Raw genomic sequence first — 56614 nt, forward strand, 5'->3', positions numbered from 1 at the left:
GCGCAGCGCGTTGGGCGTGTGCCGGTGGCTGCGGGCCCGCTCCCCCGGCAGGATCATCTGGTAGGCGCTGACCAGCGTCCGCACGGTCGGGTAGTGGTTGCCCTCGACCGGGTTGACCAGGAACAGGTTGCGCCGCTCGGCCTGCTCCGCGGAGATCATCCGCCCCGCCGAGTCCAGGCCCGCGCGCGCGTCGGCGTAGCGCCACACCGCCGGGTCGTGCTGCGGGCGCGGCTCGGGCCACAGCGACGGCTCGAGCTTGCTCCAGCCGGCCATCATCGAGCGCGGCGCCAGCGCGGTGTCGAGCGCGGCCAGGTCCGGCGCCCCGGCCAGGTCCTCGACGTCGGCGGACGGGGTGTGCTCCTGCATCACGTGCCTCCTCGGCGGTACGACGGCGGGCCGCGCCGGCCCGCCGACACCGTGGCAGGCGCCCGCCGGGTCTCGCCCGTCTTCACGCACCAGGTGGAATTTCGCGCGGCGTTCGCCGTCGGCGCTCTTCCCGCGGTGCTTTTCCGCGCAATTGCTGAGATACGCCCTGTGGAACCAGCCGGTAGCAGTGTTTTTCCGCGCAATTGCGCGGAAAAACACCGACCAGCGGACAACCCCGATGAAGAACAGGTAACGCAGAGACCACGCCAGCCCGCCACCCGGACACAAGATCTTCCCGCTTTCGCGACCAGCGGCCGGACGTCCTGCCGGCGGCGAGCAGGCGGCCTCGCCCGTTCGGACCAGCGCGCGGCGCCCGGTCCGCCGCACCGTGTCGCCTGACGAAACACCGGGGCCGAACACTCCGGACCCCGCACCGTCCGCCACTCTCGAAGGACACGAATTGCCTCCCTCCTCCACCCGCCGGGCGACCCGCATCGTCGCCGGGACCCTCACGGGCGCCGCCCTGGCCCTCTCCACCCTGGCCGTCTCCTCGCCCGCCTCGACCGCGGCCCCGGCGCCGAAGCCGGCGTCCGCCACCACCCTGCCCGGCGGCCTCCAGCTCAGCACCGCCTCGATCGAGGACCTCCAGGCCGGTCTCAGCGCCGGCGACTTCACCTCCGTCGACCTGGTCGAGGCCTACCTCGCCCGGATCGCCGCCATCGACGCCAGCGGCCCCCGGCTGAACTCGGTGCGCCAGATCGCCGCCGACGCCCGCGCCCAGGCGGTCGCCGCTGACCGCGCCCGAGCTGCCGGGCAGACCGGTCCCCTGCTCGGCATCCCGATCCTGATCAAGGACAACATCGACGCCGCCGGCATGCCGACCACGGCCGGCAGCGTCGCGCTGGCGAACTCGTTCCCCGCGGCGGATGCGCCCGCGACCGCGGCGCTGCGCGAGGCCGGCGCGATCATCCTGGGCAAGACCAATCTCACGGAGTTCGCCAACTACACGACCAGCGGGATGCCCGCCGGCTACAGCTCGCTGGGCGGCCAGGTCCTCAACGCCTACGACCTGTCCCAGACCCCGAGCGGCTCGAGCGCCGGTTCCGGCGTCGCTGCCTCGACGGCTCTGGCCGCCGCCACGGTCGGGTCGGAGACCTCCGGGTCCATCCTCAGCCCGGCCAACGCCAACTCCCTCGTCGGAGTCAAGCCGACCGTCGGACTGATCAGCCGCACCGGCGTCATCCCGATCTCCGCCTCCCAGGACACCGTGGGCCCGATGGCGCGCTCGGTGTACGACGCCGCCGCCGTTCTCACCGGCCTGACCACGGGCGCCGATCCCGAGGACAGCGCCACCGCTGGCGCGGATGTCTACGACGACGTCGACTACACCGCCGGGCTCTCCGAGACCGCCCTCGAAGGCGTGCGCCTCGGCGTGGTCGCCTCGACCAACGAGGCGTACAACACCGCACTCACCGTGCTCGAGGCCCAGGGAGCCACCCTCGTCCCGGTGACCGCTCCGGCCAGCTCCCAGCAGCCGGGCATCCTCTCCTACGAGTTCGAGCGCGACCTCAACGCCTATCTGGCCCGCCTCCCCGAGAGTGCGCCCATGGACACGCTGAGCGACATCATCGCGTTCAACAACGCCCACGCCGGCGTGGCACTGAAGTTCGGCCAGACCCTGCTCACCGCCTCCGAGGCCGTCGACCTCACCGACCCCGCGCAGCTCGAGGCCTACGAGACCGCCCGCGACCTGGGCATCGCCGAGAGCCGCGCCAACATCGATGCCGTGCTCGAGGCGAACGACCTCGACGCCATCGTCAGCAACGCCGGCACCACCGGCATCGGTGCCCGCGCCGGGTACCCGTCGGTCACGCTCCCGGCCGGCTACGCGCCCACCAACAGGCGTCCGGTCGCGGTCACCTTCCTGGGCACCGCCTACACCGAAGCGGCCTTGCTCGGGTACGCCGCGGACTTCGAGGCGGCCGCCGACGTGTGGCTGCCGCCGGAGCTGATCAACCCCACCGCGTTCACCTGCACCCCGCTGGCCAGCGCCGACTCCGTCCGGGACTGTGACGAGCCGGAGCCGCAGATCGCGACCTCGGCGACCCTGGCGTCGTTCGTCCGCAACCCGGTGCTCAAGGGCCAGCGGGCCAAGGTGCGGGTCGCCGTCGCAGCCGGTGGCGAGCAGGCCACCGGACGGGTAATCGCCACTGTCAAGGGCAAGGTCGTCGGCCGGGCCACGCTCACGCGGGCCGGGCGCGCCACGATCACGCTGAAGAAGCTGGGGGCCGGACGCCACCGCGTCGTCCTCGGCTACGCCGGCAGCGACACCGTGGCGCCGTCGAAGGACGCGCTGACGCTGGTGGTCAAGCGCAAGAAGTAGCCGCGCCGCGGGCCACGCGGGTGCCGCCCCTCAACGCGGCACCCGCAACCCCCGCTCCCCCGCGACCCGCTCGGCGATCTCGTAGCCCGCGTCCACGTGGCGGAACACCCCCATCGCCGGGTCGTTGGTGAGCACCCGCTCGAGCTTCTGGGCGGCGAGGTCGGTGCCGTCGGCGACGCAGACCTGGCCGGCGTGCAGCGAGCGGCCCATGCCGACGCCGCCGCCGTGGTGGAAGGAGACCCAGGTGGCACCCGAGGCGGTGTTGACCAGGGCGTTGAGCACCGCCCAGTCGGCGATCGCGTCGGAGCCGTCGGCCATCGCCTCCGTCTCGCGGTACGGCGAGGCGACCGAGCCGCAGTCGAGGTGGTCGCGGCCGATCACCACCGGCGCGCGCAGCTCGCCGCTGCGCACCATCTCGTTGAACCGCAGCCCGGCGAGGTGGCGCTGGCCGTAGCCGAGCCAGCAGATCCGCGCCGGCAGCCCCTGGAACGCCACCCGCTCCTGGGCGATCGTGATCCAGCGCCGCAGCCGCTCGTCGTCGGGGAACAGCTCGAGCACCGCCGCGTCGGTGGCCGCGATGTCGGCCGGGTCGCCGGAGAGCGCGGCCCAGCGGAACGGGCCCTTGCCCTGGCAGAACAGCGGGCGGATGTAGGCGGGCACGAAGCCGGGGATGTCGAAGGCCCGGGCGCAGCCGCCCTTGCGCGCCTCGTCGCGGATCGAGTTGCCGTAGTCGAAGACCTCCGCGCCCGCGTCGGCGAACGCGACCATCGCCGCCACCTGCGTGGCCATCGAGGCCCGGGCCCGCTCGGTGAATCCCGCGGGGTCCTCGGCCGCCGCCTGCTGCCAGTCCTCGAAGGCCACCCCGACCGGGAGGTAGGCCAGCGGGTCGTGCGCGGAGGTCTGGTCGGTGATCACGTCGAGGGGCGCCCCCGCCGCCTGCAGCGCCGGGAACACCTCCGCGGCGTTGCCGAGCACCCCGATCGACAGCGCCCGCCGTTCGTCGCGTGCGGCCACGGCCAGCGAGAGCGCGTGCTCCAGCGACTCCGCACGCACGTCGAGGTAGCGGTGCTCCAGGCGGCGCTCGATCCGCGCCGCGTCGACCTCGACGCAGATCGCCACCCCGTCGTTCATCGTCACCGCCAGCGGCTGCGCGCCGCCCATCCCGCCGAGACCCCCGGTGAGCGTGATGGTCCCGGCAAGCGTGCCGCCGAAGCGCTTGTCGGCCACCGCCGCGAACGTCTCGAAGGTGCCCTGCAGGATCCCCTGGGTGCCGATATAGATCCACGACCCGGCGGTCATCTGCCCGTACATCGTCAGCCCGAGGTCCTCCAGGCGGCGGAACTCCTCCCAGTTCGCCCAGTCGCCGACCAGGTTGGAGTTCGCGATCAGCACCCGCGGCGCCCACTCGTGGGTGCGCACCACCCCCACCGGCTTGCCCGACTGCACCAGCAGCGTCTCGTCGTCGCCGAGCGTGCTCAGCGCGCGCACCAGCGCGTCGTACGCCGCCCAGCTGCGCGCCGCCTTGCCGGTGCCGCCATAGACGACGAGGTCCTCGGGACGCTCCGCGACCTCCGGGTCCAGGTTGTTCATCAGCATCCGCAGCGCCGCCTCGGTCTGCCACGAGCGCGCGGTGAGGGCGCTGCCCCGTGCCGCCCGGACCGGCCCCTGGCCCGTCGTCATCTCGCTCATCGCAGCTCCCCGATCTCCTCCTCGGCGGCGGCCACCACGGCGCCGCAGCGCACGAGGTCGACGGCCACCTCGATCTCCGGGGCCAGGAACCGGTCCGGCCCCGGGCCCTCCACTCCGGCCCCGCGCAGCAGCGCGACCACCGCGTCGGTCCCCGCAGCAGGGATCAGCGGCGCGCGCAGGTCGAGCGCCCGCGCCGCGGTCAGCACCTCGATCGCCAGCACCCGGGTGAGCCCCTCGACGCTGCGGCGCAGCTTGCGCGCGGCCGACCAGCCCATCGAGACGTGGTCCTCCTGCATCGCGCTGGAGGGGATCGAGTCGACCGAGGCGGGCACCGCGAGCCGCTTGAGCTCGGTGACGATCGCGGCCTGGGTGTACTGCGCGATCATGTGCCCGCTGTCCACGCCCGGGTCCGCGGCGAGGAACGCCGGCAGCCCGTGGCTGCGCGCGACGTCGAGGAACCGGTCGGTACGCCGCTCGCTCATCGAGGCCACGTCGGCGGCCGCGATCGCCAGGAAGTCCAGGACGTAGCCCAGCGGCGCCCCGTGGAAGTTGCCGTTGGACTCCACCCGGTCCCCGAGCACCACCGGGTTGTCGACGGCGGCGGCCAGCTCGCGCGCGGCGACGCTCGCGGCGTGCTCGACGGTGTCGCGGGCCGCGCCGTGGACCTGCGGCGCACAGCGCAGCGAGTAGGCGTCCTGCACCCGGTTGCAGTCCCGGCCGCGGTGCGAGGCCACCACCCCGGAGCCGGCGAGCAGCGCGCTCAGGTTGGCGGCCGAGTCGGCCTGACCCGGATGCGGGCGCAGCGCCTGGAGCTCGGCGGCGAAGACCCGGTCAGTGCCGAGCAGCCCCTCGACCGACATCGCCGCGGCGACGTCGGCGCTGCGCAGCAGCAGGCGCAGGTCCTCCAGCGCCAGCACCAGCATGCCGAGCATGCCGTCGGTGCCGTTGATCAGCGCGAGCCCCTCCTTCGGACCCAGCTCGACCGGGGCGAGGCCGACCTCGGCCAGCGCCTCCGCAGCCGGGCGCAGCACGCCGGCGCGATCACGCACCGGGCCCTCGCCGAGCAGCGCCAGCGCGCAGTGCGCCAGCGGGGCGAGGTCCCCGGAGCAGCCCAGCGAACCGTGCTCGTGCACCACCGGGGTGATCCCCTGGCTCAGCAGCCCGGCGAGCAGCTCGGCGGTCGCCGGGCGCACCCCGGTGTGCCCGGTCGCGAGCGTGGAGAGCCGCAGCAGCATCAGCGCCCGCACCACCTCCCGCTCCACCTCCGGGCCCGACCCCGCGGCGTGCGAGCGGACCAGGGAGCGCTGCAGCTGGGCGCGCTTCGCCAGCGGCACGTGCCGCGTCGCCAGGGCGCCGAACCCCGTCGAGACGCCGTACGACGGCTCCGGCGCGGCCGCGAGCGCATCGACGGTTTCCCGGCCCCGCGCGATCGCGGCGCGGGCCGCCGCGGAGAGCTCCACCGGCGCGCCACCCCGCGTCACCGCGACGAGGTCGGCGGGGTGGAGCGGGGCGACATCGACGACCACTGTCCTCACCATCGACCCATCCAACGCCCGCCGGCCACGCGCGTCGACCCCTCCACCTTCCCCAGCCCGCTGCGCCACCGCCGTTCACACCGCACTGGTCCGGACCACCGCGAGCCACTTGCGCCTCGCGTGTCACACATCGCCCACCGGTGGGTAGGGGATGTCGCGCGAATGCGTAGCCCGACGCGAAGTAACTCGTTGTTCGGGAATCCCCACCCCCTCTCGTTCAGGAGCCCCCCATGCGACGTCTGCTGTCTCTCGGCACCGCGCTCGCGATCGCGCTCGTGCTGCCGGCGATGCCGTCAGCACACGCCGCGCCCGCCGCCTCCCCCGTCAAGGCCTCGCCCGAGTGGACGAGCATCACCACCTCCGCGACCCCGGCCGCCAAGGCCGGGAAGGGCCGCTTCACCGAGTTCGCCCTGGCCGGCGGCGGCTACGGCACCCGGATCGAGGGCGGCAGCCTGCCGGCCTCCTCCGGGCGTACGGCGCACAAGGTCATCGGCTGCACCAACGAGGTCGGCCTCAAGCGCCAGAACAGCCTCGCCGGCGTCACCATCCCCGGTCTCGGCGAGGTCGGCGCGATCAAGACCACCAACCGCACCCGCCGCTACAAGTCCGGCCGCGTCGCGTCGATCACCACCCAGAAGATCGCCGGCATCACGCTGGCCAACAACGCCTTCGGCAAGCTCGAGCTGGGCGCGATCAGCACCCGCGCCGAGGCCTACCACGACCCGAAGACCGGCTTCGGCACCGATGTCTCGACCAACCTGCTCAGCCTCTGGTTCACCCCCCAGGGCGGCAAGCGGACCGGGTTCGACGTCCCGCTGCCCGGCCAGCCGATCAACATCCCCGGCCTCGGCCGCGTCTCGCTGGGCAACAAGGAGAGCGTCGTCAACAAGTCGCGCGCCGTCGCCCGCGCCGACGCGCTCGAGGTGTACATCGCCCCGACCAAGACCCGCATCCGGGTCGCGCACAGCTCCGCGAAGATCTTCAGCGACATCCGGACCGGCCTGTTCCGCGGCCGCGCCGGCACCCTCGAGGCCAAGGCCCTGGCCGGCCTGCTCGACGTCGGTCGCACCCAGAACATCGTGATGCCGTGCTCGGGCACCGGCGGCAAGGTCAAGAAGGACTCGGTGCTCGACGTCGACCTGCCCGGCGTCCTGGAGGTCTCGGTGGGCGGCAGCCGCCAGATGGGCAAGCAGAACGCCCGTCGCGCCTGGGGCTATGAGGAGTCCAGCCTGGCCCGCGTCGCCCTCGGCGGCGACCTGCTCGTCATCGACGGCATCAAGGCCTCGGTGAAGGCCAACCGGCTGCGCTCGCAGAAGCCGAACAGCCGCACCAAGGTCGACACCTCGGGCACCACGGTCGGCAGCATCACGCTCAACGGCCAGAAGCTGACCCTGCCGAAGGACATCCCCTCGATCGAGATCCCGGGCCTGCCGCTGCTCTCGGTGAAGTTCAACGTCGTCGAGCGGGGCAAGTGGGGCGCCAAGGCGATCGCCGTGCAGCTCAGCGTGCTCGACGTCAGCAGCGAGTTCTACGGCGCCAAGATCAACCTCGGCACCGCGATGTTGAAGATCTACGACGCCAAGCGCTGAGCGCCGGCGTCCCCGGCCGGCACCCGCCGGCCAGCACCACCGCACCATCCGCGCAGCGGCACCGCACCGGGCGGGGACCCACAGGTCCCCGCCCGTTGTCCTGCTCGGCGAGAATGGAGATGCGCATCACAACGACCTGCGCACGAGGGTCCGGAATCGGGCTCGCACTACATGTTACCGACGGGTAGAGTCGCTCTCATGTCGAGCGGGCGACCACCGCTCTCGGCGAGCCCCCTAGGCTCGCGATCGTGCCCGGTGCCGGGCACGCACCACGACGAGGAGCCGTAGTCCATGCAGATCTTCGCCATCGTTGTCTCGTTGGCCTTCACCGTGGTCGCCGTCACCATGACCGCGATCGCCGTCCGCAGCATCCTTGCGACCCTGCGCGTCGGTGGCCCGACCACGGGCCGCACCGACCAGCCGGGGCGCCGCTCCTGGACGATGGTCAAGGAAACGTTGGGTCACACCCGGATGCTCCAGTGGCACTGGGTCGGCATCATGCACTGGTTCGTCTACGCCGGGTTCATCGTGCTCGCCGGCGCGGTCGCGACGGGCTACTTCCAGCTGTTCAAGCCGGACTTCGCGCTGCCGATCATCGGCCACTTCTTCGCCTACGAGTGGCTCAGCGAGGGCCTCGGCCTGCTGAGCACCATCGGCATCGTCTTCCTGATCATCTACCGACAGGTGAACCACCCCCGGCGCAAGGGGAAGAAGAGCCGCTTCTACGGCTCCAACTTCTGGCAGGCCTACTTCGTCGAGGCCATGGCGCTGCTCGAGGGCTCCGCGATCCTGTTCATCCGCGGCGCGGAGTACAACCTGGGCCGGATCGCCAGCGACCACCCCGAGGACTTCGACCGCTTCCACTTCCCGATCAGCTCGGTGGTCGGCGACGCGCTCTTCCCGACCTCCGCCGGCTCCGAGGGCACCCTCGAGACCATCATCATCGTGATCGCGATGCTCAAGATCGTCACCGCGATGGTCTGGCTGATGGTGATCGCCAACAACCTCACGATGGGCGTGGCCTGGCACCGCTTCACCGCCTGGCCCAACATCTGGTTCAAGCGCGAGGGCTCCGGCCGCACCGCGCTGGGCGGCATGAAGCCGCTGACCAACGACGGCAAGGCCGTCACGCTCGACGACATCGACGACCTCGACGAGGACGCCACGCTGGGTGTCGGCAAGCTGGAGGACTTCTCCTGGAAGGGCATCCTCGACTTCACGACCTGCACCGAGTGCGGTCGCTGCCAGAGCCAGTGCCCGGCCTGGAACACCGACAAGCCGCTGTCCCCGAAGCTGCTCATCACCGCGCTGCGCGACCACGCCTACGCCAAGGCGCCGTACTCCATCGCCGGCGGCGAGGGCAGCGAGGCTGCCACCGCGCTGCTGGAGAACGACGAGGTGCTGGCCCGCGAGGCTGCGCGCCCGCTGGTCGGCAAGACCGACCCCGACGAGTGGTTCTACATGCCGGAGTCCGGCTCCGCGGTGATCGACGAGGACGTGCTCTGGTCGTGCACCTCGTGCGGTGCCTGCGTCCAGCAGTGCCCCGTCGACATCGAGCACGTCGACCACATCATGGACATGCGCCGCTACCAGGTGCTGGTGGAGTCGAACTTCCCCGCCGAGCTCAACGGGCTGTTCAAGGGCCTGGAGAACAAGGGCAACCCGTGGAACATGTCCGCGAACGCCCGCCTCGACTGGGCCAAGGACCTGCCCTTCGACGTCAAGGTCGTCGGTGACGACATCGAGTCGCTCGAGGAGGTCGACTGGCTGTTCTGGGTCGGCTGCGCCGGCGCCTACGAGGACCGCGCCAAGAAGACCACCCGCGCGGTCGCCGAGCTGCTCGACATGGCCGGCGTCTCCTTCGGCGTCCTCGGCAACGGCGAGACCTGCAGCGGCGACCCCGCCCGCCGCGCCGGCAACGAGTTCGTCTTCCAGGGCCTGGCCACCCAGAACGTCGAGACGTTCAAGGAGTACAAGGTCAAGAAGGCCGTCACGACCTGTGCGCACTGCTTCAACACGCTGAAGAACGAGTACAAGGAGTTCGGCATCGAGCTGGAGGTGGTCCACCACACCCAGCTGCTGAACCGCCTGGTCCGCGAGGGCAAGCTGACGCCGGTCAACGACGGCGCCGGCGCCCACAAGCGCACGATCACCTACCACGACCCCTGCTACATCGGTCGCCACAACGGGGTCTACGAGCCGCCGCGCGAGCTGCTCCAGGTGCTCCCGGGCGCCGAGGTCCGCGAGATGGAGCGCAACTCCGAGCGGTCCTTCTGCTGCGGCGCCGGTGGCGCTCGCATGTGGATGGAGGAGAACCTCGGCGAGCGGATCAACGTCAACCGCACCGTGGAGGCCGTCGGCACCGGTGCCGACCAGATCGCGACCGGCTGCCCGTTCTGCCGCGTGATGCTCTCCGACGGCCTCACCGCCCAGCAGGCCAAGGGCGAGGCCCGCGAGGAGGTCGAGGTCCTCGACGTCGCGCAGATGCTGCTCGCCTCGGTCAAGGGCGAGATGGCCACCAAGCTGGCCCCGGGCAGCGGTACGGCGCCGGTCGCGGCTCCCGCTGCGAAGGCGGCTCCTGCGGCGAAGGCCGCGGGGTCGGACGCCGACGTGGCGACGAAGGCCGAGCCGGAGTCGGGCGACGTCACCCAGACCGAGAACACCGTGACCGCGACCGAGGACGCCGGCCCGGCGGCCAAGGCCTCCGGTGGCACCTCGCTCTTCGACGACGCCTCGTCGATGTTCGACGAGCCGGCCACCGCTGCCGCCGAGAAGTCGGTGGCGCAGGAGGCCCAGGCGGCCAAGCCCGCCTCCAGCGGTGGCTCGCTCTTCGACCTCGGCGGCGACGAGCCGGAGGCTGCGGCTGCCCCGACGAAGGCTGCTCCGGCGAAGGCTGCCAAGACCGAGACCGACCTCGGCTCCGGCGGGTCGCTGTTTGACCTGGGCGGCGATGGGCCGGCTGCTCCCGCGGCCGCGCCTGCGCCGGCTGAGGCCAAGGCCGAGACCAAGACTGAGCCTGCCAAGGCGGAGCCCGCCGCGGCGGCGCCTGCCAAGCCGGAGGTCGACCTGGGCGCTGGCGGTTCGCTGTTCGACCTGGTCGCCGAGGAGCCGGCCGCACCGGCGGCCGAGTCCAAGACCGAGCCCAAGGCTGAGCCCGCCCCGGCGGCGCCGGTCGAGGCCAAGGCTGAGCCCGCCCCGGCGGCGGCTGTCGAGCCGCAGGCCGACGTCGACTTCGACAACCTGGGCTCGCTGTTCGACCTGTCCGCACCCGAGGCGGCTCCGGCCGCTCCGGCTCCGGCGGCTCCTGCTCCTGCTGCGGCAGAGGAGGCGCCGGCGCCGACCGCTCCGGCCGAGACCCCGGCGGAGCCCGAGCCGGTCGCGGAGGCTGCGCCCGCAGCGCCCGCGCCCGTCGTAGCCGACTCCCCCGCCCCGGCGACGGACGTCGACTTCGACAACCTGGGTTCGCTCTTCGACATCGCGACCCCCGAGGCGGCTCCGGCTCCGACTCAGACTGCGGCAGCTCCGGCTCCGGAGGCCGCCGCCCCCGCGCCGACCGCCGCGGTCACCGAGACCGCAGCTCCCGAGCAGGCGAGCGGCGCCGCGGTCAGCGAGGCGGCCACCGAGGAGGAGCCCGAGTCCGAGACGCCGGTCGAGGACGAGCCGGTCGAGGACGAGCCCACCGAGGAGGAGCCGGCCGAGAAGAAGCCGACCCCCGCCGTCAACGGCGAGGCACACCAGCCCCGCACCGACGCGGACATCCACAGCACCGGGTCGCTGTTCGACCTCTGACCACCTGGTCACGACCGACGGGTCGTGCGGACGAGACACCTCGCCCGCACGGCCCGTTCGTCATTTCGAGGCGAGCGGCCCGACGTACCGGCCAGCACACGGCGCGGCCCTGGGCCCGGGCCACGATTGGTCACGAACGACACCGAAACGCCCCCCAACGCTGTCGTTGGGGACCAAACGTGAGGGGTCCGCGGCGCGGGACCGTCCAACCAGCCCGACGCGGGGCCTCCGCCCCGGGGCCTCACCACCCGCCACCACGAATGGTCACGAACGACACCGCAACACCCCCCAACACTGTCGTTGGGGACCAAACGAGAGGGGTCCGCGGCGCGGGGCCCTCCGACCAGCTCCGCGCGGGGCCCCCACCCCGGGCCTCACCACCCGCCACCACGAATGGTCACGAACGACACCGAAACGGCCCCCAACGCTGTCGTTGGGGACCAAACGTGAGGGGTCGGAGCCTCAGGCCCGCTCGTCGGGGGCGGTGGCGCCGGCGTCCGCGGCCGGCGCGGCCGGGTCGCCAGCGTCAGGGGCGCCGGCGCCCGACACCAGCAGCGGGCGCAGCCACGCCCAGAGGAGGAATCCCAGGCCGGCGGCGAGCATCGCGAGGCCCGACCACAGGTTGGCGTTGACGCCACCGGTCTTCTCGGTGGCCGGGTCACCGAAGAGGCCCATCAGCACCAGGATCACGCCGTACGTCGCGATCAGCAGGCCGATGACGTTGCGGATGTCGAGCGCGCCGGCCTTGTGGCGTCGCTCAGCACGGCGGGACTTCGAACGCTGCGACATCGAGACTCCCTGCTCAGAAGGCGAAGTTGAGGATGATGACCATGACGAGCGCGACGCCGGCGAGCGGCAGCGTGCGGCGGTACCAGGGGTACGTCGCCTCGTCCGCGTCGACGAGGTTCTCGCGCGGGGTCTCGGAGTAGACCAGGCCGACCAGCTCTGCGCGGGGCTTGGGCTTGGTGACCAGCGATACCGCGATGCTGAGCAGCACGTCGACCACGAACGCCGCGCCGGCGGCCACGAACGACGCGCCCTGGCCGCTGAGCGGGAGTACGCCGAGGCTCAGCGAGCCGAAGGAGTCCTCGCTGAGGAACGCCACCGAGACCGCCGCCAGGGTGCCGGCCACCAGGCCGACCCAGCCCGCGGTCGCGGTCATCCGGCGCCAGAACATGCCGAGGATGAAGGTCGCGAAGAGCGGGGCGTTGAAGAACCCGAACAGCGTCTGGAGGTAGTCCATGATGTTCGAGAAGCTCGAGGCGAAGAACGCGGTGCCGATCGCCGCCGCGGTCGCGCCGACGGTCGCGAGCCGGCCGACGCGCAGGTAGTAGGCGTCGTCGCGGTCCTTCACGACGTAGCGCTGCCACAGGTCGTAGGAGAACACCGCGTTGAACGCGGAGATGTTGGCCGCCATGCCGGCCATGAACGCCGCGAGCAGGCCGGTGATCGCCAGGCCGAGCAACCCGTTGGGCAACAGGTCGCGCATCAAGTAGAGCAACGAGTCGTTGAGCTTGACGGTGCCGCTGGCGCCGCCCTCGACGGTCTCACCGGCCTTGGTCTGGGCGATCTCGGTGACGAGCACCGCCGCGATCATGCCGGGCAGGATCGTGATGAACGGGACGAACATCTTCGGGAAGGCGCCGATGATCGGCGTCTTGCGCGCCGAGCTGATCGAGTCCGAGGCCATCGCGCGCTGGACCTCGACGAAGTTCGTCGTCCAGTAGCCGAAGGACAGCACGAAGCCGAGACCGAAGACGATGCCGATGACCGAGAGGAAGCTGGAGTCGAAGCCGGTGAGCGCGTTGCCGGGCCAGGAGTTCAGCTGCTCGGCCGCCGAGGCGGAGCCGCCGGTGCCGGCGTTCTCGGTGATCTTGTCCTTCAGCCCGCCCCAGCCGCCGACGCGGTCCAGGCCGATGAGGGTCAGCGGCAGCAGCGCGGCCACGATCACGAAGAACTGCAGCACCTCGTTGTAGATCGCCGCGCTCAGTCCGCCCAGGGTGATGTAGGAGAGCACCACGATCGCGGCCACCAGCAGCGCCACGATCAGGTCCCAGCCGAGCAGCGCCTGGATGATCGTGCCGAGCAGGTAGAGGTTGATGCCGGCGATCAGGAGCTGGGCGACCGCGAAGGACAGCGAGTTGACCAGGTGGGCGCCGGTGCCGAAGCGGCGGTACATGAACTCCGGGACCGAGCGGACCTTGGACCCGTAGTAGAACGGCATCATCACGACGCCGAGGAACAGCATCGCCGGGATCGCGCCCACCCAGAAGTAGTGGACCGCCGGCAGGCCGTACTCCGCACCGTTGGCGGACATGCCCATGATCTCCACGGCGCCGAGGTTGGCCGAGATGAACGCCAGGCCGGTCACCCACGCCGGGAGCGAGCGCCCCGAGAGGAAGAAGTCCACCGAGTCCGACACCTGGCGCCGGGCGAGCACGCCGATGCCGATGACGACGGCGAAGTACAGCGCGATGACCAGGTAGTCGACGGGCTGGGCATCGATCAGGGTCCCTGCCGCGGTCGGAGCATCCATCAGCCAACGCCTCTCTGCGCGTGCCCCGCACGACCCGTGCGCGCGATGAGCATCAGGTCGGGTGCCCGTTCGTCCGAGGGAGCAAACCGACGGGTGACGGGCCGCACAAGACCCGGCACGGCGCCCATCGACGGCACGTCGACGTCAGCACGACATCACCAGACCCTTGACCTGACATCATCGTGGTGTCACCGTGGTGCGTATGGACATCACGCCGTACGTCGAGAGCCTGCGCCGCGACCTGGCCGCCGCGGCGGCCACGGGCGATGAGGAGGTACGCCGCGCGGCCGAGCGCCTCGGCCACGCACTCGACCCCGCGGCCCGGCTGGCGATCATGGAGGCGGTCTCCCAGGCGGCCAGCGAGATCACCGCGGAGATGCCCGCCGGCGGGGTGGACGTGCGCCTCGACGGGCGCGAGCTCGCGTTCGTGGTGGACTCCCTCCCGCCGGCCCCCCCGACCCCTCCGACCCCGCCCGCACCCCCGGCCGCGGGCGCGGGCGCGGAGGACGAGGAGGAGGACAGCGTCGCCCGGATCACGCTGCGGATGCCCGAATCGGTGAAGGCCCGGGCTGAGGAGCTCGCGGCCAGGTCCGGTCAGTCGCTCAACGCCTGGCTGGTGCAGGCGATCCGCGCCGCCACCCAGGAGCACGCCGTCAACGTCGACATCGACCTCTCCAGCATCCCCTTCCTCGGCTCCGACCCGCTGGGTCTGGGCCGCCCCGGCAACCGTCGGATGACCGGTTGGCTCTGAGCCCGAGCACCAGAAGGCATCGGCCGTACGAGGAGACACCATGAGCATCGTCCGCACCCACGACCTCCCGACCCCCGACCCGGTCGACCTCCTCGTCGAGCTCCGTCACGGCCGCATCGAGCTCACCGCGACGCAGACCGACGTGACCCGGGTCCGGGTCATCGGCGCCGACGCCCCGGCCACCACCGTGGTGCAGCGCGGGGACCGGATCGAGGTGCTCGCCCCGCAGCACCGCTCCGGCTTCCTCGGCGGCGCCGAGGCCGACCTGGTCGTCGAGGTCGAGCTGCCGACGGCGAGCAACGCGGCACTGCGTACCGCCTCCGCCGGCGTCAGCGTGGCCGGGTCGCTGGCCAGCCTCCAGGTCCGCACCGGCTCCGGGCAGGTGCGGGTCGAGGAGCTCACCGGGCCCGCACAGATCGAGAGCGGGTCGGGCACCGTGCGCATCGAGCGCGCGCTCGCCGACCTCCGCGTGAAGAGCGGATCCGGTGACGTCGTCCTGGGTTGCAGCACCGGCGCGATGACGACCTCCACCGGGTCCGGCGACGTCGTGATCGGCGAGCTCGAGGGCGCCGGCGTCGTCAAGACCGGCACCGGCGACCTGCGGATCCGCACACTGGCCGCCGACGTCACCCTCACCACCGGCAGCGGGGACCTCACGGTCGCCACGGCCACCCGCGGCCGGCTGCGGAGCACCGGCGCGTCCGGCGACGTGCGCGTCGGCGTACCCGACGGCGTCGCGGTGTGGACCGACGTCACCACGATCAGCGGCACCGTCCGCTCCGACCTCGCGGGCACCGGCGCCCCCGCCGAGGGTCAGGACCACATCGAGCTGCGCGCCACCACCGTCAGCGGCGACATCGTCGTGGTGCCGGCCTGACGCGTCACCCGTCCCGGGCCGAGACGGCCCCCGCACCCGAGGAGCACCCCATGAGCGAGTTCCGTCCCCTCATCGAGGAGCAGGCACGCCACCAGATCGACGAGCGGATCGCCCGGGCCTCCAGCCCGCGTGTCCCGCGCCTGCCCCGGCGTCACCGCCTCGCGGCCGGTCTGCGCCGGGTCGCGGATCGTCTCGAGAACTGAAGCCGGGTCAGGACTTCATGGCGACGCCGTGGCGCCAGTAGCCCATGAAGGCCACCTGGCGGCGGTCGAAGCCGTGGTCCTTGACCAGCGCGCGGCGCAGCCCGGTGACCATGCGCGACTCCCCCGCGATCCACAGGTAGAGCCCGTCGCGGACGTCGGCCTCCCCCAGCACCGCCGGGTCGAGCACCGCCTCGCCGGAGGAGGAGTACGTCGGGGTCTCCCACAGGTCGGGGTCGACCTCGTCCTCGGCGACCTCCGCCACCGCGGTCTCCGCGGCCTCGGCGAGCCCGAGGTGCTCGAGCACCGCGAGGTGCAGGCGGGAGCCGAGCGGGGCGCCCTCGCGGGGCAGCCAGACGATCTGGACGCCCTCGGGGTGCACCACCGAGAGGATGTCCCCGATCCGGGGGACCTCGAGGAAGGCGGCACCCTGGGCCTCGGGCGGCAGCTGGGCCAGGATCGCGGTGATCGCGGGGACCGCGGTCTCGTCGCCGGCCAGCAGCACCCGCGACGCGGCCCCGGGCACGAACTCGATGCCGCCGAACTGCTGGCCACGGCGCGGCGCCAGCACCACTGCCCGGTCGCCCACGCGCGCGGCGGCGGCCCAGGCCGCACCCGGCCCGGACTCGCCGTCCTCGTGCAGCACGATGTCCACGACGATCCGGGTGTCGGCGCCCTGGCCGCGGACCTCGCGGATCGTGTAGGTCCGCATCACCCCGCGTTCCTCGACCGGCCGCTCCAGCCAGGCGGCGTACCACCCGGCGTCGGCGTCCTCGAAGCTCGGCAGCGGCGCGCCCGGGGCGTGCGGGACGATCAACTTGAAGCGCTGGTCCCACCACGGACCGTCGACCCCGAGCTCGGCCAGCGCGGGGCTGCCGAGCTCGAGACGCACGAAGCTGGGCGAGATCCGGTCCACGCGACGCACCTCGACCTCCTCCAGAAGCATGGGGAGGGCGTGCGTGGGTGTGGCGGTCATCGGGTTCCCGTCGTTGGCGTTAGGCAAACCTAACCTTACGCCCGCAGGTGGTCCCTCGCAGCCGGGCGATCAGATCGGCGTGCGGTGGAAGTTCTGGAAGGAGCGCGACGGGGTGGGACCGCGCTGGCCCTGGTAGCGCGAGCCGTACTTCGCCGAGCCGTAGGGGTGCTCCGAGGGCGAGGTCAGCCGGAAGAAGCAGAACTGGCCGATCTTCATCCCCGGGTAGAGCTTGATCGGCAGCGTGGCGACGTTGGCCAGCTCCAACGTGACGTGGCCGGAGAAACCCGGGTCGACGAAGCCGGCGGTGGCGTGGGTGAGCAGGCCGAGACGGCCCAGGGAGGACTTGCCCTCCACCCGGGCCGCGACGTCGTCGGGGAGGGTCAGCACCTCGTAGGTGGAGCCGAGCACGAACTCGCCGGGGTGCAGGATGAACGGCTCGTCGCCCTCCGGCTCGACCTCGCGGGTCAGGTCGCTCTGGTCCGCGGCGGGGTCGATGTGGGGGTATCGGTGGTTCTCGAACACCCGGAAGAACCGGTCCAGCCGCACGTCCACCGACGACGGCTGCAGCATCGCCGGGTCCCAGGGGTCGAGCGCGACCCGTCCGGACACGATCTCGGCGGTGATGTCGCGATCAGAGAGCAGCACGCGCTCAACCTACCGGCAGCGAGATCGACGGCGGGAGGTCCGCGCCCATCTGGGACGATCGCGCGGTGAGTCTCTCCCGTCAGGTACGCCGCGCCTCCCTCACCGGACTCCTGGCGGTGGCCAGCGTCGCGCTGGTCAACCTCACCCTGCTCGGTTATCTCGCCGCCGTCGTGAACCCCGCCATCGACAAGATCGGCACCGGCGCACGGGCCGAGCGGACGAAGCACATGGCGATGATCGACCAGGAGACCGGGCTGCGCGCCTACCTGATCACCGGCGACCGCGAGATGCTCGACGTCTACTTCGTGGCCCGTCAGGAGCTCGCCGGTCGCCTGGCGACCGCCCGGGAGGCCTTCGAGGACGAGGCCGAGCTCCCGGCGCTGCTGGATGAGCAGGAGGAGCGGATCCGGCGCTGGACCACCGAGTGGGCGCAGCCGGCGATGGCCCGCGGCGCGACGTTCAGCCGCAGCGCCGTGGACGCTGAACGCCGCCAGTTCGTGCGCGATGGCCAGACGCTGTTCGACGACTACCGCGACGCCTACCAGGAGGTCCAGGAGGCCGCCGACGCCCGCCGCGAGAGCCTGGACGCCCACCGCCAGGAGGTCATCCAGGTGGCGCTGGTCGCCGAGGTGCTGCTGCTGGTCGGCGGTGTGCTGATGATGGCTGTGCAACGGCGGCGACTGGTCGGTTCGGTGGTCGCCCCCGTCGACCAGCTGCTCACCCAGATCCGCACCCTCGGCCGGGGCGACCTCACCGCCCGCAACGAGGTCGCGCACCCCCGAGAGCTGAGCGCCATCGGCGAGGGGCTCGACGAGATGGCCGACGCGCTGAGCGCCGCGCGCGAGGACACCCGGCGTCACGAGGCCGAGCTGATCGAGGCCCGGCGTACCGCCGAGGGGGCGAACACCGCCAAGTCGGCGTTCCTGGCCACGATGAGCCACGAGATCCGCACCCCGATGAACGCCGTCATCGGCATGTCCGAGCTGCTGCTCGACACCGACCTCGCCGCAGACCAGCGCGAGTACGCCGAGACCGTCCGCAACAGCGGGTCGACGCTGCTGGCGATCATCAACGACGTCCTGGACTTCTCCAAGATCGAGGCCGGCGAGCTCGAGCTCGAGCATCACCCGTTCGTGCTGCGCGACTGCGTCGAGAGCTGCCTGGACCTGGTGGCGGCGCAGGCCAGCGCCAAGGGCCTCGACCTGGTCGCCCACATCGACCCGGCGGTGCCGCCGGTGGTCGTGGGCGACGTGACCCGGCTGCGTCAGGTACTGGCCAACCTGGTCGGCAACGCGGTGAAGTTCACCGCGGCCGGCGAGGTGCTCGTCTCGGTCGCGCCGGCCACCGGTCCCAGCTCCGGTTCGGGTTCGTGCGTCCTCGCCTTCGCGGTGTGCGACACCGGCGACGGCATCCCGGCCGACCGGATGGACAGGCTGTTCCGCTCCTTCTCCCAGGTCGACTCCAGCACCACCCGCGTGTACGGCGGCACCGGTCTCGGCCTGGCGATCAGCCAGCGCCTCGTGGACGCCATGGGCGGTCGCATCGACGTGACCAGCGAGGTCGGGGTCGGCTCGACGTTCACCGTGGTGGTGCCGCTCGAGCGCGGCGAGGAGCAGGAGGACCGGGTGCGGGTGGCACCGGCGGAGCTGCCGGGCCGCCGCGCGCTCGTCGTCGACGACAACGCCACGAACCGGCGCATCCTGCGCGCCCAGCTGGAGTCGTGGGGCATGCACGTGGTCGACGAGGAGTCGCCGGTCGAGGCGCTCGTCGCCGCCGCCGAGCGGGTGCCCGACGTCGCGATCCTCGACATGCACATGCCCGACCTCGACGGCGTGGCGCTCGCCACCGGGCTGCGGGCGACCGCCGGCTGGGAGGACGTCCCGCTGGTGCTGCTCACCTCGCTCGGTGACCGGATCCCGGGCGCGGCCGAGCTCGGCCTGGTGCACCTCACCAAGCCGGTCAAGGCCGTCGCGCTGCGCAGCACCGTGGCCAGCAGCCTGGGCGGGCGGATCTCCGAGGCCGAGCGCCCCGAGCACCAGCCGATCGGCCGGCTGCGGGTGCTGCTCGCCGAGGACAACCCGGTGAACCAGCGCGTGGCCGGCCTGATGCTCGAGCGGCTCGGCCAGCGCCCGGTGATCGTCGCCAACGGCCAGGAGGCGCTCGAGGCCGTGCGCACCGCGCCGTACGACCTGGTGCTGATGGACGTGCAGATGCCGGTGATGGACGGTCATGAGGCGACCCGCCGGATCCGCGCCGAGCTGCCGCCCGAGGACCAGCCCCGGATCGTCGCGCTGAGCGCCAACGCGCTGGTCGAGCAGCGCGAGGACAGCCTCCTCGCCGGGATGGACGCCCACCTCGCCAAGCCGGTGCGCTCCGAGGAGCTCGCCGAGGAGCTGCGTCGTACGCCGCGGCGCGGGGGCCCGGCACCCGAGCGACCGGAGGAGCCGGCCCCGGCGGCCACCGCCGCGGCCGCCCCGACCGAGGCGGCGCTGCTCGCCGCCGTCGACCCGATGGTGCTCGAGGCGCTGCTGCGCCACCTGGGCGACAGCGGTCCGGCCCTCGCCGAGTCGTTGATCTCCGCGTGGCGCACCGACGCCGAGCAGCAGGTCGAGCTCCTGTGCCGGGCAGCCGCGGACGAGGACCGCGCCGGCGCCGCCGCCGTCGCGCACAGCCTGAAGTCCGCCAGCGCGGCCGTGGGTGCCGTGCGCCTGGCCGCGGCCTGCGCGGAGCTGGAGCGCGACCTCGCCGACGGCGCGCCGGTGGACCTGCGCCGGGCCGCTGACCGGGTCTGCGCCGAGGTGGACGCCGCCCGGGTGGCGTTCACTCGCTGAGGTCGTCCCCGCCCTCGTAGAGCCCCACGACGGCGTCACCCTCGACCACCTTCACCGGCATCCCGGCGATCTCGGCGAAGCGCTGCTGGAGCTCGGCCCGGCGTGTCTCCTCGAGCGGCGCAGCCACGCCGACGACCATTCCGCTCAGGTCGCCGCACGCGCCGGTCGAGGTCAGCTCCACGTCGGGCATCCGCTGGGCGCGCTCCCACAGCGTCACAGAGGCGTCGTGGACGTCCAGGCCCGACCACCGCACCTCGTCCACGATCACCCGCACACCACCGGCCTGCTCCCCCGCCAGCGCCTGCACCTCGGGCGGCGCCGGGGCGCGCCAGGACACCACCACCGCGCCGGCGTCCTTCCACAACGCGATGCCCGCGTTCCCGGACAGCCCGTCGGTCTCGCGGCGCACCAGGCCGGCGACCGGGAGGATCGCCTGTTCCAGGACGCGGTCCACCTGGGCGGCGACGTCCAGGCGCTGCGACCACGGCGCCACCAGCGCCACACGGTGCTCCGGCAGCTGCTGCTCGGCGAGCCCGACGTTGCCCTGCACCAGCGCGACCACCCCCAGCGCGGTGGGCTCGGCGTGGCGCACCGTCCACACGTTGCGCACCAGCCCGCGCACCTCCGTGACCACCCGCTCCTGCTCGGCCAGGTCCGGGATCGGCGCCGGGTCGCGGAAGACCCGGTGCCCCAGCGGGCAGTCGAACACCGCGGCCCCCTCGGCCCCGTCGGCCGGTGCGGTCGCGGGGTTCGACGGGCCAGACCCCTCGGGGCCGTCGGGGCCGCTCGGCAGCACCGTGGCCGCCAGGGCCACGCCCACGACCACGGCGCCGGCCCCGGCCGCGACCGCAGCCGCGCGCAACCGACGTCGGCGCCGCACCCCTCGTCGTACGACGGAGCCGGCAGCGGCCGTGGGCCGGGCCGCCGCGGCGACGGCAGTCAACGGCGCTCGCAGGGCGTCCTCGGTCCTGCTCTCGTCCCGGGGCTCGTCCATCACTCCACCTCCATGCGTTCCTCGGCCGCCTCGCGCAGCCGGGCCAGGCCTCGGGACAGGTGGCTTCGCGCGGTGCCCTCGGAGCAACGGAGCCGCGCGGCGATCTCGGCGTGCTCGAGGTCCTCGAGCACGCGCAGCACGACCGCGGCGCGCTGGTGGGGGCTCAGCCCGGCCAGCGCCGTGAGCAGCCACGGGTCGAGCTCCTCGACGATGACCACCGGAGCCGCTCGCTCGGGCAGCAGGCCAGGGAGCAGCTCGCGGCACAGCCGACGGGCGCGGTCCACCCGCAGCCGCACCAGCGTGGTGCGGGCGTAGCCGCCGGGGTTCTGGTCGGCCAGGCGGCGCCACCGGACCCCGACACGCACGAGCGCCTCCTGCACCAGGTCCCAGGCGTCGTGCGGGTTGCCGGTCAGCGCGTGGGCGAGCCCGAGCAGCCGCGGCGTCTCCGCCTCGACGAACTCCTCGAACCCGTCCATCCGCCCACCCTCCCCGTGTGTCCGGCCCGCGTGTCCGGCCGCCGCTGTGGCCCATCCGACACCCTCCCAACGCCCGGCGGGGCCGCAACGTTGAGACCGTGGAGCCGGTCGGCAAGATGGGGTCATGTCCTTCCGCCGCTACGTCGCCCTGGGCGACTCCTTCACCGAAGGTGTCGGTGACCCCGACCCGACCCGCCCCAACGGCCTGCGCGGCTGGGCCGACCGGACCGCCGAGGTGCTCGCGGCGCGGGCGGAGGCCGAGGGCCACGACTTCGGCTACGCCAACCTGGCGATCCGCGGCCGCAAGCTGCTGGGGATCATCGAGGAGCAGGTGGAACCGGCGATCGCGCTCGAGCCGGACCTGATCACGATCTACGCCGGCGCCAACGACATCGTGCGCCCCAAGGTGGACCTCGACGCCCTCGCCACGGCGTACGACGAGGCGGTGGGCCGGCTCGCGGCGACCGGCGCGCGGCTGGTGCTGTTCACGGCGTTCGACCCGGGCGCGAACGGCATCTACGCCCCGATCCGCGGCCGGTTCGCGCTCTACAACGAGCACGTGCGGATGATCGCGGAGACCCACGGCGCGGTCGTGGCGGACTCCTGGCGGGTCTCCCAGCTGCTGCCCGAGGGCGTGCTCGCCCACGACCCGCGGCTGTGGGACGTGGACCGGATGCACCTCGGCCCGGCCGGGCACCAGATCGTGGCGGCGATGCTGCTCGACGCCCTCGGCGTGGAGCACGACCTCGCCCCGCTCCCGCTGCCGGACCTCGACGAGGTCTCCCGCGGTGAGCGGCTGCGCGCCGACGCCCGCTGGGCGAAGGAGTTCCTCGCGCCGTGGATCCACCGCCGGCTCACCGGCCGCTCCTCCGGCGACACCATCGAGCCCAAGCACCCGGACTTCGTGCGGGTCGGTGCCACAGGTCTCGGCGACGCCGTATAAGGTGTCGACGACCCGGTGCTCCGGGTCGTGCGGATGTAGCTCAGTTGGTAGAGCGCGACCTTCCCAAGGTCGATGTCGCGAGTTCGAGTCTCGTCATCCGCTCCAGTTCTCCCCCACAGGGCCCGACCGGGCCCCGCGCCCGCCCTCCCGGCCCGCTTTCGTAGGGTGATCGGCGTGAGCGAGTTCGCTGGTTTCCCCGTCGCCGCCCTGGACTTCTACGACGACCTGGAGCTCGACAACACCCGGTCGTTCTGGGAGGCCCACAAGCAGGTCTACCTCGACGCCGTGCGGGCGCCGATGGAGGCGCTGTGCGCCGCCCTGGAGCCGGAGTTCGGCGCGGCGAAGATCTTCCGGCCCTACCGCGACGTGCGCTTCCGCAAGGACAAGACGCCGTACAAGACCCACCAGGGCGCGTTCGTGGCGGTCGGCGCCTCGACCGGGTGGTACGTCCAGATCTCCCCGCGCGGCGTCAGCACCGAGGGCGGCTTCTACCGCGCCACCCCCGAGCACCTGGCCCGGATCCGCAGCGCGATCGACGAGACGCGCACCGGTACCGAGCTGGAGCAGATCGTCGCCGCACTGCGCAGCGAGGGCTGGGAGGTCGGCGGCGACCGGCTGAAGACGACGCCGCGCGGCTACGACGCCGACCACCCGCGCATCGACCTGCTGCGGCACCGCTCGCTGAGCGCCGTCCACGACATCGGGTTCGGGCCGGTCGTGCACACCGGCGAGCTCCTCGACGTCGTCCGCGCGGACTGGGCGCGACTGCGCCCGCTGGTCGAGTGGGTGGCGCGCTACACCGACTGAGGCCGCACCGAGCCGGCCGGGCTCAGGGGCGGGTGAAGCTCGCCATCGTCCGCTCGGGCTCCCAGAAGGCGCGCATCGAGGTGACCCGGCCGTCGCCGTCGATGACGTAGACGGTGATCAGGTCGGTCGTGGTGTGACTGCCGTCGGCGAACGACGTGCGGATCGACGCGAGGTTGGCGCAGGTGTTGCTGCCGGGGTTGGCGAACGACTCGGTGACGGTGAACTCGAAGCGGTCGATCGGCGCGATCGCGGTCTCCCAGAACTTCCGCAGTCCGGCGTGCCCGTGGTGCCCGCGGCCCTCGGGGTCGAACATCGAGGGGCCGACCGGGTCCTCGAGCACGGCGTCCTCGGCGTACACCGTCAGCCATTCCTCGAGGTCGCCCTTCGCGACCGCGGAGAACGAGCGCTGCGAGGCCAGCCGCGCTGGGTGCGGGTCGGTCGCGGCCAGCCAGGTGAGCGCGTCGCTGGTGATGCCCTCGGTCGTCATGTCCGGGAGCCTAGAACTGAAACACGTTCTCGTGAAGGGGTTCTCGCCGAGTCGGCGCCCAGGGTGGCGCGTCAGTGCGGCTGCCAGGCGTCCTCGTCGGCAGTGCGGGAGGTGACCGCCTCGGGGAGCCGGCCGTCGGCGAGCTGCTGGATCGAGACCTGCTCGAAGACGTCGCGCAGGGAGTGGCGCGCGGCGATCCAGACGTGCTGGAGCACGTCGGCGGCCTCGTTGTAGGTGACCGCCTCGGGACGCAGGCCGTAGACCGAGACCAGCGGGCCGTCGACGGCGCGGATCACGTCGGCGACGGAGACGTCGGCGGCGGGGCGGGCCATCCGCCAACCGCCGGACTGACCGCGCTGGGAGATCACCACGCCGGCGCGGCGCAGGTCGGCGAGGATCGCCTGGAGGAACCCGTGCGGGATCTCCTGGAGGCGCCCGAGCTCCTCGGCACTGATGGCGCGACCGTCAGGACGCGCCGCCATCTCGATCAGCGCACGCAGGGCGTAGTCGGACTTGGCGGAAACACGCATGGGTCCAGTGTGTCAGAAATGTCGATGGACCCAGTCGACGATCCCCCGGCTGGCCTCGATGGATGCCGGGGGCTCGTCGCTCAGACCGTCGGCAGGACGGAGTCGGCGGGGTCGACAGCGTCACCATCGTGCCCGGAGAGGCGGGCCAGCTCGGCCTCGGCGGCGCGGGCCGCGCGCTCCTGGCGCACCGCCCAGACGATGCCGGAGATCCACGCGACGACCAGGACGATCAGGATCGCGCCGACGGCGGCACCGGAGACACCGAGGGTCTCGATGATGGTCTTGGCGTTGGTGACGATGATCAGGCCACCGGCGGCGACGCCGAGGACCCGGGCGGCGAGCTTCTTGACCAGCCAGGCCGCGATGGGGGCGGCGACGACACCGCCGGCGAGCAGCGCACCCGCGATGCCCCACTCGATCTCGGCGTGCCCCAGGGCCAGCAGGAAGCCCGCCGAGCCGCCGATCGCCACGAGGAACTCGGAGGTGTCGATCGAGCCGATCACCTTGCGCGGCTCCAGACGACCCGAGGAGAGCAGCGTGGTGGTGCCGACCGGGCCCCAGCCGCCGCCACCGATGGCGTCGAGCGCGCCGCCGACCAGGCCCATCGGGGCGAGCATCGCGGCCGGCGGACGACCCTTGAACGTCGGGCGCTTGCCGCCGAGCACCAGGAAGCGCCAGATCACGTAGACACCCAGCGCCAGCAGGATGCCCGCGACCCACGGCTTGGCCGCGTCGCCGTCCAGGCTGACCAGGAACGTCGCACCCGCGAACGCCCCGACCAGGCCGGGGACGGCCAGGATCGAGACGGTGCGCCAGTCGACGTTGCCGAGCTTGTGGTGGGAGATGCCGGAGACCAGCGAGGTCCCGATCTCGGAGAAGTGGACAGCCGCCGAGGCGGCCGCCGGAGCGACGCCCGCGGCGAGGAGCAGCGTGGACGACGTGACGCCGTACGCCATGCCGAGCGAGCCGTCGATGAGCTGGGCCAGGAATCCGACGAATCCGAGCACGATGAGCTGACGCATGAAGGTTGCACCCTTGGGTCGATCGGTGACTGCACCCGCCACCGAGCGGACAAATAAACGATCAGACCTCTGAGGACTAAATCTGACCGACTCTATGCACTTTAGCGCAACACCGAACAGACGCCACTTTGAGTGTCGCGTGTCGCGAACCACGGCCGATGCCGTCTTGCCTGGACGACGGATGCCCGCATAAGATGTTTGTTACTGGCCGGTAACGAACGTCCTGCGCGCCGCCTGGCCCCTTCCCGAGACACGAAAAGGTGGGTCCGTGAGCCACTACAAGAGCAACCTTCGCGACATCGAGTTCAACCTCTTCGAGGTCCTGGGCCGCGACAAGATCCTGGGCAGCGGGCCGTTCGCCGAGGTCGACGCCGACACCGCCCGCGAGATCCTGGCGGAGGTCGAGCGGATCTCGCGCGAGGACCTCGCCGCGTCCTACGAGGACAGCGACCGCAACCCGCCGGTCTTCGACCCGGCCACCCACACCGCGCCGATCCCGGAGTCGTTCCAGAAGAGCTACCGCGCCTGGATGGACGCGGAGTACTGGCGCCTGCAGATCAGCGAGGAGCTCGGCGGCACCCCCGCCCCCTCCAGCCTGAACTGGGCGATGGCGGAGATGATCCTCGGCGCCAACGCCCCGATCTGGATGTACGCCGCGGGCGCGCCGTTCGCCGGCGTCGTGCACCGCAACGGCAACGAGCGCGACAAGCGCATCGCCGAGATCATGGTCGAGCGTCAGTGGGGCGCCACCATGGTGCTCACCGAGCCCGACGCGGGCTCCGACGTCGGCGCCGGCCGCTCCAAGGCCACGCTCAACGACGACGGCTCGTGGAACATCACCGGCGTGAAGCGGTTCATCACCTCCGCCGAGCACGACATGAGCGAGAACATCATGCACATGGTGCTCGCCCGCCCCGAGGGCATCGAGGGCGTCGGCGGCCCGGGCACCAAGGGCCTCTCGCTGTTCCTGGTCCCGAAGTACCACTTCGACCACCAGACCGGCGAGCTCACCGGCGAGCGCAACGGCGTCTACGTCACCAACGTCGAGCACAAGATGGGCATCAAGGTCTCCAACACCTGCGAGTTGACCTTCGGCGACCCGCAGGTCGGCGGCGGCGAGCCGGCCCGCGGCTGGCTGCTCGGCGAGGTCCACCACGGCATCGCGCAGATGTTCCAGGTCATCGAGAACGCCCGGATGATGGTCGGCACCAAGGCCATCGCGACGCTCTCCACCGGCTACCTCAACGCGCTCGAGTACGCCAAGACCCGTGTCCAGGGCGCTGACCTGACCCGCTCGGGCGACAAGACCGCCCCGCGCGTCACGATCACCCAGCACCCCGACGTGCGCCGCTCGCTGATGGTGCAGAAGTCCTTCGCCGAGGCCATGCGCGCGCTGGTGCTCTACACCGCCACCTGGCAGGACGACGTGATGATCGCCGAGCACGCCGGCGAGACCGACACCGACGCCTACCGCCTCGCCAACGCCGTCAACGACCTGCTGCTGCCGATCGTCAAGGGCTACGGCTCGGAGCGCTCGTGGGTGCTGCTCGGCACCGAGTCGCTGCAGACCTTCGGCGGCTCGGGCTTCCTGCAGGAGTACCCCCTCGAGCAGTACGTCCGTGACGCCAAGATCGACACCCTCTACGAGGGCACGACGGCGATCCAGGGCCAGGACTTCTTCTTCCGCAAGATCGTGAAGGACCAGGGCCGCGCCCTGGGCCACCTCGCGGCGCAGATCAAGGAGCTCGTCGAGGACGAGAACGGCAACGCCCGCCTCAAGAACGAGCGCGCGCTGCTCGGCACCGCCCTCGAGGACGCCAACGCCCTGGTCGGGCACATGATCAACGACCTGATGTCGGCCGAGTCCGACGTGCGCAACCTCTACAAGGTCGGGCTCAACACCAGCCGCCTGCTGATGGTGCTCGGCGACGTGGTCTGCGGCTGGCTGCTGCTGCGCCAGGCCGAGGTCGCCCTCGCCAAGCTCGACGGCGCCGACGCCGGTTCGCTGTCGGCCAAGGACAAGGCCTTCTACGAGGGCAAGGTCGCCGCGGCGCAGTTCTTCGCGCAGTACAACCTGCCGAAGATCAGCGCCGAGCGCGCCATCGCCGAGGCCACCGACCTCTCGGTCATGGACCTGCCCGAGGACGCCTTCTGAGGCTCCGGCCGCGCACACCCGGACGACCCCCGTCTCCTCGCGAGGCGGGGGTCGTCCGCGTCCAGCGGCGCCCCGCGCCGCGTGGGCGCTGGCTACCGCCCCGTAGAATCGACTTGACTCTCACCACCTGTCGTCCCCGATGCCTGAGGCTCCGAAAGGCTGGTCCTTGCTGATCCTGGTCGCCGTCCTGCTGGCGATGTCGGCGGCCTGTCCGTGGCTGGTACGCCGCTGGGGCCGTCGCGCGTTCCTGTTCGTCTCCCTCGGCCCGCTCGCCGGTACGGCGTGGGTCGCTGCCCAAGGTCCCGCCGTGTCGCGCGGCGAGACGCTGAGCGAGACCCATCCGTGGGTCGAGAGCATCGGCATGGAGCTGGCCTTCCGCATGGGCCCGTTGCAGTGGCTGCTCGCGATGATCGTGCTCGGCGTCGGGTCTCTCGTGCTCGCCTACTGCACCTGGTACTTCCGCGACGACAGCCTCGGCGTACCCCGCTTCGCGGGCGTGCTCACCGCCTTCGTCGCCGCGATGCTCGGCCTGGTCCTGGCCGACGACCTGCTGCTGCTCTACGTCTTCTGGGAGCTGACCACTGTCTTCTCCTTCCTGCTGATCGGCCACGACCCGGCTCGCCGGGCCAGCCGCCAGGCGGCGATCCAGGCGCTGGTGGTCACCACCCTCGGCGGGCTGAGCATGCTCGTCGGCGCACTGATCCTGGGCCACGAGGGCGGCACCCACCGGATCAGCGAGCTGCTCGCCGACCCGCCGAGCGGGGTCGCCGTCACGGTCGCCATCCACCTGCTCCTGGTCGGCGCGATCAGCAAGTCCGCACTGGTGCCCTTCCACTTCTGGCTGCCCGCGGCGATGGCCGCGCCCACCCCGGTGAGCGCCTACCTGCACGCCGCCTCGATGGTGAAGGCCGGCGTCTACCTGGTCGCCCTGCTCGCCCCGGTGTACGCCGGGGTCGCGGGCTGGCGCCCGGTCCTGCTGGTCCTCGGCATCGCCACGATGCTGCTCGGCGGGCTGCGCGCGCTGCGCCAGACCGACCTCAAGCTGCTGCTCGCCTTCGGCACGGTGAGCCAGCTCGGCTTCTTGATCATGGTGCTCGGCATCGGCACTCGCAGCGCGCTGCTGGCCGGCCTGGCCCTGCTGCTGGCCCACGCGCTGTTCAAGGCCACCCTGTTCCTGGTGGTCGGCATCATCGACCGCAGCGCCGGCACCCGCGACCTGCGCCGCCTCAGCGGCCTGGGCCGGCGGATGCCGGTGGTCGCCGGCGCCGCGGTCCTGGCCGCCGCCTCGATGGCCGGCGTCCCCCCGCTCCTGGGGTACGTCGCCAAGGAGAGCGTGCTCGTGGCGGTGCTGGACGTCGCCAAGGACGGCGACGGCACCGGCCTCGCCGGGGCGGCCGGGTGGCTCGCGCTGCTCGGCGTCGTGCTGGGCTCGGTGCTCACCGCTGCGTACTCCGCCCGCTTCGTGTGGGGCGCCTTCGCCACCCGCACGGTCGAGGAGGAGCCGACCGTGGCGCGGGTCCACCCCGGCTTCGCCGCCGGCCCGGTGCTCCTCGCCGCGCTCTCGCTGGTCCTGGGCTTCCTGGGCCGCCCGGTCACCGAGCTGCTCGCGCCGTACCTCGAGGCGGTCCCGGAGGGGGTCCACCACGCCGAGCTGTCCCTGTGGCACGGCCTCGGGCTGCCGCTGCTGGCGACCCTGCTGGCCCTCGCCGGCGGTGCGCTGATGTTCGTGATGCGCGACCGGGTGGCGCGGCTGCAGTCGCGCTGGACGGTGGACTGGACCCTCGAGCGGGCCTACCGCAGCGGCATGCGCGTCCTCGACCGCACCGCCGTGGAGGTGACCGGTGTCGTGCAGCGAGGCTCCGCCTCGGCGTACCTCGCGATCATCCTGGCCGTCGTGGTCGTCGTCCCCGGCTCGACGCTGATCGGCGCCTGGGGTGACATCGACGTCCAGGCCTGGGAGCACCCCGCCCAGGCGGTGATCGGCGTCGTGGTCGTCGCGGCCGCGGTGATGGCGACCCGGTCGCGCCGCCGCCTGCGCGCGGTGCTGCTCGCCGGCGCCACCGGCTACGGCACCGCGCTGCTGTTCGTCATGCAGGGCGCCCCGGACCTGGCGCTGACCCAGGCGCTGGTGGAGACGCTCACCGTCGTGGTCTTCGTGCTGGCGCTGCGCCGGATGCCGGAGTACTTCACCGACCGGCCGCTCTCGCGCCAGCGCTACTGGCGGATGGCCCTCGGCCTGGCCGTGGCGATCGTCTCGGCCGGGTTCATGCTCGTCGCCGCCGGCGCCCGGGTCGCCGACCCGGTCTCGCTGATGCTGCCCCAGGAGGCGGTCGACTACGGCGGCGGCAAGAACATCGTCAACGTGATCCTCGTCGACGCCCGCGCCTGGGACACCTTCGGTGAGATCACTGTGCTGGTCGCGGCCGCGACCGGCGTCGCGAGCCTGATCTTCGTCAACACCCGCGGCACCGGCATCCGCCGCGTGCACGAGATCCCCTACCCGCCGACCGTGCGCAAGCAGCCGACCTCGCCCGGGCGCCGACCGTGGCTGGCCGCGCCGCGCACGCTCCCGCCCGAGAGCCGCTCGATCATCTTCGAGGTGGTCACCCGGCTGATGTTCCACACGGTCGTCGTGTTCTCGATCTACCTGCTGCTGGTCGGTCACAACGAGCCCGGCGGCGGTTTCGCCGCCGGCATGGTCACCGGCCTGGCGCTGGTCGTGCGCTACCTGGTGGGCGGGCGCTACGAGCTCGACGAGGCGGCACCGGTCGACGCCGGCCGGCTGATCGGCGGCGGGCTCGCCGTGGCCGCACTGGCCGCCGTGCTGCCGCTCGCCTTCGGCGGCTCGATCCTGCAGAGCGCCATCGTCGACCTCCACATCCCCGTCCTGGGCGACCTGCACCTGGTCACCTCGGCCCTCTTCGACGTCGGCGTCTACCTCGTCGTCGTCGGGCTGGTCCTCGACCTGCTGCGTGCCCTGGGCTCCCACATCGACCGTCAGGTCGTGCGTGCCCGCCGGGAGTCCGAGACCGGGCTCATGAGCGAGCCCGTCGCCGGGGAGACGACGTCTGCCGAGGAGGCAGCCCGCGCATGAACGACATCAACCTGACCCTGGTCCTGATCTCCGCCGCCCTCCTCGGCTGCGGGGTCTACCTGCTCCTCGAACGCAGCCTGTCGCGGGTGCTGGTCGGCCTGGTGATGATGGGCAACGGCGTCAGCCTGGCCTTCCTCGTCGCCGGTGGCCCGGCCGGCTCGGCCCCGATCGTCGGCGCCGAGAGCAGCGACGCCGCCGAGATGTCCGACCCGCTGCCCCAGGCCATGGTGCTGACCGCCATCGTGATCACGCTCGCCACGACGGCCTTCGTGCTGGCGATGGCCTACCGCAGCTGGCAGCTCAACCAGCACGACGACGTACAGGACGACGTCGAGGACGCCGCCATCCGCCGGCTGGCCGCCACCGACGTCACCTCCGAGGCGTACGACGCCGCGTCCGACGAGGACACCGACGTCAGCGACGACCCGCGCGAGTGCGACGACACCCCCGGTGCCAGCGGCTCGGTCACCTACGGCACGGCCCTCGACGCCGTACCCGGAACGGAGCCCCGCCCGTGAGCGCCCTGGTCCCCCTTCCCGTCCTGCTGCCGATCCTCGGCGCCGGACTCTCCCTGGTGCTCGGCCAGCACCCGCGCCTGCAGCGCTGGGTCAGCGTGGTCGTGCTCAGCTCGATCGTGGTGATCGCCGCCATCTTGATGGTGGCCGCCGACACCGACGGCCCGCAGGTCCTGTGGATCGGCGGCTGGCCGGAGACCCTCGGCATCGTGCTCGTCGCTGACCGGCTGGCCACCTTGATGCTGCTGGTCAGCGCGGTGGTGACCCTCGCGGTCCTCGGCTACTCCATCGGCCAGGGCATGACCGAGGACGAGGAGGACGCGACCCTCTCGGTCTACCATCCGACGTTCCTGGTGCTCGTGGCCGGCGTCGCGAACGCGTTCCTCGCCGGTGACCTGTTCAACCTGTTCGTCAGCTTCGAGATGCTGCTGTTCGCCAGCTATGTGCTGCTGACCCTCGGCGGCACCGCCACCCGGCTGCGGGCCGGCACCATCTACGTCCTGGTCAACCTGCTGTCCTCGACGCTGTTCTTGATCTCGCTGGCCGTCGTGTACGCCGCCACCGGCACGCTCACCCTGGCCCACCTGGCCGAGCGGATCGCCGACCTGCCCGACCACGTGGCGCTGATGATCCAGCTGCTGCTGCTCACGACGTTCGCGATCAAGGCGGCGGTCTTCCCGCTGTCGTTCTGGCTGCCCGACAGCTACCCGACCGCCCCCGCCCCGGTCACCGCCGTCTTCGCCGGCCTGCTCACCAAGGTGGGCATCTACGCGATCCTGCGGATGCAGACGCTGCTGTTCCCCGAGAGCCCGCTGACCGGCCTGCTCATGTGGGCGGCGCTGCTGACGATGCTGGTCGGCATCCTCGGCGCCATCGCGCAGTCCGACATCAAGCGCATGCTGTCCTTCACCCTGGTCAGCCACATCGGCTACCTGGTGCTGGGCATCGCGCTGGCCACCTCCGCCGGTGTCGCGGGCACGGTCTTCTACGTCGTGCACCACATCACCGTGCAGACCGCGCTCTTCTTGGTGGTCGGCCTGGTCGAGCGCCGCGCGGGCAGCACGTCGCTGATGCGCATCGGGGGCCTGGCCCGGATCGCGCCGCTGCTGGCCGTGCTGTTCTTCGTGCCGGCGATGAACCTGGCCGGCATCCCGCCGTTCTCCGGGTTCATCGGCAAGGTCGGGCTGCTCCAGGCCGCGCAGGACCAGGGCTCCGTGCTGGCCTGGGTGCTGGTCGTGGGCGGCGTGCTCACCAGCCTGCTCACCCTGTACGCCGTGGCCAAGACCTGGGCGGTCGCGTTCTGGCGCACCCCCGCCGAGGCCCACGAGGCGCTCGAGGAGATCGCCGACCGCGACCCGGGCTACGGCTCGCAGGCCTTCGCCGAGCACCGCGGCCACGTGCACACCGCCCAGGGCTCGCTGTCGCTGACCGCGATCGAGGAGGCCCGTCGCCTCGGCGACGATGACATGCCCGACCGTGACTTCCACCAGCTCATCACCGACGGTGACGACACCAAGCACATGCCACGAAGCATGGTCCTGCCCACCGCCCTGCTGGTCACGCTCAGCGTGGGGCTCACCTTCCTCGCCGGGCCGCTGTTCGCCTTCAGCGACCGGGCCGCGGACGACCTGCTGGAGCGCACGCCGTACCTCAGCGCCGTGCTGACGGGAGACGAGCAGTGAGCCCGCAGGTGACCCCCCGGCGCGACGGCAGCGTGAAGCCCAGTCGCTACCGCGCCGTGCAGCCGGGCGCGCTGATCTGGCTGACGCTGGTCTGGATGGCACTGTGGGGCGACGTGACGCCGATGCTGGTCGTGTCGGGCCTGCTGATGGCGGTGGTGGTGTGCCTGGTCTTCCCGCTCCCGCCCATCGAGCTCCACCTCAAGGTCCACCCGTGGGCCGCGCTGCGGCTCACCGGTCGGTTCCTGATCGACATCGTGATGGCGAGCGTGCAGGTGGCCGGGGTCGTGCTGCGGCGCCGCCCGGTGCGCAACGCGGTGGTCGCGGTGGACCTGGAGACCACCTCCGACTTCGTGCTGACCGGGGTGGCCTCGATGCTGTCGCTGGTGCCGGGCTCGGTCGTCGTCGAGGCGCGCCGCTCCACCCACACCCTCTACCTGCACGTGCTGGACGTCCCCGACGAGGCGGCGGCCGACCGGTTCCGCGCGCGGGCGCTGGACCAGGAGCAGCGTTTCCTGGCCGCCTTCACGCCCCGACCCGACCCCGCGACCGAGGCAGGTGCGGCATGAGCATCGTCCTTCTCCTGACCGCCTCGACCCTGGGGGTCGCCGCGCTGCTGACGGTGATCCGCCTGACCATCGGCCCCACGATCCTGGACCGCAGCGTCGCCCTGGACGTGCTGATGGCCGTGACGATCTGCGGCATCGCGGTGTACTCCATCCACCGGCACACGACGTACGCGCTGCCGGTGCTGCTGGTGCTCAGCATGGTCGGCTTCGTCGGCTCGGTGAGCATCGCGCGCTACGCGAGCGGCACCGATGACATCGAGGCCGAAGACGACAGCGACGACCACCGGGGGCATCCGTGAGCTGGGACTGGACCACCGTCGCCGACGTGCTCGCCGCCGTCTGCCTGCTGGGCGGGGCGTTCTTCGCCCTGATCGCGGCGATCGGCGTCGTACGACTGCCCGACCTGCTCAGCCGCATGCACGCCGCGACCAAGCCGCAGGTGATCGGCCTGTTGCTGGTCGTCGTCGGCCTCGCGCTCAGCCTGCGCGACCCCGGCTCGCTGGGGATCCTGGGCCTGGTCGTGCTGATGCAGATGGGCACCAGCGTCGTCGCCGGCCACATGGTCGGCCGCGCCTCGTTCCGCGCCGGCCAGGTCCGCCGCGACCTGCTCGTCGTCGACGAGCTCAGCGGCGTGCTCTCCGACGAGGAGCCGCGCGGGGCGCCGTAGCCCTGCCCCCTCCCCGCTGTAACGCGGGGTTATTGACGCTGCACACGCCGTATGCGGTGGGTGCAGCGACGATAACCCCGCGTTACAGGCCGCGGGCGCCTCACTCCTGCGGTACGCCGCCGAGCGGGAGGTGCAGCTCGCCGGCAGCGGCGTCGCTGATCCGGACCGGCACGCCCCAGTCCTGCTGGTGCATGCGGCAGGCGGCGCCCTCGCCGCCGTCGGCGTCGCAGGAGGCGGCGCGCGCGGCGACGTGGAGCACCCCGTCGCCGACGTGGCGGTCCAGGACCAGGCGGCGGACCAGGTCGGTGCCGCGGCCCGCGCCCTCGCGCAGCAGCGCCGGCGGGGTCGCCTCCACGATGAGCTGGGTCGCGGGGCCGAAGCGGTCGTCGACCTTCTGCCCCGGCGGCGGCTCGAAGGTGATCACCAGCTCCAGCTCGGCCGGCACGTCGGTCACCGGGCGCTGGGTGGTGTGCGCGAACCCGTCGGTGCGGGTGGCCGCGGCGCCGAGCGGCACCCGGGTCAGCCGGTGCGCGCCGGACTCCACGACCACCAGCTGGGCGGGCTCGGTGCCGGTGTCGGTGTCGACGTAGGCACCGCTCGGCTCGGCGAGGTCGGTGGCGAGCGTGCTGACCTCGCCAGTCGCGGGGTCGAAGCGGCGCAGCGCGCCGTTGTAGGTGTCGCAGACCGCGACGCTGCCGTCGGGCAGCACCGTCACCCCGAGCGGGTGCTGGAGCAGCGCCTGCTCGGCAGGGCCGTCGCGGAAGCCGAAGTCGAACAGCCCGCTGCCGACCGCGGTGCGCACCGCCCAGCCGGCGCCGTCCTCGGACGCCTCCACCCAGCGCAGCGCGGAGGTCTCGGAGTCGGCGAGCCAGAGCCGGTCGCCGTCGGGCGCCAGCCCGGAGGTCTGGGCGAGCCATGCCTCCGCGCCCGGCCCGTCGAGCAGCCCCTCGTTGCTGGTGCCGACGACCACCTCCACGGCGCCGGTGCGCGGGTCGAGGGTCCACAGCTGGTGGATCCCGGCCATCGCGACCCAGACCCGGTCCTGCCACCAGGCGACGTCCCAGGGGCTGGAGAGCCGGTCGGTGCCGTCGCCCTGCATCCACTGGGTCCCGTCGCCGGCGAGCGTGCGGACCTCGCCGTCGGCCAGCGAGATCCCCCGCAGCCGGTGCGCGACGGTGTCGGCGACCACCACGTCGTAGCCCACCTCGGCGGCGACGTCCGGCGGCAGCAGGCACAGCCCGTTGGGCTCGCGGAACCCCTCGAAGCGCCGCCGCGCCGCCCCGTCGGCGCCCAGCTCCACCACCGCGTCGTGCCCGGCGTCGGCGACGAGCACGCGCCCGTCACCCACCGGCACCGCCTTCGCCGGGAAGCGCAGGTCGGTCGGCTCCACCGCGACCGGGACGTACGGCGAGTCGCCGGGCTGCAGCGTGCCGCGCTCGCGGTGCTGCGGGACCAGCTCGCCCAGGAGGGCGGCGATCGCGTGGGCGTGGCCCTCCCCGGCGTACTGCGCGACGACGTAGCCCTCGGGGTCGATGAGCACCAGCGTCGGCCAGGCCCGGGCGGTGTAGGCGCGCCAGGTGACCAGGTCGGGGTCGTCGAGCACCGGGTGGTGCACGGAGTAGCGCTCGACCGCCTGGGCCAGCGCCACCGGGTCGGCCTCGTGCACGAACTTCGGGGAGTGCACACCGATGACGACCAGCTCCTCGGCGTACTCCTCCTCCACCGCGCGCAGCTCGTCGAGGACGTGCAGGCAGTTGATGCAGCAGAAGGTCCAGAAGTCCAGCAGCACGAAGCGGCCGCGCAGGTCCTTCAGGGTCAGGGGGCCGTCGGTGTTCAACCAGCCGCGGCCCTCGAGCTCGGGGGCGCGGACGCGGGGGCGGGTGCTCACCGCACGATTGTGCTCCGGCGCCGGTTGCCCGCCCGCAGCGGCACCGGTGCGGGCGTACCCACGGTACGTCTACGCTGCCCCGCATGACTGATGCCGAGCTCCTGGCCGGGTACGTCGACATCTGGTGGCGGGCGATCGACGACTTCACCACGCTGCTGGAGCAGATCCCCGAGGAGCACTGGGACGCACCGACCGACCTGCCCGGCTGGGACGTCCGCGCGGTCGCCGCGCACGTGGCCCACCTGGAGAAGGTGCTCGCCACCGGCGTCGAGGAGCAGGCCGAGGTCGGCGAGCCCGCGCACGTGAGCGGCCCGATGGGCCTCTACACCGAGATCGGCCCGGTCAACCGGCGTACCGCGACCCCCGACGAGCTGATCCGCGAGATCCGCGAGTCGGCCACCGCCCGCCACACCGCGCTGCTGGCCGACCCGCCCACCGACGCCTCGGCGCGTCCGGGGCGGGTCTTCGCCGGCGTGCCGTGGGACTGGCGCACGCTGCTGCGCAACCGGCCGCTGGACGTGTGGATGCACGAGCAGGACGTACGCCGCGCGGTCGGGCTGCCCGGCGGCCTGGACACCCCCGCGGCCCGGCACACCACCGACTACCTGCTCGAGAGCGTCGGCTTCGTGCTGGCCAAGCGGGTGGGCGCGCCCGCCGGCACGACCCTGGTCGCGGAGGTCGAGGGCAGCGAGCCGGTCGCGTTCGTCGTCACCGACGCAGGGCGCGGCGAGCGGCTGCCCGAGGTGCCCGCCGAGCCCACGGTGCGGCTGCGCACCGACCGCGAGAGCTTCCTGCTGCTCGCCGGCGGCCGCCGCGCGGTGGGTCCGGGCGCGGTGCACCTGGAGGGCGACCCTGCCCTCGGCCAGCGCATCCTCGAGGCGCTGGCGACCACGCCGTGAGCGGCGTCCCGGTGGACAGCTGGCGCCTGGCCGACATGCCCGACCAGACCGGGCGCACGGTGCTGATCACCGGCGCCAGCACCGGCGGTCTCGGCCACCACACCGCGCTCGAGCTCGCCCGTCGCGGCGCCCGGGTGGTGCTCGCCGGGCGCACCGACACCAAGCTCGACGAGACGACCGCGGCGATCCGCGCGGAGGTCCCCGGCGCCGAGCTGGACCGGCTGCGCGTCGACCTCTCCGACCTGGCCTCGGTACGCCGCGCGGGCGAGGCGGCCGCGACGCTCGGGCCGCTCGAGGTGCTGGTCAACAACGCCGGCGTCATGGGCACGGCGTACTCCCGCACGGCCGACGGGCTCGAGCTGCAGATGGCGACCAACCACTTCGGGCCGTTCCTGCTGACCGGCCTGCTGCTGCCCCAGCTGGTGGCGAGCGGCTCCGCGACGGTGGTGACGGTGTCCTCGACCATGCACCGCGTCGCGCGCAGCGCCCCGCTCGGGGACCCGCGGCGCTCGAGCGGGCGCTACCACCGCTGGCACGTCTACGGGCAGAGCAAGCTGGCCAACCTGCTGTTCACCTTCGAGCTCGACCGGCGCGCCCGCGCGGCCGCGCTGCCGGTCAAGGCGCTCGCCGCGCACCCCGGCTTCGCCGGCACCCACCTGGCCGCGAACGGGCAGTACGGCCGCTCCCGCGGCGGCCTCGCCTCCATCCTCGACGCCGCCATCCGCGGGGTCTCCCAGAGCGCCGCCGCGGGCGCCCAGCCGACCCTGATGGCCGCCACCGCCGACCTCCCCGGCTCGACCTTCTGCGGCCCGGGCGGTCCCGGCGAGATGTCCGGCCTGCCCCGCGTGGTCGAGGCCAACGCCCGCGCGCACGACGAGGCCGCCCAGCGCCGGCTGTGGGAGCTCAGCGAAGAGGTCACGGGCATCCGCTACCCCTGACCGGCGCCGAGTCGGCGCGTGTGGTTGCGCGAGTCGGCGCCAGTGGTTGCCCGAGTCGGCGCCAATGGCGGCGCGGACGCTCGACTAGCCTCGCGGGGTGGGTGAACCGAAGCTCGAGCAGGCCTGGGACCTCGCCACCGCCCAGGGGCGGCACCGCGTCGAGGTGCGGGGCACCGTCAACCGGCAGGTCACCTGGCTGCACGACGGCGTCGTCGTCGCGCGCAAGAAGTCGATGGACGACAAGATCCGGGTCAAGCCCGGCGAGGGTCTCGACGAGGACGAGCGCACGCGCCTCCCCGAGGGCCTCGGCATGGTCGGGGTCCTGTTCACCCACCTGGGCCGGCCCCGGCGCGCCACGCTCTACACCGCCGAGGAGGCCGACGGGCTGACCTCGCTCACCGGCCTCGGCGGGATCGACCTGGACCCCGAGCCGGGCTCGCGCGCCGCGGCGTACGAGGAGAAGGTGCTCGCGCACCCGCGCCGGTACGCCGCCATCCAGACCGCGGGCGGGGTGGCCACCGTCCTGGTGCCGATCCTGGTGGCGGCGCTGCTGGCGCGTCTCGCGCTCACCGTGCCGTGGCCGGACTGGGACCTGCCGAGCATCCCCTGGCCGGACTGGTCGTTGCCCTCGATCCCGTGGCCGGACCTGCCGAGCATCCCGTGGCCGGACTGGTCTCTGCCCGGCTGGCTGGCCTGGGTGCTCGACCACGCGTCGTACGTCTGGCCGGTGGTGCTGGCCTACGTGCTCGCCCGTGGTGAGGTACGCCGCCGGCGCCACCAGGCCGAGCGGCGGGCGGTGGCGCGGGCGAGCCTCGAGGAGCGCCCAGAGGAGAGCGCCGACGACAGCACGGAGGGCCGGCCCGACCAGCTGTAACGCGGGGGCGCCGCCCTCACCCCTTGTCCCGCACCCGCACCATCCCGCCCAGCGTGGCGATGTACGCCGAGCCGTCGGGGCCGAGGGTGATCGCGGCGTAGTGGTTGTTCATCAAGGTGCCGAGCCCGGCGCGCACGGAGAAGACGGTGCGCCCGGTGCGGGCGTCGAGGGCGGTGAAGTACCACGCGTTGACGCCCCACCAGCTGCGCGGCTTGGTCCAGGCGTAGACCAGCCCGGTCGCCAGCGACGCCTTCGCCACCGAGGACGGCGCCACCTCCTCGGAGGTCCACACCAGCCGGCACTCGCCGTCGCCGTGGTCGACGCGCGCGAAGCCGCCGGTGGTGCTGCGCCCGATCAGGGTGCGCCACGGCGCGGCGTAGCCGTGGTTGTTCTCCACCACGACCCCGTCGCCCACCGCGACCAGCGAGTTCTCGGTCGCGCCCGATCCCTCGTCGAACACCGCGGCCCGGCACACCTCGGCGCCGTCGTCGGCGCGCACGAACACGACGTTCATCCGCGGCTCGGCGTTGTCGGTGATCGCCACGATCCCACCGGGGAGGATCGTCGGGGTGGTGCCGCTGCCCTGGGTCAGCTGGCCCGGCTTGCGCTCGCTCCCGCGCTCGTACGCCGTGCGCCACCGCACCACCGGCCGGTCACGGCGATCGGCGGCGAGCTTGTGCAGCGCCTCGGTGGTGACCAGGTAGACCCCCGTCGCGTCGACCGACATCGAGTTGGCGACCTCCTCGCCGAGCTCCAGCGCGGCGATCCGCCCGTCGCGGGCGATGGTGCCGACCCGGCCCTCCCGGCTCACCCACCAGATCCGTCCCGACCAGTCCGGCATCAGCGCCACCAGGCAGTCCGAGCCCGGCACCACCGCGCTGAGGTCGTGGGTCGCCTCGGTGGTCAGGTCGGGCTCGCCCTCGGCGTCGGAGGTGGACACCACCAGCACCCGCCGGTCGGTCGTGGCGAGCACCGCACGGTCGGAGGAGTCGAGGTAGAAGTACGACCCGCCGCACAGGTCCTCCCACGGCCGCACGTCGCTGTCGGCGCGCTCGGGCAGGCTCTTGGTGGCCAGCGGCCGCATCGAGTCCGGGTCCAGCACCCGCAGCGTCGGCCCGGACAGGTCGCCGCACAGCGCCACCAGCCGGTCGTGGCGGTCGAAGGCGAGCGTCGCGCACTCCTCCAGGCCGAACCACGCGGTGTCGACCTCCACGGAGTCGCCGACCGGACCCGGCCCGGGGTAGGCGTCGCTCGACCAGGCGTCGTTGTGCATGCTGCTGCGCCCGTTCGGCGCCAGCGCCGGGTGCTGGGGCACCGCCATCTCGATCGGCTGCACCCGCGCCGGCCGGCCGACGTACGACGGGGTGACCGCGAGCCCCGGTCCCGGCGGCACCGGCAGCCAGCCGTCCGGGATCACCACCACGAGACCGGTGACCACCACGACCGCGCCCACCCAGCCCGCCACGACCCGCCAGGTCGGGCGCAGCCAGGCCCGCACCCGCGGCACCGCGAGCAGCCCGAGGACCACGAGCAGCACGACCGGGCCGAGCAGCAGGAAGGCCAGGAACGCGACGCCCAGCGCGAGCGTGCGCTGGAACCTCATCGCCGGGCCCCCGCGCCGGTGTGACTGGTGCGACGCATGGGAGGAATCATCGCACCGCACCACCGCCCGCGCCGGGACTTCGGACGCGTCGTGACGCGGCCGGCCCGGGGACGCCATCATGGTCCCCATGCTCGACGCCCGCGCAGGACAGCCCGCCCGCCCCGAGGACCTCATCGATGTGGCCCACCTGGTCACGGCGTACTTCACCCGGACCCCCGACCCGGAGGACCCCGACCAGCAGGTCGCCTTCGGCACCAGCGGTCACCGCGGCTCCTCGCTGCGCTCGTCGTTCAACGAGACCCACATCCTGGCCACCACCCAGGCGATCTGCGACCACCGCCGCGAGCAGGGGTACGACGGCCCGCTCTTCCTCGGCCGCGACACCCACGCGCTGTCCGAGCCCGCCTGGGCCACTGCCCTCGAGGTGCTCGCCGCCAACGACGTGACGGTGCTCGTGGACGCGGCCGACCGCTACACGCCCACGCCTGCGGTCTCCCACGCCATCCTGCGCGCCAACGGCGGGCGGAGCACCGGCCCCGGCCTCGCCGACGGCATCGTGGTGACGCCCTCGCACAACCCGCCGGCCGACGGCGGCTTCAAGTACAACCCGCCGCACGGCGGCCCCGCCGGCTCCGAGGCCACCTCGGCGATCGCCGCGCGCGCCAACGAGCTGATCCGCGGCGGGCTGGCCGACGTGCGTCGGGTGCCGTTCGCCCGGGCCCGCCGCGCCGCCGGCACCTACGACTTCCTCGGCACCTACGTCGACGACCTGCCCTCGGTGCTCGACCTGGACGCGATCCGCGGCGCCGGCGTGCGCATCGGCGCGGACCCGCTGGGCGGGGCGTCGGTGGACTACTGGGGCGCGATCGCCGAGCGGCACCGCCTGGACCTGACCGTGGTGAACCCGCTGGTCGACCCCACCTGGCGGTTCATGACGCTGGACTGGGACGGCAAGATCCGGATGGACTGCTCCTCCCCGTCCGCGATGGCCTCGCTGGTCGAGCAGCGTGCGGCCTACGACATCGCGACCGGCAACGACGCGGACGCCGACCGGCACGGCATCGTGACCCCCGACGCCGGGCTGATGAACCCCAACCACTTCCTCGCCGTCGCGATCGGCCACCTCTTCGGCGGCGCCCGCCCGGACTGGCCGGCCACCGCCCGGATCGGCAAGACCCTGGTCTCCTCCTCGATGATCGACCGGGTCGCCGCCTCGATCGGCAAGCCGCTGGTCGAGGTGCCGGTCGGGTTCAAGTGGTTCGTCCCCGGGCTGCTCGACGGCTCCTTCGGCTTCGGCGGCGAGGAGTCCGCGGGCGCCTCGTTCCTGCGCCGCGACGGCTCGGTGTGGACGACCGACAAGGACGGCCTGCTGCTGTGCCTGCTCGGCGCCGAGATCCTCGCGACCACCGGCGAGACCCCGTCGCAGCGCTACGCCGCGCTGGTCGCCGAGCACGGCGAGCCGGCGTACGCCCGCGTCGACGCGCCCGCCACCCGCGAGCAGAAGGCGGCGCTGGCCGCGCTCTCCCCCGACGCCGTCACGGCCACCAGCCTCGCCGGCGAGCCGATCACCGCCCGCCTCACCGAGGCACCCGGCAACGGCGCCTCGATCGGCGGGCTCAAGGTGACCACGGAGTCCGCGTGGTTCGCCGCGCGCCCCTCCGGCACCGAGGACGTCTACAAGATCTACGCCGAGTCCTTCCGCGGCCCCGACCACCTCGCCCAGGTGCAGGAGGAGGCCCGGGCAGTCGTGCAGTCCGCACTGGAGGGCTGATCACCGGCCCGGCCGTGACATCCCGGCTACCGTGGCGCTCGTGTCCGTCATCGAGACCGCGGGGCTGACCAAGCGCTACCCCCGCGTCACCGCCCTCGACCACCTCGACGTGCGCGTCGGGGAGGGGGTCACCGGGCTGGTCGGGGCCAACGGCGCCGGGAAGTCCACGCTGATCAAGATCCTCCTGGGCCTGCTGCCGGCGACGGACGGCAGCGCCCGGGTGCTCGGCCACGACGTCGCGACCGAGGGCGCCGCGATCCGGGCCCTGGTCGGCTACATGCCCGAGCACGACTGCCTGCCCGCCGACGTCTCGGCGAGCGACCTGGTGGTGCACCTGGGCCAGATGTCCGGGCTGCCCTACCCGGCGGCGCGCGAGCGGGCCTCCGACGTGCTGCGCCACGTCGGCCTCGCCGAGGAGCGCTACCGCCCGATCGGCGGCTACTCCACCGGCATGAAGCAGCGCGCGAAGCTCGCCCAGGCGCTCGTGCACGACCCGCAGCTGGTGCTCCTCGACGAGCCGACCAACGGCCTGGACCCCTCGGCCCGCGACGACATGCTCGCGCTGGTACGCCGCATCGGCACCGAGTTCGGCATCGCGGTGCTCGTGACCTCCCACCTGCTCGGCGAGCTGGAGCGGGTCAGCGACCACATCGTCGTCCTCGACGCCGGGCGGCTGCTGCGCTCCTCGGCGACCTCCGACTTCCTGCACGCCACCGGCAGCCTGCTGGTCGAGGTGCAGGGACGACCCGACGCCGACCGGCTGCTCGGGCAGGCCCTGCTGGACGCCGGCCTGACCGCGCGTCCGGCCGAGGGACGGCTGGTCGAGGTGGACGTGCGCGACGAGCGCACGCCCGACGTGGTCCGCGACCTGACCGTCGACCTCGGCCTGGGACTGGTGCGGATGCAGGAGCGCCACCACCGCATCGAGGACGTCTTCCGCGAGGGAGGTGCCGGCAGTGTCCAGCCCGTCTGAGCGCTCCCCCGCCTCGGCCGCGCCGGGCGCCGGCACCGGCGTCATCCACGATCTCGGCTACCGGCGCTACACCGGCCCGCGTCTCGGCGGCACCGCGGTGGCACGGGCGTTCTTCCTCACCGGCCTGCGCCACACCTACGGCCTGGGCCGCTCCGGGCGCTCGAAGGTGCTGCCGATGCTGCTGCTCGGGCTGATGCTGCTGCCGGCCCTGATCCTGGTCGGGGTGCTGGTGCAGGCGCGCGACCTGCTCGGCCTTGACGAGCAGCTCGTCGCCTACTCCACCTACCCGATCACCACCCAGCTGCTGATCTCGGTGTTCGTGGCCTCCCAGGCGCCGGCGCTGATCTCGCGGGACCTGCGCTTTCGCACCATCACGCTCTACCTGGCCCGCCCGATGCCGCGCCGGACCTACGTGCTGGTGCGGTTCGCCTCGCTGACGGTGGCCACCTTCGTGCTGATCGGCGCCCCCCTGCTGCTGATGTACCTCGGCGGGGTGCTCGCCGACCTGCCGCTGGCCCGGGAGACCGGCCGGTTCCTGGGCGGGCTGGTCGGCGCCGCGCTGCTCGCGGCCTGCCTGGCCGGCCTGGCCGCCGTCGTGGCCGCACTGACCGTACGCCGCGGGCTGGCGGTGACCGCCGTGATCGTGGTGCTGCTGGTGAGCTTCACGCTGGTCTCGACCGTGCAGGGGGTCGCCGCCGCCACCGACCACGACACGGTCGGACAGGTCGCCGGGCTGTTCTCGCCGTACACGCTCGTCAACGGGGTGCAGGTGTTCCTCTTCGACTCCCCGGCCGCCACCGCGACGCCACCGAAGGGAACCGGGATGGGACTCCTCTACGTGCTCGGCGTCCTCGCCGTGGTGCTGGCCTCGATCGGGGCACTGCTCACCCGCTACCGGAGGGTCGACTGAGATGAGCACGATCGTGATCGACCACGTCTCCCGGTGGTACCGCAACGTCGTCGCGGTCAACGACGTCTCGATGACCATCGGGCCCGGCGTCACCGGCCTGCTGGGTCCCAACGGCGCCGGCAAGTCCACGCTGATCGCGCTGATGTCGGGGTTCCTGGCCCCCTCCACCGGGACCGTCACCCTCGACGGGGAGCCCCTGTGGCGCAACGAGGCGGTGTACCGCAAGGTCGGGCTGGTCCCCGAGCGCGAGGCGCTGTTCGACTACCTGACCGGGCGCGAGTTCGTGGTCGCGAACGCCGAGCTGCACGGCCTGCCCGACCCCGGGGCGGCCGCCCAGCGGGCGATCGCGCTGATCGAGCTCACCGACGCCCAGGACCGCTCGATCTCGACGTACTCCAAGGGGATGCGGCAGCGGATCAAGATGGCCTCCGCGCTGGTGCACGACCCGGCGGTGCTGCTGCTCGACGAGCCGTTCAACGGGATGGACCCGCGCCAGCGCATCCACCTGATGGAGCTGCTGCGGACGATGGGCGCCGAGGGCCGCACGGTGCTGTTCAGCTCCCACATCCTCGAGGAGGTCGAGCAGGTGGCCCGTCAGATCGAGGTGGTGGTCGCCGGGCGGCACGCCGCCTCCGGCGACTTCGGCGCGATCCGCCGGCTGATGACCGACCGGCCGAACCGGTTCGTGCTCCGCTCCGGCGACGACCGGGTCCTGGCCGCCGCGCTGATGCAGGACCCCTCGGTGCGTGGCGCCCGGCTGCGCGCGGAGGGCGGGATCGAGCTGGAGGCCTCGGACTTCGGCCGGTTCAGCGAGGTGCTGCCGAGGCTGGCGCGCGAGCACGGCATCCGCCTGTTCGAGGTGAGCCCGACCGACGAGTCGCTCGAGAGCGTCTTCGGCTACCTGGTGTCCTCATGAGCAGCCCCGTCCTGTCCCCGACGATCGTCCGGCTCGGCGTGCGCAGCGTCTTCGGGCGCTGGCGCGGCGCGCTGCTGTTCGTGCTGCCGCTGAGCCTGGTCGGCCTCGCCGTGCTGGTGCGCGCCCTGGTCGGTGCCGACCCCGGCGCCGCCGAGAACACCCTCTACGCGTTCGGGCTGGTCGTCACGGTGCCGCTGGTCGCGCTGCTGGCGACCAGCGGACTGCTCGCCCCCGAGATCGACGACGGCTCGATCTCCTACCTGCTGGCCAAGCCGATCTCGCGCTACACGATCGTGGCCAGCAAGCTCGCGGTCGCGGCGGCGTGCGTGGTCGTCTTCGCCGCCGTACCGCTGCTGGTGGCGGGGCTGGTGCTGCTCTCCTCCGAGCCGTCGCTGGCGCTCGGCTTCCTCGTCGCCGGCCTGGTCGCCGGGCTCGCCTACTGCTCGCTGTTCGCCCTGCTGTCGGTGATGACCCGGCACGCGATCGTGATCGGGCTGATCTACCTGCTGGGCTGGGAGGGGCTGCTGGGCGGCCTCCTCGACGGGGTGCGCTGGCTCAGCATCACCCGCTGGGCCGGCGAGATCGTCGACACGATCGCCGGCGTGCACCTGGTCGGCGGTCTGAGCCCGTGGTACGCCGTGGTCGCCTCGGTGGTGGTCATCGTCCTGGGGGCCTGGCTGACCGGGCGCCGGCTGCGGGCGTTCAACCTCACCGGCGACGAGTAGTCGCCGCAGCCGGCCCGGCGCGTCAGTCGTCGGTGCCGTCGGCGTCGGTGCGCAGCACCGCGAAGTCGGCGTCGAGCACGACGTCCCACTCGGCGCGGTCGGCGTCGCGGACCTCGACCTCCCAGGCGGCGCCGGGCTCGTCGCTGGCCTCGACGTCGAGGACGGTCCCGCCCTCGACCGCGCCCAGGGCGGCCTTCTCCGCGGCGGACCACTCCGCGTCGCCCACCGGGCGGTCGTCGGCGTCCTGGTCGTCGCCGTCCTGGTCGTCGCCGTCGCGCTCCTCCGCAACCACCGCGAGGTCCTCGTCGAGCGCGAGGTCGACCTCGGACCCGTCGTCGAGGCGCACCTCGACCTCATAGGTCTCACCCCGGTCGTCGCTGGTCTCGACGTCCACGACGGTGCCGCCGACGGCCTCGGTGGCGGCCGCTCCGACGCGGTCACGCTCGGCCCCGTCCACACCGGTCTCGCTCGCGGTGGCGGTCCAGACGGTCCCGCCGATCCCGACGGCGGCGAGCACGGCGAGGGTGGGCAGGACGATGCGCTTGCGGCGAAGCGTGGTGATGTTCATGGTGGTGGCCTCTCTGCTGGGAAAGCACCCCCGACTGGGGGACGCCCCCAGCCTGCGTCGAGGTCGCTGAAGCTCACCTGAACCCGTCTGAACGCGCGTTCAGGTCCGCGCCTCAGGTCCGTGCGTCGGGGGGTTCGGCGGGGGCCGGGAGCCGCACCACGAACCGTGCACCGCCGGCAGGCGCCGAGGTGAGCGTGACGGAGCCGCCGTGGGCGGTCACGATCTCCCGGACGATCGCCAGCCCGAGCCCGCTGCCACCCGCGTCGCGCGCGCGGGCCTCGTCGAGGCGGACGAACCGGTCGAAGACCCGCTCCCGCTCCGCCTCGGGGATCCCGGGCCCGTCGTCCTCCACCACGAGCTCGACGACCGGGTCCCGCACGTCCTCGGCCTGCTCGCGGACCGCCAGCCGGACGGTCGTCTCGGCGTGCCGGACGGCGTTGTCGACGAGGTTGCGCACCACCTGGCCCAGCGCGACGCCGTCGCCGCGGACCCGCCCCGGCCCGATGCCGGAGGTGTCCACCTCCAGCTCGCCGCGGCGTACCCGGCGGGCCTCCGCCAGGGCGAGGTCGTCCAGGTCGACGTCGTACGAGGGGTGCGCCCCTGTCGCCTCGCCGGCCCGGGTGAGCACCAGCAGCTGCTCCACCAACCGCTGCATGCGCCCGGACTCCTCGAGCACCGCCTCGGCGAGCTCCCCCTCGGGCAGCGCTCCCGGGTGGGCCTGGGCCACCTCGGCGGTCTGCCGGATGCTGGCCAGCGGCGAGCGCAGCTCGTGGGAGGCGTCGGCAACGAAGCGCTGCTGCCGCTCCCGCGAGCCCTCCAGACGCTCGAGCATCTGGTTCATCGTGCGGGCCAGCCGGTGGATCTCATCGCGTGACGGCGGTTCGGGGACCCGCCGGTCCAGCCGGTCGCCGGTGATCTGCTCGACCTCTGCCCGGATCCGCTCGACCGGCGCGAGCGCCCGAGTCGCCACCGCCCAGGTGGTGCCACCGACGAGCAGCAGCACCAGCGGTACGCCGACCAGCAGCGGCGGGAGCAGCGCGGCGGTGGAATCGTCGACGTCCTCCAGGGAGGCGGCCACCGACACGACGTACTCGCGGCCACCGACGTCAGCGTCCTGGGTGACCACGACGTAGGGCTGGTCGGCGCCCGGCAGCTCGGCCCGGTCGGTGTCCTCGCTCGGCAGCGGGCGGCCGAGCGGCTGTGAGGCGCTGAGGACCGTGCCGTCCGGGGCGAGCACCTGCCAGACCAGCTCGTCGGGCTCGTCGGCGTCCTCGGGATCGTCGGGGTCGTCGGGGTCCTCGTCGGCCGTCCCCGAGCGCGGCAGCCCGGACGTCTCGATCTGGGTGGCCAGCTCGGTGGCCCGCTGCTCCGCGCTGCTCTCCAGGCCCTCGCGCAGCGAGCCGCGCACCAACAACACCAGCACGACCGCGCCCAGGACCAGGACCAGGGCGACCACGAGCACGGCGGCGGCCGTGGTCCGCACCCGCACCGACGCACGGGCCAGGCGCCGCTCAGCCACCGTTGCTCGCCAGCCGGTAGCCCGCGCCCCGCACGGTCTGGATCGCCTCGCGCCCGAAGGGCCGGTCCAGCTTGTTGCGCAGGTGGCGCACGTAGACCTCCACGATGTTCTGGTCGCCGTCGAAGTCCACGTCCCAGACCGCGTCGAGGATCTGCCGCTTGGAGACGACGTCGCCGCGGTGGCGGGCCAGGAACGCGAGCAGCGAGAACTCCCGGGCGGTCAGCGCGACCTCCTCCTCACCGCGCCAGACCCGGCGGGCGGCCGGGTCCACGCGCAGGTCACCCGCCTCGAGCAGGGTGGGCCGGGGCCGCGCCCCGCGCCGGGCCACCGCGCGCAGCCGCGCGACGAGCACCGGGAACGAGAACGGCTTGGTCAGGTAGTCGTCGGCGCCGGTGTCGAGCCCCTCGACCTGGTCCCACTCGCCGTCCTTGGCGGTGAGCATCAGCACCGGGGTCCAGTTCTGCTCCGCGCGCAGGGCCGCGCAGACCCGGTAGCCGTTGATCCCCGGCAGCATCAGGTCCAGCACGATCGCGTCGTAGTCGTGCTCGCGCGCCAGCCAGAGGCCGTCGGTGCCGTCGTGGGCCACATCGACCGCGAAGCCCTCGGCCTCCAGCCCCACCTTCAGCGACCGGGCGAGCCGCACCTCGTCGTCGACGACGAGCACGCGCATGAGGAACCTCCGGAGGGTCGGGGACCGTCATTCTCCCCGAAGGCTGCTGAAGCTGCGCTGAAGACAGCGTGCGGGCTCAGCGGCCGGCGAGCATCCGGCGCATGATGTCGATCTCGTCCTGCTGACCGACCATCACGTCGGAGGCGATCTCGCTGACCCGCACGTGGGCGCCGTCGCGGGCGACGTCCTCGGCCATCGCGACCGCTCCCTCGTGGTGGCCGATCATGCCCTCGAGGAAGAGCCTGTCGAACTCCGGCCCCGAGGCGCGCTCGAGGGCCTTGATCTGGGCGGGCGTGAGCATGCCCTGCATCTCGTTGTGCCCGTGCTCGCCGTGGTCGTACGCCGAGGGGTCCTCGCTGGCGCGCGGCACCTCGGCGCCACGTTCCTCCAGCCAGCCGGCCATCACCAGGATCTCGGGCCGCTGGGCCGCCCCGATCCGCTCGGCGAGGCGCCGCACCCGCGGGTCCGAGGCGCGGGTGTCGGCCAGCTCCGACATCACCAGGGCCTGGGCGTGGTGCGGGATCATCATCTGCAAGAACGCCACGTCGGCGTGGTTCCAGGGGTCCTCCACCTCGATGTCGTCGGGCCCCACGGTGCGCGCGGTCTCCCGCGGCTTGCCGGGCACGATCACGGTGAGCTCATCGGTGCCGGTGGTGCTCGCGGCGTCCGCCCCCGGTGCGGGCTCGGTGTCCTCCGAGCACGCGGGGAGGAGCAGGAGGGCGCCGACGAGCGCGGCGGCGTACAGGTAGGTGCGCGGGGTTCCCGAGACCACGTGGCGTCCTTTTCGAGGTGCTGTCGAGGGGGTGTGTGGAGCCGTGACGTCAGCGCGAATAGACCCGAAGAGGTCTTTACGCAGTGATCTGGGACACGGTATGACAGAGGAGGGCGTCTGGGGAACAGGCACCTCCCCCCACGAAAGGTTCTCGGACTATGACCACACCACGTCGAGGCGCGAAACGCCTCAGCACCGGATGGCGGCAGCTCGCCGCAGGAGCGGCCGGTGCGCTGAGCCTGGCCCTGGCCCTCGCCGCCACGCCCGCGATCGCGCACGACGACGACCACGACGAGCCCGGGGTCACCTCGACCACCGCCGACGGGTGCAGTGCGGCGGAGCGCAAGGAGCTCGCGGCGCTCGGCGACAACTTCGTCGCCGCCTGCGACATCGCCGGCAACGACTTCTCGACGCTCCGCACCCCCGCACGGGCCCTCAAGCCCGGCGAGACCGACAGCAGCGACAACCTCTCGCTGATCGCCAACATCCCCAAGCAGGGCGCCTTCGCCGACGTCTCGGCGCTCAACTCCGACCTCGCGTTCAAGGGCAAGTACGCCTTCGCGGGCAACTACAACGGCTTCATGGTCTACGACATCACCCGGGCCAAGCACCCGCGGATCGTCACCCAGGTCGTCTGCCCGGGCTCGCAGAACGACATCTCCGTCTACGGCGACCTGCTGGTGCTCTCGGTGGACTCCAGCCGCAGCGACGACTCCTGCAGCAGCACGCCGCTGACCGCGCAGGACCAGGCCGCCTGGGAGGGCGTCCGCGTCTTCGACATCAGCGACCCCGAGGCCCCCGAGTACGTCGCCGCGGTCGAGACCGCCTGCGGCTCGCACACCCACACGCTGGCCCCGGACAAGCGCGGGCGGAACCTCTTCGTCTACGTCTCCTCCTACTCGCCCAACGCGGCCTTCCCCGACTGCCAGCCGCCGCACGACAAGATCAGCATCGTCAAGGTGCCGGTCAAGGACCCGGCCACGAGCTCGCTCGTGAACACCCCGGTGCTCTTCCCCGACGGCGGCAACACCGGCGAGGGCTACTCCGCCACGACCAGCGGCTGCCACGACATCACGGCGTACCCCTCCAAGGACATCGCCGCCGGCGCCTGCATGGGTGACGGGATCCTGCTCGACATCTCCGACCGCGAGAACCCGAAGGTGATCGAGCAGGTGCGCGACGAGGAGAACTTCGCCTTCTGGCACTCCGCGACCTTCAACAACGCAGCGACCAAGGTCGTCTTCACCGACGAGCTCGGTGGCGGTGGCGCGCCGACGTGCAACCCGGAGACCGGGCGCACCAAGGGTGCCAATGCGATCTACGACATCACCCGCACCAAGAAGGGCAACAAGAAGGGCAAGGCGGGCAAGGTCCGCTGGGGCACCCCGCAGCTGGAGTTCCGCAGCTACTACAAGATTCCGCGTCCGCAGGCCGCGACCGAGAACTGCGTGGCCCACAACGGCTCGCTGATCCCGGTCAAGGGCAAGGACATCATGGTCCAGGCCTGGTACCAGGGCGGGATCTCGGTCTTCGACTTCACCAACTCCCGCAAGCCGAAGGAGATCGCCTGGTTCGACCGGGGCCCGATCTCCGACACCGAGCTGGTCCTCGGCGGATCGTGGTCGGCGTACTGGTACAACGGCCGCATCTACAGCAACGACATCCAGAAGGGCTTCGACGTCCTCGAGCTCGATGACGCTCGCGTCCGCAGCGCGAAGAAGGTCCGCATGGACATCTTCAACCCGCAGTCGCAGCCCTACTACAACAACTGACCCCAGCGTTCGACCCGGCCGGGCCGGCGTCCCCTCACGGGGGCGCCGGCCCGGTGCCGTGTCCGCTCAGGTGGCGTCGGCTCAGGAGTAGCGGTGCGACTTCGCGGCGTGCCCCTGCTCGCGGGTGCAGGTGCGACCGCTCATGTTGCGGTGCCCGCACAGCTCGGTCGCCGCGTCGGCGGCGGGCGCCTCGGCCGCCTTGGCGCCGCGCTTGGTGTCCTTGGCCGGAGCAGCCTTCGTCGCCTTCGTGGGGGTGGCCGCCGGGCGCCGGGCGGTCGTGCCGCTCCCGGCCGCCTTCTGGGCTGCCTCGTACTTCGCCTCGCGCATCGCTCGCAGCGCGTCCATCTTGCTCATCGTCGCCTCACGTGCTGAGCCTAGGCCTCGCCACCGACATCGCCGGTGCCGGGCTGTGGGCGGCGCCCCCTTGCTTGGATGGGCACATGACGCAGCGCGGCACGATCCTCACCCTGGGCGGCGGCGGGTTCTCCATGCCGGAGGTCCGTCCCGACCCCGACAGCCCGTCCCCGCTCGACGACCTGGTGCTCGCGCAGGTCCCGCGACCCCGGGGTGCCGGCGGCGTGCCGCGGGTCTGCTTCGTGCCGACCGCGAGCGGCGACTCCCCGGAGTACGCCGACCGCTTCCACGCCGCCTTCGCCGGGCGCGCGGAGACCAGCACCCTGGCGCTGTTCCGCCTCGGCGAGCTCGAGGGCCGCAGCCTGCGCGAGCACGTGCTGCACCAGGACGTGCTGTACGTCGGCGGCGGCTCGACGGCGAACCTGCTCGCCCTGTGGCGCCTGCACGGCCTGGACGCCGTGCTGCGCGAGGCGCTGGCGGCGGGGGTGGTGGTGGCGGGGGTCAGCGCCGGCATGAACTGCTGGTTCGAGGGCTCCTCGACCGACTCCTTCGGTCCCCTCGCGCCACTGCCGGACGGGCTCGGGCTGCTGCCGGGCTCGGCCTGCCCGCACTACGACGGGGAGGCCGAGCGTCAGGAGTCCTTCCGGACCTTCGTCGGGTCGGGCGCCCTGCCCGCGGGCTGGGCGCTCGACGACGGCGTCGCCCTGCACTGGCGCGACGGCGAGCTGGTCGAGGCGGTCTCCGAGCGCCCCGGCGGCCGGGCCCTACGGGTCCGCCCCGACGGCGCGGGTGGCGCGGTCGAGGAGCCGCTCGCCGTACGGCTGCTGTGAGGCGAGGCCCCGGAATCAGCTGTAACGCCTGGTCGCCCAGGGAGCGGGTCCGGTCAGGCCGCCTTCGCCAGCTTGCGCTCCTGCTGCTGCAGGCGGGCCTGGGCGGCGCGGCGGACCTTGGCGCCCTTGGTGCTCATCGCCCAGAGCAGCTTCAGCTGCTGCGGGGCGTTCTTGACGTTGGTGGTGGCCAGCCAGCCGTTGGGCAGCGAGAGCCGGACCGCCTTGTGCCAGGCGCTCGCGACCTGAACGGGCAGCGGGGCCTCGTGGTAGTTCAGCTCGTACTTCGCGAACAGCGCCTTCACCTTGGGCGCGATCTCGGCGTACCGGTTGGACGGCAGGTCCGGGAACAGGTGGTGCTCGATCTGGTGGGAGAGGTTGCCGGTCATCACGTGCATGGCCTTGGAGCCGGAGATGTTGGCCGAGCCCAGCATCTGGCGCACGTACCACTCGCCGCGGGTCTCCTTCTCCGGGATCGACTTCTTCTCGAAGGTCTCGACGCCCTCGGGGAAGTGGCCGCACATGATCACCGAGTGCGACCACAGGTTGCGCACCAGGTTGGCGGTGAAGTTCGCGGCCAGGGTCGGCACGAACGAGCCGGTCGGGATCGACATCGCCGGGTGCACGAGGTAGTCCTTCGTGGCCTGCTTGCGGATCTTGCGCAGCGTGTTCTTGGCGTTCTTCTTGAACGTCTCGCTGCGGCGCTCCTTGGGGATGCGCAGGTTCTTGCCGAGCTCGAGGTCGTAGGCGGCGATGCCGTACTCGAAGAAGCAGGCGTTGATGAAGTTCAACAGCGGCTGGGCGAGGTACATCGGGTGCCAGCGCTGGTCCTCGTCCATGCGCATGATGCCCCAGCCGAGGTCGTTGTCCTTGCCCACGATGTTGGTGTAGGTGTGGTGGACCTCGTTGTGGCTGTGCTTCCAGCCCTCCGCGGTGGAGGCGTTGTCCCACTCCCAGGTCGTGGAGTGGATCTTGGGGTCGCGCATCCAGTCCCACTGCCCGTGCATGACGTTGTGGCCGATCTCCATGTTCTCGAGGATCTTGGCCACGCTCAGCCCGACGGTGCCGGCCACCCACGCGGGCGGGAAGGCACTGGCGAGCAGCACCGCACGACTGCCGAGCTCGAGGCGGCGCTGGAAGGCCACCATGCCGCGGATGTACGCCGCGTCGCTCTCGCCGCGTGCCTCGAGGATGTCCTGGCGGATCGCGTCGAGCTCGCGCCCGATGTCCTCGATGTCCTCGGGGCTCAGGTGGGCGATCGGGTTGACGGGCTTCTTGGTGATGGCGGTCATCGCGGGACTCCTCGCAGTGGAGATCGTGTGGAGGTCGGGGGGAACGGTCAGTGGTCGATGTGGCAGGCGCCGGCAGCGGCACTGATGCAGGTCTGGATGCGGACGCCGTCGCCGGGGGCGGCGGTGGTCACCTCGCCGTTGCGCAGGTCGCGCACGGCGCCCTCGCGCAGCGGCAGCACGCAGCCGAAGCAGATGCCCATGCGGCACCCGCTCGGCATCAGCACGCCGGCGTCCTCGGCGGCGTCGAGGATCGTGGTGGCACCGTCCATCTCGACGGTGGTCCCGGAGCCGGCGAAGACGACCGAGCCGCCCTCCCCGGGGGTGATCAGCTCGGTGCGGAAGCGCTCCACGGCCAGCGGCAGACCGAGCGCCTCGTGGTGCTCGGCCAGCGCGTCGAGGAGCCCCGCCGGCCCGCAGGCGTACGTCGTGCGCTCGGCGAGGTCGGGGACCAGGGCGGCCAGCCCGCGCTCGGGGTGGTCGACCTCGAGGCGACCGGTGACGGTGGTGTGCAGCTCGACGAGGCGGATCAGGCCACGGTCGGCGTACCCGCGCAGCTCGGCACCGAACAGCACCGCGTCGCGGGTCTGCGCCGAGTGCAGCAGCACGATGTCGGCGCGCACCGGCTCGGCGCGCGAGAACAGGTTGCGCAGCATGCCGATGACCGGGGTGATGCCCGAGCCGGCGGTGACCAGCAGCAGCTTGGCCGGGGCCGGGTCGCCGAGCACGAAGTCGCCCTCGGCCTGGCCGAGCTGGAGCATCGTGCCGGGACGCATCCGGTGCACCAGGTGGGTGGAGACCGCGCCGCCGTCGATCGCCTTGACGGTGATCGAGATGCAGCCGTCGGCGCGGGGACCGTGGGTCAGCGAGTAGGTGCGCCACAGGCGTACGCCGTCGACCTCGACGCCGACGCGCACGAACTGCCCGGGCTGGTGCCCGGCCCAGTCCTTGCCCGGCTTGATCAGCAGGGTCGCGGACCCGGCGGTCTCGGGGCGGACCTCGACGACCTTGCCGCGCAGCGGCGCCCCCGCGCGCAGCGGGTGGAAGACGTCGAGGACGTCGTCGAGCTCGAGCGGCGTGACAGCGGCCTCGGCGACTCGTCGCAGCGTCCCGCGCAGGGACCTGGTGCGAGCCGTGCTGGGGTCGGTGAGACTGGCCATGCTCCCATCCTGCGCGACGACAGGGCGCAAAGTCCTGTACCTCTCACGTGAAGCTAGACCGGTTTCTTGTTCGGTGCGCACAATGTTGCGTGAATCACGCCGAAGTCCCATCCGCGGCTGCCGCGGCCCCGAACAACTCGTGCACCACCGCGGTGGCCGACCGGACCGGTCGGGCCCCGCGCCCCCATGCACCGACAACGGAGGGACCTAGCACCCATGAAGCGCACCGTCTCCACCACGCTGAAGCTCGCCCTGAGCGGCGCGGTCACCGCTGCACTCGCCAGCACCGCCGTGATGCCCGCCGCCCAGGCGGACACCACGGCCGACCGCAAGGCCGGCAACAAGAGCCTGGCCAAGGTGCTCGCCGCCGACGGCACGAAGTTCGACAAGAACTGGAAGGACTTCGACATCCTCGAGAAGGGCGTGCTCGCCGTCCTCGACGCCAAGCCGGACAGCCCGGTCGCACTGCTCACCCAGGGCGGCAAGCGGGCCACCGCGTTCCTGCCGACCGACGCGGCGTTCCGGTCGCTCGTCAAGGACATCGGCGGCTCGGCACCCAAGACCGAGCGGGCGACGTTCAACGCCCTCGCCTCGGTGGCCGACGTGGACACCCTCGAGTCCGTGCTGCTCTACCACGTGGTCGCGGGCAAGACCCTGACCAGCAAGAAGGTCCTCGCCTCCGACGGCGCCAAGGTCACCACCGCCCTCGGCCAGACGATCAAAATCAACGTCAAGGGCAAGGGCAAGAAGACCAAGGTCTACCTCGTCGACCTCGACAAGAGCGACGCCAACCCGCAGGTGGTCACGCTCGACATCAACAAGGGCAACAAGCAGATCGGCCACGGCATCAACCGGGTCCTGCGCCCGATCGACCTGCCCTGACCCAGGCGCACGGCCGCGACCCCCGGGTCGCGGCCGTGCCGCTGCTCGCCTCCGTTCGGCGGGTACTGGACCTCTCGTGATTTCGCACCGCCGCCCCCGCCCCCTGACCACCGCCCTCCTCACCGCCGCCCTCGCCGCCGCATCCCTGGCCGGCTGCAGCGACTCCGACTCCGAGGCCGATGCCGGGGACCTCGCCAGCCAGGCGCCGACGCCGACGAGCACCCCGTCCCTGCCGGTGGAGCGCGAGGAGCGCACGCAGGTCGACTCCTACGTCGCCCTCGGGGACTCCTTCACCGCGGCGCCGCTCATCACCACGCCTCAGGCCGGCAACGGCTGCCTGCGCTCCACGCGCAACTACCCCACCCTGGTCGCGGAGGCCCTCGACGCGCACCTCGAGGACCGCAGCTGCAGCGGCGCCGAGACCGGCGACCTCACCGGCCCGCAGCGCACCTTCGCCGGCACCGTCCCCGCGCAGCTGGGCGCCCTCGAGGCCGACACCGACCTGGTGACGATGGGCATCGGCGGCAACGACTTCACGATCTTCGGGACGCTGGTGCGCTGCGTCGAGCTCGGCGCCGAGGACCCGGACGGGGCGCCGTGCACGACGGCGTACGGCGAGGACGGGGTCGCCGCCCTCGAGCGGCAGGTCGCGCGCATCGGCGACCGGCTCGCCTCGGCCATCGCCGAGGTCCGCGACCGCGCACCGGACGCCGAGGTCGTGGTGGTCGGCTACCCCCGGGTGATCCCGCCCGCCGCCTCCTGCCCCGAGCTGCTGCCGCTCGCCTCGGGCGACCGTGCCCTGCTGGCCGGGCTCAACCGTCGCCTCGCCGACGTCGAGCGACGGGTCGCCGGCGAGGCGGAGGTCGCCTACGTCGACCTGTACGCCGCCAGCAAGGGCCACGACATCTGCTCGGACGAGCCGTGGGTCAACGGCCGCTCGACGGTGCCGGGGATCGGGCTGGCCTACCACCCGCTCGCCGACGGCCAGCAGGCCGCGGCCCAGCTGGTGCTGGACGCCCTCGAGCAGGACTGAGGAGCGACGCCGTCCTCCTCGCGAAGACGGCACCTGGGCGGGGCCGCTCAGAGATCCCGGTGCACCACCAGGCCGCCGACCACGGTGAGGCCGACGCGGGTGCCGCGCAGCCGCGCAGCGGTCGCGGCGGTGTCGTCGGGGTCCGGGCCGGTCGCCAGCGGGTCGC

Annotated in this window: 50 protein-coding genes and 1 tRNA gene (2 of these 51 running past the window's edge); 29 read left to right on the forward strand and 22 right to left on the reverse strand. The window is 72.6% G+C overall.

Features of this window, described 5'->3' with window-relative positions; all coding sequences use genetic code 11:
- A protein-coding gene (locus tag GFH29_RS19230; protein ID WP_153325339.1) for a cupin domain-containing protein crosses the window boundary here: on the reverse strand, positions 1–366 show its beginning. The gene continues 612 nt to the left of window position 1, outside the view; the window shows 366 of its 978 coding nt (coding positions 1–366); the start codon lies at positions 364–366; its stop codon lies off the left edge, out of view.
- A 460-nt stretch (positions 367–826) separates the two neighbouring features.
- Here GFH29_RS19230 and GFH29_RS19235 point away from each other — a divergent pair, with 460 nt between their 5' ends.
- A complete protein-coding gene (locus GFH29_RS19235; protein WP_194289068.1) occupies positions 827–2749 on the forward strand; it encodes an amidase family protein in 1923 nt (640 codons plus the stop codon).
- Between the two features lie 30 nt (positions 2750–2779).
- On the opposite strand, the gene hutU is transcribed toward GFH29_RS19235, so the two are convergent.
- Together hutU and hutH are read right to left on the reverse strand one after the other, a co-directional pair.
- A complete protein-coding gene (gene hutU / locus GFH29_RS19240; RefSeq protein WP_228387628.1) occupies positions 2780–4438 on the reverse strand; it encodes a urocanate hydratase in 1659 nt (552 codons plus the stop codon).
- Positions 4435–5976 (reverse strand): histidine ammonia-lyase, encoded by a 1542-nt coding sequence (hutH, locus tag GFH29_RS19245; protein WP_153325340.1) that lies wholly within the window; start codon positions 5974–5976, stop codon positions 4435–4437. The genes hutU and hutH overlap by 4 nt, the downstream gene beginning before the upstream one ends.
- Before the next feature lie 227 nt (positions 5977–6203).
- Here hutH and GFH29_RS19250 point away from each other — a divergent pair, with 227 nt between their 5' ends.
- Together GFH29_RS19250 and GFH29_RS19255 are read left to right on the forward strand one after the other, a co-directional pair.
- Positions 6204–7562, forward strand: a complete 1359-nt coding sequence (locus GFH29_RS19250; RefSeq protein ID WP_153325341.1) for a choice-of-anchor P family protein — start codon at positions 6204–6206, stop codon at positions 7560–7562.
- A 291-nt stretch (positions 7563–7853) separates the two neighbouring features.
- The gene (locus tag GFH29_RS19255) at positions 7854–11351 is read left to right on the forward strand and encodes a (Fe-S)-binding protein (RefSeq protein ID WP_153325342.1); all 3498 of its coding nucleotides are present in this window, start codon (positions 7854–7856) and stop codon (positions 11349–11351) included.
- Positions 11352–11813: 462 nt separating this feature from the next.
- On the opposite strand, the gene GFH29_RS19260 is transcribed toward GFH29_RS19255, so the two are convergent.
- On the reverse strand, positions 11814–12140 hold the full coding sequence (locus GFH29_RS19260) for a hypothetical protein (RefSeq protein WP_153325343.1): 327 nt from the start codon (positions 12138–12140) through the stop codon (positions 11814–11816).
- 13 nt (positions 12141–12153) lie between these two features.
- Complete coding sequence (locus GFH29_RS19265) at positions 12154–13887, reverse strand: sodium:solute symporter family protein (protein WP_153325344.1); 1734 nt, start codon at positions 13885–13887, stop codon at positions 12154–12156.
- A gap of 202 nt (positions 13888–14089) precedes the next feature.
- Here GFH29_RS19265 and GFH29_RS19270 point away from each other — a divergent pair, with 202 nt between their 5' ends.
- The 3 genes from GFH29_RS19270 to GFH29_RS19280 are packed head-to-tail and all read left to right on the forward strand — an operon-like array spanning position 14090 to position 15718.
- Positions 14090–14638, forward strand: coding sequence for a toxin-antitoxin system HicB family antitoxin (locus tag GFH29_RS19270; RefSeq protein WP_153325345.1), 549 nt, complete (start codon positions 14090–14092; stop codon positions 14636–14638).
- A gap of 40 nt (positions 14639–14678) precedes the next feature.
- Complete coding sequence (locus tag GFH29_RS19275) at positions 14679–15515, forward strand: DUF4097 family beta strand repeat-containing protein (RefSeq protein ID WP_153325346.1); 837 nt, start codon at positions 14679–14681, stop codon at positions 15513–15515.
- Between the two features lie 50 nt (positions 15516–15565).
- Positions 15566–15718, forward strand: a complete 153-nt coding sequence (locus tag GFH29_RS19280) for a hypothetical protein (RefSeq protein WP_153325347.1) — start codon at positions 15566–15568, stop codon at positions 15716–15718.
- 7 nt (positions 15719–15725) lie between these two features.
- Here GFH29_RS19280 and GFH29_RS19285 read toward each other — a convergent pair whose 3' ends face one another.
- Together GFH29_RS19285 and dcd are read right to left on the reverse strand one after the other, a co-directional pair.
- Complete coding sequence (locus GFH29_RS19285; RefSeq protein WP_228387629.1) at positions 15726–16691, reverse strand: siderophore-interacting protein; 966 nt, start codon at positions 16689–16691, stop codon at positions 15726–15728.
- A 69-nt stretch (positions 16692–16760) separates the two neighbouring features.
- A complete protein-coding gene (dcd, locus tag GFH29_RS19290) occupies positions 16761–17336 on the reverse strand; it encodes a dCTP deaminase (RefSeq protein ID WP_153325348.1) in 576 nt (191 codons plus the stop codon).
- A 65-nt stretch (positions 17337–17401) separates the two neighbouring features.
- Here dcd and GFH29_RS19295 point away from each other — a divergent pair, with 65 nt between their 5' ends.
- Positions 17402–20167, forward strand: coding sequence for a response regulator (locus GFH29_RS19295; RefSeq protein ID WP_153325349.1), 2766 nt, complete (start codon positions 17402–17404; stop codon positions 20165–20167).
- On the opposite strand, the gene GFH29_RS19300 is transcribed toward GFH29_RS19295, so the two are convergent.
- Positions 20157–21161 (reverse strand): hypothetical protein, encoded by a 1005-nt coding sequence (locus GFH29_RS19300; RefSeq protein ID WP_153325350.1) that lies wholly within the window; start codon positions 21159–21161, stop codon positions 20157–20159. The two genes, GFH29_RS19295 and GFH29_RS19300, sit on opposite strands and share 11 nt — an antisense overlap.
- Positions 21161–21637, reverse strand: a complete 477-nt coding sequence (locus GFH29_RS19305; protein WP_153325351.1) for a SigE family RNA polymerase sigma factor — start codon at positions 21635–21637, stop codon at positions 21161–21163. Before GFH29_RS19305 ends, GFH29_RS19300 begins: the two co-directional genes overlap by 1 nt.
- 124 nt (positions 21638–21761) lie before the next feature.
- On the opposite strand from GFH29_RS19305, the gene GFH29_RS19310 reads away from it, so the two are divergent.
- The 3 genes from GFH29_RS19310 (at position 21762) to GFH29_RS19320 (ending at position 23387) form a co-directional block, all read left to right on the forward strand.
- The gene (locus GFH29_RS19310; protein ID WP_153325352.1) at positions 21762–22580 is read left to right on the forward strand and encodes an SGNH/GDSL hydrolase family protein; all 819 of its coding nucleotides are present in this window, start codon (positions 21762–21764) and stop codon (positions 22578–22580) included.
- Between the two features lie 29 nt (positions 22581–22609).
- Positions 22610–22685, forward strand: a tRNA-Gly gene (locus GFH29_RS19315).
- A gap of 69 nt (positions 22686–22754) precedes the next feature.
- A complete protein-coding gene (locus tag GFH29_RS19320) occupies positions 22755–23387 on the forward strand; it encodes a DUF2461 domain-containing protein (RefSeq protein WP_228387630.1) in 633 nt (210 codons plus the stop codon).
- A gap of 22 nt (positions 23388–23409) precedes the next feature.
- Here GFH29_RS19320 and GFH29_RS19325 read toward each other — a convergent pair whose 3' ends face one another.
- The 3 genes from GFH29_RS19325 to GFH29_RS19335 form a co-directional block, all read right to left on the reverse strand.
- Positions 23410–23874 carry a nuclear transport factor 2 family protein gene (locus GFH29_RS19325; protein WP_153325354.1) on the reverse strand — a complete coding sequence of 155 codons (465 nt, stop codon included), beginning with the start codon at positions 23872–23874 and terminating at the stop codon, positions 23410–23412.
- A gap of 71 nt (positions 23875–23945) precedes the next feature.
- Positions 23946–24404: an RrF2 family transcriptional regulator gene (locus GFH29_RS19330; protein ID WP_153325355.1), complete on the reverse strand. Its 459-nt coding sequence runs from the start codon at positions 24402–24404 to the stop codon at positions 23946–23948.
- A gap of 80 nt (positions 24405–24484) precedes the next feature.
- The gene (locus GFH29_RS19335) at positions 24485–25426 is read right to left on the reverse strand and encodes a sulfite exporter TauE/SafE family protein (RefSeq protein ID WP_153325356.1); all 942 of its coding nucleotides are present in this window, start codon (positions 25424–25426) and stop codon (positions 24485–24487) included.
- A gap of 268 nt (positions 25427–25694) precedes the next feature.
- Here GFH29_RS19335 and GFH29_RS19340 point away from each other — a divergent pair, with 268 nt between their 5' ends.
- The 7 genes from GFH29_RS19340 (at position 25695) to mnhG (ending at position 34105) form a co-directional block, all read left to right on the forward strand.
- A complete protein-coding gene (locus tag GFH29_RS19340; RefSeq protein ID WP_153325357.1) occupies positions 25695–27581 on the forward strand; it encodes an acyl-CoA dehydrogenase in 1887 nt (628 codons plus the stop codon).
- 166 nt (positions 27582–27747) lie between these two features.
- Complete coding sequence (locus GFH29_RS19345) at positions 27748–30675, forward strand: Na+/H+ antiporter subunit A (protein WP_153325358.1); 2928 nt, start codon at positions 27748–27750, stop codon at positions 30673–30675.
- A complete protein-coding gene (locus GFH29_RS19350; protein ID WP_153325359.1) occupies positions 30672–31193 on the forward strand; it encodes a Na(+)/H(+) antiporter subunit C in 522 nt (173 codons plus the stop codon). Before GFH29_RS19345 ends, GFH29_RS19350 begins: the two co-directional genes overlap by 4 nt.
- The gene (locus tag GFH29_RS19355; protein ID WP_153325360.1) at positions 31190–32872 is read left to right on the forward strand and encodes a Na+/H+ antiporter subunit D; all 1683 of its coding nucleotides are present in this window, start codon (positions 31190–31192) and stop codon (positions 32870–32872) included. Before GFH29_RS19350 ends, GFH29_RS19355 begins: the two co-directional genes overlap by 4 nt.
- The gene (locus GFH29_RS19360; RefSeq protein ID WP_153325361.1) at positions 32869–33438 is read left to right on the forward strand and encodes a Na+/H+ antiporter subunit E; all 570 of its coding nucleotides are present in this window, start codon (positions 32869–32871) and stop codon (positions 33436–33438) included. The genes GFH29_RS19355 and GFH29_RS19360 overlap by 4 nt, the downstream gene beginning before the upstream one ends.
- Positions 33435–33737 carry a monovalent cation/H+ antiporter complex subunit F gene (locus GFH29_RS19365; RefSeq protein ID WP_153325362.1) on the forward strand — a complete coding sequence of 101 codons (303 nt, stop codon included), beginning with the start codon at positions 33435–33437 and terminating at the stop codon, positions 33735–33737. Before GFH29_RS19360 ends, GFH29_RS19365 begins: the two co-directional genes overlap by 4 nt.
- Positions 33734–34105 carry a monovalent cation/H(+) antiporter subunit G gene (gene mnhG / locus GFH29_RS19370; protein ID WP_153325363.1) on the forward strand — a complete coding sequence of 124 codons (372 nt, stop codon included), beginning with the start codon at positions 33734–33736 and terminating at the stop codon, positions 34103–34105. Before GFH29_RS19365 ends, mnhG begins: the two co-directional genes overlap by 4 nt.
- Positions 34106–34205: 100 nt before the next feature.
- Here mnhG and GFH29_RS19375 read toward each other — a convergent pair whose 3' ends face one another.
- Positions 34206–35993, reverse strand: coding sequence for an NHL domain-containing thioredoxin family protein (locus GFH29_RS19375; RefSeq protein ID WP_153325364.1), 1788 nt, complete (start codon positions 35991–35993; stop codon positions 34206–34208).
- A gap of 83 nt (positions 35994–36076) precedes the next feature.
- Here GFH29_RS19375 and GFH29_RS19380 point away from each other — a divergent pair, with 83 nt between their 5' ends.
- The 3 genes from GFH29_RS19380 (at position 36077) to GFH29_RS19390 (ending at position 38704) form a co-directional block, all read left to right on the forward strand.
- Positions 36077–36892 (forward strand): maleylpyruvate isomerase family mycothiol-dependent enzyme, encoded by an 816-nt coding sequence (locus GFH29_RS19380; protein WP_153325365.1) that lies wholly within the window; start codon positions 36077–36079, stop codon positions 36890–36892.
- Positions 36889–37830 carry an oxidoreductase gene (locus tag GFH29_RS19385; protein ID WP_228387631.1) on the forward strand — a complete coding sequence of 314 codons (942 nt, stop codon included), beginning with the start codon at positions 36889–36891 and terminating at the stop codon, positions 37828–37830. Before GFH29_RS19380 ends, GFH29_RS19385 begins: the two co-directional genes overlap by 4 nt.
- A 97-nt stretch (positions 37831–37927) precedes the next feature.
- Positions 37928–38704 carry a hypothetical protein gene (locus GFH29_RS19390; protein WP_153325366.1) on the forward strand — a complete coding sequence of 259 codons (777 nt, stop codon included), beginning with the start codon at positions 37928–37930 and terminating at the stop codon, positions 38702–38704.
- A 16-nt stretch (positions 38705–38720) separates the two neighbouring features.
- Here GFH29_RS19390 and GFH29_RS19395 read toward each other — a convergent pair whose 3' ends face one another.
- The gene (locus GFH29_RS19395) at positions 38721–40307 is read right to left on the reverse strand and encodes a hypothetical protein (RefSeq protein WP_153325367.1); all 1587 of its coding nucleotides are present in this window, start codon (positions 40305–40307) and stop codon (positions 38721–38723) included.
- A 127-nt stretch (positions 40308–40434) separates the two neighbouring features.
- Between GFH29_RS19395 and pgm the strand changes: the two genes are divergently transcribed.
- The 5 genes from pgm to GFH29_RS19420 are packed head-to-tail and all read left to right on the forward strand — an operon-like array spanning position 40435 to position 45602.
- Positions 40435–42078 (forward strand): phosphoglucomutase (alpha-D-glucose-1,6-bisphosphate-dependent), encoded by a 1644-nt coding sequence (gene pgm, locus GFH29_RS19400; protein WP_153325368.1) that lies wholly within the window; start codon positions 40435–40437, stop codon positions 42076–42078.
- Between the two features lie 40 nt (positions 42079–42118).
- A complete protein-coding gene (locus tag GFH29_RS19405) occupies positions 42119–43051 on the forward strand; it encodes an ABC transporter ATP-binding protein (RefSeq protein ID WP_228387632.1) in 933 nt (310 codons plus the stop codon).
- The gene (locus tag GFH29_RS19410) at positions 43035–43961 is read left to right on the forward strand and encodes an ABC transporter permease subunit (RefSeq protein ID WP_153325370.1); all 927 of its coding nucleotides are present in this window, start codon (positions 43035–43037) and stop codon (positions 43959–43961) included. Before GFH29_RS19405 ends, GFH29_RS19410 begins: the two co-directional genes overlap by 17 nt.
- Position 43962: 1 nt before the next feature.
- Positions 43963–44877, forward strand: a complete 915-nt coding sequence (locus tag GFH29_RS19415; RefSeq protein ID WP_153325371.1) for an ABC transporter ATP-binding protein — start codon at positions 43963–43965, stop codon at positions 44875–44877.
- On the forward strand, positions 44874–45602 hold the full coding sequence (locus GFH29_RS19420) for an ABC transporter permease (protein ID WP_153325372.1): 729 nt from the start codon (positions 44874–44876) through the stop codon (positions 45600–45602). The genes GFH29_RS19415 and GFH29_RS19420 overlap by 4 nt, the downstream gene beginning before the upstream one ends.
- A 22-nt stretch (positions 45603–45624) precedes the next feature.
- On the opposite strand, the gene GFH29_RS19425 is transcribed toward GFH29_RS19420, so the two are convergent.
- The 4 genes from GFH29_RS19425 to GFH29_RS19440 form a co-directional block, all read right to left on the reverse strand.
- Entirely contained in the window at positions 45625–46170 is a 546-nt protein-coding gene (locus tag GFH29_RS19425) for a PepSY domain-containing protein (RefSeq protein ID WP_153325373.1), read from the reverse strand.
- A gap of 112 nt (positions 46171–46282) precedes the next feature.
- Positions 46283–47689, reverse strand: a complete 1407-nt coding sequence (locus tag GFH29_RS19430) for a sensor histidine kinase (protein ID WP_153325374.1) — start codon at positions 47687–47689, stop codon at positions 46283–46285.
- Entirely contained in the window at positions 47682–48359 is a 678-nt protein-coding gene (locus GFH29_RS19435; RefSeq protein WP_153325375.1) for a response regulator transcription factor, read from the reverse strand. Before GFH29_RS19435 ends, GFH29_RS19430 begins: the two co-directional genes overlap by 8 nt.
- Positions 48360–48435: 76 nt before the next feature.
- The gene (locus GFH29_RS19440) at positions 48436–49131 is read right to left on the reverse strand and encodes a DUF305 domain-containing protein (RefSeq protein ID WP_153325376.1); all 696 of its coding nucleotides are present in this window, start codon (positions 49129–49131) and stop codon (positions 48436–48438) included.
- Positions 49132–49289: 158 nt separating this feature from the next.
- Between GFH29_RS19440 and GFH29_RS19445 the strand changes: the two genes are divergently transcribed.
- A complete protein-coding gene (locus tag GFH29_RS19445; protein ID WP_153325377.1) occupies positions 49290–50903 on the forward strand; it encodes an LVIVD repeat-containing protein in 1614 nt (537 codons plus the stop codon).
- Positions 50904–50984: 81 nt separating this feature from the next.
- On the opposite strand, the gene GFH29_RS19450 is transcribed toward GFH29_RS19445, so the two are convergent.
- Complete coding sequence (locus tag GFH29_RS19450; RefSeq protein WP_153325378.1) at positions 50985–51257, reverse strand: hypothetical protein; 273 nt, start codon at positions 51255–51257, stop codon at positions 50985–50987.
- Between the two features lie 86 nt (positions 51258–51343).
- On the opposite strand from GFH29_RS19450, the gene GFH29_RS19455 reads away from it, so the two are divergent.
- The gene (locus tag GFH29_RS19455; RefSeq protein WP_228387633.1) at positions 51344–52087 is read left to right on the forward strand and encodes a peptidase E; all 744 of its coding nucleotides are present in this window, start codon (positions 51344–51346) and stop codon (positions 52085–52087) included.
- A gap of 53 nt (positions 52088–52140) precedes the next feature.
- Here the strand turns inward: GFH29_RS19455 and GFH29_RS19460 are convergent, their stop codons facing one another.
- Positions 52141–53376 (reverse strand): fatty acid desaturase family protein, encoded by a 1236-nt coding sequence (locus GFH29_RS19460; protein WP_153325379.1) that lies wholly within the window; start codon positions 53374–53376, stop codon positions 52141–52143.
- A 47-nt stretch (positions 53377–53423) separates the two neighbouring features.
- A complete protein-coding gene (locus GFH29_RS19465) occupies positions 53424–54533 on the reverse strand; it encodes a ferredoxin reductase (RefSeq protein WP_153325380.1) in 1110 nt (369 codons plus the stop codon).
- A gap of 216 nt (positions 54534–54749) precedes the next feature.
- Here GFH29_RS19465 and GFH29_RS19470 point away from each other — a divergent pair, with 216 nt between their 5' ends.
- Together GFH29_RS19470 and GFH29_RS19475 are read left to right on the forward strand one after the other, a co-directional pair.
- Positions 54750–55415: a fasciclin domain-containing protein gene (locus GFH29_RS19470; RefSeq protein WP_153325381.1), complete on the forward strand. Its 666-nt coding sequence runs from the start codon at positions 54750–54752 to the stop codon at positions 55413–55415.
- 76 nt (positions 55416–55491) lie between these two features.
- Positions 55492–56448, forward strand: coding sequence for an SGNH/GDSL hydrolase family protein (locus tag GFH29_RS19475; protein ID WP_153325382.1), 957 nt, complete (start codon positions 55492–55494; stop codon positions 56446–56448).
- Positions 56449–56495: 47 nt separating this feature from the next.
- Here the strand turns inward: GFH29_RS19475 and GFH29_RS19480 are convergent, their stop codons facing one another.
- Positions 56496–56614: the final stretch of an amidohydrolase gene (locus GFH29_RS19480; protein ID WP_153325383.1), read on the reverse strand. Its footprint extends 1399 nt past the window's final position; 119 of the gene's 1518 nt are visible here — the last part of the coding sequence; its start codon lies beyond the right edge, outside the window — the gene reads right to left on this strand; its stop codon occupies positions 56496–56498.

It is taken from the genome of Nocardioides sp. dk884, from assembly GCF_009557055.1.
Lineage (GTDB): Bacteria > Actinomycetota > Actinomycetes > Propionibacteriales > Nocardioidaceae > Nocardioides.

Excerpts from the sequence above, each read along its gene's own strand:
- GFH29_RS19325 (WP_153325354.1), bottom strand. The coding sequence starts at position 23,874 with ATGACGACCGAGGGCATCACCAGCGACGCGCTCACCTGGCTGGCCGCG.
- GFH29_RS19435 (WP_153325375.1), bottom strand. The coding sequence starts at position 48,359 with ATGCGCGTGCTCGTCGTCGACGACGAGGTGCGGCTCGCCCGGTCGCTG.
- GFH29_RS19335 (WP_153325356.1), bottom strand. The coding sequence starts at position 25,426 with ATGCGTCAGCTCATCGTGCTCGGATTCGTCGGATTCCTGGCCCAGCTC.
- GFH29_RS19265 (WP_153325344.1), bottom strand. The coding sequence starts at position 13,887 with ATGGATGCTCCGACCGCGGCAGGGACCCTGATCGATGCCCAGCCCGTC.
- GFH29_RS19250 (WP_153325341.1), top strand. The coding sequence starts at position 6,204 with ATGCGACGTCTGCTGTCTCTCGGCACCGCGCTCGCGATCGCGCTCGTG.
- hutU (WP_228387628.1), bottom strand. The coding sequence starts at position 4,438 with ATGAGCGAGATGACGACGGGCCAGGGGCCGGTCCGGGCGGCACGGGGC.
- GFH29_RS19330 (WP_153325355.1), bottom strand. The coding sequence starts at position 24,404 with ATGCGTGTTTCCGCCAAGTCCGACTACGCCCTGCGTGCGCTGATCGAG.
- GFH29_RS19445 (WP_153325377.1), top strand. The coding sequence starts at position 49,290 with ATGACCACACCACGTCGAGGCGCGAAACGCCTCAGCACCGGATGGCGG.
- GFH29_RS19395 (WP_153325367.1), bottom strand. The coding sequence starts at position 40,307 with ATGAGGTTCCAGCGCACGCTCGCGCTGGGCGTCGCGTTCCTGGCCTTC.
- GFH29_RS19465 (WP_153325380.1), bottom strand. The coding sequence starts at position 54,533 with ATGGCCAGTCTCACCGACCCCAGCACGGCTCGCACCAGGTCCCTGCGC.
- GFH29_RS19425 (WP_153325373.1), bottom strand. The coding sequence starts at position 46,170 with ATGAACATCACCACGCTTCGCCGCAAGCGCATCGTCCTGCCCACCCTC.
- GFH29_RS19305 (WP_153325351.1), bottom strand. The coding sequence starts at position 21,637 with ATGGACGGGTTCGAGGAGTTCGTCGAGGCGGAGACGCCGCGGCTGCTC.
- GFH29_RS19470 (WP_153325381.1), top strand. The coding sequence starts at position 54,750 with ATGAAGCGCACCGTCTCCACCACGCTGAAGCTCGCCCTGAGCGGCGCG.
- GFH29_RS19310 (WP_153325352.1), top strand. The coding sequence starts at position 21,762 with ATGTCCTTCCGCCGCTACGTCGCCCTGGGCGACTCCTTCACCGAAGGT.
- GFH29_RS19255 (WP_153325342.1), top strand. The coding sequence starts at position 7,854 with ATGCAGATCTTCGCCATCGTTGTCTCGTTGGCCTTCACCGTGGTCGCC.
- GFH29_RS19260 (WP_153325343.1), bottom strand. The coding sequence starts at position 12,140 with ATGTCGCAGCGTTCGAAGTCCCGCCGTGCTGAGCGACGCCACAAGGCC.
- GFH29_RS19350 (WP_153325359.1), top strand. The coding sequence starts at position 30,672 with ATGAACGACATCAACCTGACCCTGGTCCTGATCTCCGCCGCCCTCCTC.
- GFH29_RS19285 (WP_228387629.1), bottom strand. The coding sequence starts at position 16,691 with ATGACCGCCACACCCACGCACGCCCTCCCCATGCTTCTGGAGGAGGTC.
- GFH29_RS19450 (WP_153325378.1), bottom strand. The coding sequence starts at position 51,257 with ATGAGCAAGATGGACGCGCTGCGAGCGATGCGCGAGGCGAAGTACGAG.
- GFH29_RS19455 (WP_228387633.1), top strand. The coding sequence starts at position 51,344 with ATGACGCAGCGCGGCACGATCCTCACCCTGGGCGGCGGCGGGTTCTCC.
- GFH29_RS19365 (WP_153325362.1), top strand. The coding sequence starts at position 33,435 with ATGAGCATCGTCCTTCTCCTGACCGCCTCGACCCTGGGGGTCGCCGCG.
- GFH29_RS19420 (WP_153325372.1), top strand. The coding sequence starts at position 44,874 with ATGAGCAGCCCCGTCCTGTCCCCGACGATCGTCCGGCTCGGCGTGCGC.
- GFH29_RS19300 (WP_153325350.1), bottom strand. The coding sequence starts at position 21,161 with ATGGACGAGCCCCGGGACGAGAGCAGGACCGAGGACGCCCTGCGAGCG.
- GFH29_RS19275 (WP_153325346.1), top strand. The coding sequence starts at position 14,679 with ATGAGCATCGTCCGCACCCACGACCTCCCGACCCCCGACCCGGTCGAC.
- GFH29_RS19380 (WP_153325365.1), top strand. The coding sequence starts at position 36,077 with ATGACTGATGCCGAGCTCCTGGCCGGGTACGTCGACATCTGGTGGCGG.
- hutH (WP_153325340.1), bottom strand. The coding sequence starts at position 5,976 with ATGGTGAGGACAGTGGTCGTCGATGTCGCCCCGCTCCACCCCGCCGAC.
- GFH29_RS19415 (WP_153325371.1), top strand. The coding sequence starts at position 43,963 with ATGAGCACGATCGTGATCGACCACGTCTCCCGGTGGTACCGCAACGTC.
- pgm (WP_153325368.1), top strand. The coding sequence starts at position 40,435 with ATGCTCGACGCCCGCGCAGGACAGCCCGCCCGCCCCGAGGACCTCATC.
- GFH29_RS19460 (WP_153325379.1), bottom strand. The coding sequence starts at position 53,376 with ATGACCGCCATCACCAAGAAGCCCGTCAACCCGATCGCCCACCTGAGC.
- GFH29_RS19280 (WP_153325347.1), top strand. The coding sequence starts at position 15,566 with ATGAGCGAGTTCCGTCCCCTCATCGAGGAGCAGGCACGCCACCAGATC.
- GFH29_RS19270 (WP_153325345.1), top strand. The coding sequence starts at position 14,090 with ATGGACATCACGCCGTACGTCGAGAGCCTGCGCCGCGACCTGGCCGCC.